This is a genomic window from Spirillospora sp. NPDC048824 (assembly GCF_043198455.1).
In the GTDB taxonomy this organism is placed as follows: Bacteria; Actinomycetota; Actinomycetes; order Streptosporangiales; family Streptosporangiaceae; genus Spirillospora.
This window is the reverse complement of record NZ_JBICUS010000001.1, coordinates 607380-661394: the sequence shown is the minus strand read 5'-3', so window position 1 is coordinate 661394 and position 54015 is coordinate 607380. Positions and strand designations below refer to the sequence as shown.

The 54015-nt window shown below is 70.1% G+C and carries 59 protein-coding genes and 1 tRNA gene (2 of these 60 running past the window's edge); 24 read left to right on the top strand and 36 right to left on the bottom strand.

Annotated elements, in window-relative coordinates; translation table 11 throughout:
- The 6 genes from ACGFIS_RS03025 to ACGFIS_RS03000 all read right to left on the bottom strand — a co-directional run.
- Nucleotides 1-1381, bottom strand: partial view of an acyl-CoA dehydrogenase family protein gene (locus ACGFIS_RS03025; protein WP_392912448.1) — the 5' portion only. 356 nt of this gene lie to the left of the window's left edge; 1381 of the gene's 1737 nt are visible here — the first part of the coding sequence; it begins with the start codon at nt 1379-1381; its stop codon lies off the left edge, out of view.
- A 177-nt stretch (nt 1382-1558) separates the two neighbouring features.
- Nucleotides 1559-1984, bottom strand: coding sequence for a nuclear transport factor 2 family protein (locus ACGFIS_RS03020; protein ID WP_392912446.1), 426 nt, complete (start codon nt 1982-1984; stop codon nt 1559-1561).
- A 33-nt stretch (nt 1985-2017) separates the two neighbouring features.
- Nucleotides 2018-2920, bottom strand: coding sequence for an SGNH/GDSL hydrolase family protein (locus tag ACGFIS_RS03015; RefSeq protein WP_392912444.1), 903 nt, complete (start codon nt 2918-2920; stop codon nt 2018-2020).
- Between the two features lie 34 nt (nt 2921-2954).
- Nucleotides 2955-3581 carry an SGNH/GDSL hydrolase family protein gene (locus tag ACGFIS_RS03010; RefSeq protein WP_392912442.1) on the bottom strand — a complete coding sequence of 209 codons (627 nt, stop codon included), beginning with the start codon at nt 3579-3581 and terminating at the stop codon, nt 2955-2957.
- Entirely contained in the window at nt 3578-3835 is a 258-nt protein-coding gene (locus tag ACGFIS_RS03005; RefSeq protein WP_358451604.1) for an acyl carrier protein, read from the bottom strand. The genes ACGFIS_RS03010 and ACGFIS_RS03005 overlap by 4 nt, the downstream gene beginning before the upstream one ends.
- A 453-nt stretch (nt 3836-4288) precedes the next feature.
- Complete coding sequence (locus tag ACGFIS_RS03000; protein WP_392912439.1) at nt 4289-5311, bottom strand: sulfotransferase; 1023 nt, start codon at nt 5309-5311, stop codon at nt 4289-4291.
- Nucleotides 5312-5807: 496 nt separating this feature from the next.
- Between ACGFIS_RS03000 and ACGFIS_RS02995 the strand changes: the two genes are divergently transcribed.
- The 3 genes from ACGFIS_RS02995 to ACGFIS_RS02985 all read left to right on the top strand — a co-directional run bounded on the left by ACGFIS_RS02995 (nt 5808) and on the right by ACGFIS_RS02985 (nt 13664).
- Nucleotides 5808-6488, top strand: coding sequence for a hypothetical protein (locus ACGFIS_RS02995; protein ID WP_392912437.1), 681 nt, complete (start codon nt 5808-5810; stop codon nt 6486-6488).
- An 82-nt stretch (nt 6489-6570) separates the two neighbouring features.
- Entirely contained in the window at nt 6571-8592 is a 2022-nt protein-coding gene (locus ACGFIS_RS02990) for a flotillin family protein (RefSeq protein ID WP_392969219.1), read from the top strand.
- 197 nt (nt 8593-8789) lie between these two features.
- Nucleotides 8790-13664, top strand: a complete 4875-nt coding sequence (locus ACGFIS_RS02985) for a DNA repair ATPase (protein WP_392969216.1) — start codon at nt 8790-8792, stop codon at nt 13662-13664.
- A gap of 178 nt (nt 13665-13842) precedes the next feature.
- Here the strand turns inward: ACGFIS_RS02985 and ACGFIS_RS02980 are convergent, their stop codons facing one another.
- The gene (locus ACGFIS_RS02980; protein ID WP_392969213.1) at nt 13843-14673 is read right to left on the bottom strand and encodes a hypothetical protein; all 831 of its coding nucleotides are present in this window, start codon (nt 14671-14673) and stop codon (nt 13843-13845) included.
- 387 nt (nt 14674-15060) lie between these two features.
- Between ACGFIS_RS02980 and ACGFIS_RS02975 the strand changes: the two genes are divergently transcribed.
- Complete coding sequence (locus tag ACGFIS_RS02975; RefSeq protein WP_392912429.1) at nt 15061-15711, top strand: DUF4241 domain-containing protein; 651 nt, start codon at nt 15061-15063, stop codon at nt 15709-15711.
- Nucleotides 15712-15951: 240 nt separating this feature from the next.
- On the opposite strand, the gene ACGFIS_RS02970 is transcribed toward ACGFIS_RS02975, so the two are convergent.
- Nucleotides 15952-16137 carry a DUF397 domain-containing protein gene (locus tag ACGFIS_RS02970; RefSeq protein ID WP_392912427.1) on the bottom strand — a complete coding sequence of 62 codons (186 nt, stop codon included), beginning with the start codon at nt 16135-16137 and terminating at the stop codon, nt 15952-15954.
- A complete protein-coding gene (locus ACGFIS_RS02965; protein ID WP_392912425.1) occupies nt 16128-16937 on the bottom strand; it encodes a helix-turn-helix domain-containing protein in 810 nt (269 codons plus the stop codon). Before ACGFIS_RS02965 ends, ACGFIS_RS02970 begins: the two co-directional genes overlap by 10 nt.
- Nucleotides 16938-17091: 154 nt before the next feature.
- Between ACGFIS_RS02965 and ACGFIS_RS02960 the strand changes: the two genes are divergently transcribed.
- Together ACGFIS_RS02960 and ACGFIS_RS02955 are read left to right on the top strand one after the other, a co-directional pair.
- Nucleotides 17092-17490 carry an ATP-binding protein gene (locus ACGFIS_RS02960; RefSeq protein ID WP_392969210.1) on the top strand — a complete coding sequence of 133 codons (399 nt, stop codon included), beginning with the start codon at nt 17092-17094 and terminating at the stop codon, nt 17488-17490.
- The gene (locus tag ACGFIS_RS02955) at nt 17469-17846 is read left to right on the top strand and encodes a hypothetical protein (RefSeq protein ID WP_392910240.1); all 378 of its coding nucleotides are present in this window, start codon (nt 17469-17471) and stop codon (nt 17844-17846) included. Before ACGFIS_RS02960 ends, ACGFIS_RS02955 begins: the two co-directional genes overlap by 22 nt.
- 222 nt (nt 17847-18068) lie before the next feature.
- Here the strand turns inward: ACGFIS_RS02955 and ACGFIS_RS02950 are convergent, their stop codons facing one another.
- Entirely contained in the window at nt 18069-19214 is a 1146-nt protein-coding gene (locus tag ACGFIS_RS02950) for a DUF222 domain-containing protein (protein ID WP_392969207.1), read from the bottom strand.
- Nucleotides 19215-19794: 580 nt separating this feature from the next.
- Here ACGFIS_RS02950 and ACGFIS_RS02945 point away from each other — a divergent pair.
- On the top strand, nt 19795-20739 hold the full coding sequence (locus tag ACGFIS_RS02945; RefSeq protein WP_392969204.1) for an NAD-dependent epimerase/dehydratase family protein: 945 nt from the start codon (nt 19795-19797) through the stop codon (nt 20737-20739).
- Nucleotides 20740-20743: 4 nt separating this feature from the next.
- The gene (locus tag ACGFIS_RS02940; RefSeq protein WP_392969201.1) at nt 20744-21658 is read left to right on the top strand and encodes an RNA polymerase sigma-70 factor; all 915 of its coding nucleotides are present in this window, start codon (nt 20744-20746) and stop codon (nt 21656-21658) included.
- Nucleotides 21659-21675: 17 nt separating this feature from the next.
- On the opposite strand, the gene ACGFIS_RS02935 is transcribed toward ACGFIS_RS02940, so the two are convergent.
- Nucleotides 21676-21748 (bottom strand) — tRNA-Met (locus ACGFIS_RS02935).
- Nucleotides 21749-21993: 245 nt separating this feature from the next.
- Here ACGFIS_RS02935 and ACGFIS_RS02930 point away from each other — a divergent pair.
- The 3 genes from ACGFIS_RS02930 to ACGFIS_RS02920 all read left to right on the top strand — a co-directional run bounded on the left by ACGFIS_RS02930 (nt 21994) and on the right by ACGFIS_RS02920 (nt 24465).
- Nucleotides 21994-22824, top strand: a complete 831-nt coding sequence (locus ACGFIS_RS02930) for an alpha/beta hydrolase (RefSeq protein ID WP_392910248.1) — start codon at nt 21994-21996, stop codon at nt 22822-22824.
- Nucleotides 22825-22887: 63 nt separating this feature from the next.
- Nucleotides 22888-24075, top strand: a complete 1188-nt coding sequence (locus ACGFIS_RS02925; RefSeq protein WP_392969198.1) for a hypothetical protein — start codon at nt 22888-22890, stop codon at nt 24073-24075.
- A 126-nt stretch (nt 24076-24201) separates the two neighbouring features.
- Nucleotides 24202-24465 (top strand): hypothetical protein, encoded by a 264-nt coding sequence (locus tag ACGFIS_RS02920; RefSeq protein WP_392910252.1) that lies wholly within the window; start codon nt 24202-24204, stop codon nt 24463-24465.
- A 348-nt stretch (nt 24466-24813) separates the two neighbouring features.
- Here ACGFIS_RS02920 and ACGFIS_RS02915 read toward each other — a convergent pair whose 3' ends face one another.
- Nucleotides 24814-25293, bottom strand: coding sequence for a hypothetical protein (locus tag ACGFIS_RS02915; RefSeq protein WP_392969195.1), 480 nt, complete (start codon nt 25291-25293; stop codon nt 24814-24816).
- 419 nt (nt 25294-25712) lie between these two features.
- On the opposite strand from ACGFIS_RS02915, the gene ACGFIS_RS02910 reads away from it, so the two are divergent.
- Nucleotides 25713-26369 (top strand): hypothetical protein, encoded by a 657-nt coding sequence (locus ACGFIS_RS02910; protein WP_392910256.1) that lies wholly within the window; start codon nt 25713-25715, stop codon nt 26367-26369.
- Between the two features lie 25 nt (nt 26370-26394).
- Here the strand turns inward: ACGFIS_RS02910 and hypE are convergent, their stop codons facing one another.
- The 16 genes from hypE to ACGFIS_RS02830 all read right to left on the bottom strand — a co-directional run bounded on the left by hypE (nt 26395) and on the right by ACGFIS_RS02830 (nt 37987).
- Nucleotides 26395-27459 (bottom strand): hydrogenase expression/formation protein HypE, encoded by a 1065-nt coding sequence (gene hypE, locus ACGFIS_RS02905; RefSeq protein WP_392969192.1) that lies wholly within the window; start codon nt 27457-27459, stop codon nt 26395-26397.
- Nucleotides 27456-28688: a hydrogenase formation protein HypD gene (gene hypD, locus ACGFIS_RS02900; protein WP_392969189.1), complete on the bottom strand. Its 1233-nt coding sequence runs from the start codon at nt 28686-28688 to the stop codon at nt 27456-27458. The genes hypE and hypD overlap by 4 nt, the downstream gene beginning before the upstream one ends.
- Nucleotides 28688-28957, bottom strand: coding sequence for a HypC/HybG/HupF family hydrogenase formation chaperone (locus ACGFIS_RS02895; RefSeq protein ID WP_392910262.1), 270 nt, complete (start codon nt 28955-28957; stop codon nt 28688-28690). The genes hypD and ACGFIS_RS02895 overlap by 1 nt, the downstream gene beginning before the upstream one ends.
- On the bottom strand, nt 28957-29685 hold the full coding sequence (locus tag ACGFIS_RS02890; protein WP_392910264.1) for an SIS domain-containing protein: 729 nt from the start codon (nt 29683-29685) through the stop codon (nt 28957-28959). Before ACGFIS_RS02890 ends, ACGFIS_RS02895 begins: the two co-directional genes overlap by 1 nt.
- Nucleotides 29682-29903, bottom strand: a complete 222-nt coding sequence (locus ACGFIS_RS02885) for a HypC/HybG/HupF family hydrogenase formation chaperone (RefSeq protein ID WP_392910266.1) — start codon at nt 29901-29903, stop codon at nt 29682-29684. The genes ACGFIS_RS02890 and ACGFIS_RS02885 overlap by 4 nt, the downstream gene beginning before the upstream one ends.
- Entirely contained in the window at nt 29900-30496 is a 597-nt protein-coding gene (locus ACGFIS_RS02880; RefSeq protein ID WP_392910268.1) for an SIS domain-containing protein, read from the bottom strand. Before ACGFIS_RS02880 ends, ACGFIS_RS02885 begins: the two co-directional genes overlap by 4 nt.
- Nucleotides 30493-31017 carry a DUF892 family protein gene (locus tag ACGFIS_RS02875; RefSeq protein WP_392910270.1) on the bottom strand — a complete coding sequence of 175 codons (525 nt, stop codon included), beginning with the start codon at nt 31015-31017 and terminating at the stop codon, nt 30493-30495. The genes ACGFIS_RS02880 and ACGFIS_RS02875 overlap by 4 nt, the downstream gene beginning before the upstream one ends.
- 10 nt (nt 31018-31027) lie before the next feature.
- The gene (locus ACGFIS_RS02870) at nt 31028-31159 is read right to left on the bottom strand and encodes a hypothetical protein (RefSeq protein WP_392910272.1); all 132 of its coding nucleotides are present in this window, start codon (nt 31157-31159) and stop codon (nt 31028-31030) included.
- Nucleotides 31160-31182: 23 nt separating this feature from the next.
- Nucleotides 31183-31944: a hydrogenase maturation protease gene (locus ACGFIS_RS02865; RefSeq protein ID WP_392910274.1), complete on the bottom strand. Its 762-nt coding sequence runs from the start codon at nt 31942-31944 to the stop codon at nt 31183-31185.
- On the bottom strand, nt 31941-32963 hold the full coding sequence (locus ACGFIS_RS02860; RefSeq protein WP_392969185.1) for a hypothetical protein: 1023 nt from the start codon (nt 32961-32963) through the stop codon (nt 31941-31943). The genes ACGFIS_RS02865 and ACGFIS_RS02860 overlap by 4 nt, the downstream gene beginning before the upstream one ends.
- Nucleotides 32960-33649 carry a DUF6084 family protein gene (locus ACGFIS_RS02855; protein ID WP_392969182.1) on the bottom strand — a complete coding sequence of 230 codons (690 nt, stop codon included), beginning with the start codon at nt 33647-33649 and terminating at the stop codon, nt 32960-32962. Before ACGFIS_RS02855 ends, ACGFIS_RS02860 begins: the two co-directional genes overlap by 4 nt.
- Complete coding sequence (locus tag ACGFIS_RS02850) at nt 33646-33849, bottom strand: hypothetical protein (RefSeq protein WP_392910280.1); 204 nt, start codon at nt 33847-33849, stop codon at nt 33646-33648. The genes ACGFIS_RS02855 and ACGFIS_RS02850 overlap by 4 nt, the downstream gene beginning before the upstream one ends.
- On the bottom strand, nt 33846-34586 hold the full coding sequence (locus ACGFIS_RS02845) for a DUF5947 family protein (RefSeq protein ID WP_392969179.1): 741 nt from the start codon (nt 34584-34586) through the stop codon (nt 33846-33848). The genes ACGFIS_RS02850 and ACGFIS_RS02845 overlap by 4 nt, the downstream gene beginning before the upstream one ends.
- Nucleotides 34583-35071 carry a hypothetical protein gene (locus ACGFIS_RS02840; RefSeq protein WP_392910284.1) on the bottom strand — a complete coding sequence of 163 codons (489 nt, stop codon included), beginning with the start codon at nt 35069-35071 and terminating at the stop codon, nt 34583-34585. Before ACGFIS_RS02840 ends, ACGFIS_RS02845 begins: the two co-directional genes overlap by 4 nt.
- Complete coding sequence (locus ACGFIS_RS02835; RefSeq protein ID WP_392910286.1) at nt 35071-36873, bottom strand: nickel-dependent hydrogenase large subunit; 1803 nt, start codon at nt 36871-36873, stop codon at nt 35071-35073. Before ACGFIS_RS02835 ends, ACGFIS_RS02840 begins: the two co-directional genes overlap by 1 nt.
- 64 nt (nt 36874-36937) lie before the next feature.
- Nucleotides 36938-37987, bottom strand: a complete 1050-nt coding sequence (locus tag ACGFIS_RS02830) for a hydrogenase expression protein HypE (protein WP_392910288.1) — start codon at nt 37985-37987, stop codon at nt 36938-36940.
- Between the two features lie 174 nt (nt 37988-38161).
- Here ACGFIS_RS02830 and ACGFIS_RS02825 point away from each other — a divergent pair, with 174 nt between their 5' ends.
- From ACGFIS_RS02825 to ACGFIS_RS02815, 3 genes are all read left to right on the top strand, one after another.
- Entirely contained in the window at nt 38162-38506 is a 345-nt protein-coding gene (locus tag ACGFIS_RS02825; RefSeq protein WP_392910290.1) for a hydrogenase maturation nickel metallochaperone HypA, read from the top strand.
- Nucleotides 38499-39287 (top strand): hydrogenase nickel incorporation protein HypB, encoded by a 789-nt coding sequence (hypB, locus tag ACGFIS_RS02820; RefSeq protein WP_392969176.1) that lies wholly within the window; start codon nt 38499-38501, stop codon nt 39285-39287. Before ACGFIS_RS02825 ends, hypB begins: the two co-directional genes overlap by 8 nt.
- Before the next feature lie 89 nt (nt 39288-39376).
- Entirely contained in the window at nt 39377-40390 is a 1014-nt protein-coding gene (locus ACGFIS_RS02815) for an aldo/keto reductase (RefSeq protein WP_392969173.1), read from the top strand.
- 127 nt (nt 40391-40517) lie between these two features.
- On the opposite strand, the gene ACGFIS_RS02810 is transcribed toward ACGFIS_RS02815, so the two are convergent.
- The 4 genes from ACGFIS_RS02810 to ACGFIS_RS02795 form a co-directional block, all read right to left on the bottom strand.
- Nucleotides 40518-42671: an acyl-CoA dehydrogenase gene (locus ACGFIS_RS02810; RefSeq protein ID WP_392969170.1), complete on the bottom strand. Its 2154-nt coding sequence runs from the start codon at nt 42669-42671 to the stop codon at nt 40518-40520.
- A gap of 140 nt (nt 42672-42811) precedes the next feature.
- A complete protein-coding gene (locus ACGFIS_RS02805) occupies nt 42812-43282 on the bottom strand; it encodes a ribosomal protein L7/L12 (protein ID WP_392910299.1) in 471 nt (156 codons plus the stop codon).
- A gap of 61 nt (nt 43283-43343) precedes the next feature.
- Complete coding sequence (locus ACGFIS_RS02800) at nt 43344-43922, bottom strand: TIGR03086 family metal-binding protein (protein ID WP_392969168.1); 579 nt, start codon at nt 43920-43922, stop codon at nt 43344-43346.
- 158 nt (nt 43923-44080) lie between these two features.
- Nucleotides 44081-44326, bottom strand: a complete 246-nt coding sequence (locus tag ACGFIS_RS02795) for a hypothetical protein (protein ID WP_392910303.1) — start codon at nt 44324-44326, stop codon at nt 44081-44083.
- Nucleotides 44327-44407: 81 nt separating this feature from the next.
- Between ACGFIS_RS02795 and ACGFIS_RS02790 the strand changes: the two genes are divergently transcribed.
- Nucleotides 44408-44773 carry a metalloregulator ArsR/SmtB family transcription factor gene (locus ACGFIS_RS02790; protein ID WP_392910305.1) on the top strand — a complete coding sequence of 122 codons (366 nt, stop codon included), beginning with the start codon at nt 44408-44410 and terminating at the stop codon, nt 44771-44773.
- An 80-nt stretch (nt 44774-44853) separates the two neighbouring features.
- Here ACGFIS_RS02790 and ACGFIS_RS02785 read toward each other — a convergent pair whose 3' ends face one another.
- The gene (locus ACGFIS_RS02785) at nt 44854-45234 is read right to left on the bottom strand and encodes an ArsR/SmtB family transcription factor (protein ID WP_392910307.1); all 381 of its coding nucleotides are present in this window, start codon (nt 45232-45234) and stop codon (nt 44854-44856) included.
- A gap of 234 nt (nt 45235-45468) precedes the next feature.
- Nucleotides 45469-45807 carry a HEAT repeat domain-containing protein gene (locus ACGFIS_RS02780; RefSeq protein ID WP_392910309.1) on the bottom strand — a complete coding sequence of 113 codons (339 nt, stop codon included), beginning with the start codon at nt 45805-45807 and terminating at the stop codon, nt 45469-45471.
- A gap of 169 nt (nt 45808-45976) precedes the next feature.
- Between ACGFIS_RS02780 and ACGFIS_RS02775 the strand changes: the two genes are divergently transcribed.
- From ACGFIS_RS02775 to ACGFIS_RS02760, 4 genes are all read left to right on the top strand, one after another.
- Nucleotides 45977-47359, top strand: coding sequence for a tyrosine phenol-lyase (locus ACGFIS_RS02775; protein ID WP_392969165.1), 1383 nt, complete (start codon nt 45977-45979; stop codon nt 47357-47359).
- A 63-nt stretch (nt 47360-47422) separates the two neighbouring features.
- Nucleotides 47423-48436 (top strand): Acg family FMN-binding oxidoreductase, encoded by a 1014-nt coding sequence (locus ACGFIS_RS02770; protein ID WP_392910313.1) that lies wholly within the window; start codon nt 47423-47425, stop codon nt 48434-48436.
- 24 nt (nt 48437-48460) lie between these two features.
- Entirely contained in the window at nt 48461-49075 is a 615-nt protein-coding gene (locus ACGFIS_RS02765; RefSeq protein WP_392910315.1) for a DUF6230 family protein, read from the top strand.
- Nucleotides 49062-49937 (top strand): DUF6114 domain-containing protein, encoded by an 876-nt coding sequence (locus ACGFIS_RS02760; RefSeq protein WP_392910317.1) that lies wholly within the window; start codon nt 49062-49064, stop codon nt 49935-49937. The genes ACGFIS_RS02765 and ACGFIS_RS02760 overlap by 14 nt, the downstream gene beginning before the upstream one ends.
- Before the next feature lie 20 nt (nt 49938-49957).
- Here the strand turns inward: ACGFIS_RS02760 and ACGFIS_RS02755 are convergent, their stop codons facing one another.
- Nucleotides 49958-50347, bottom strand: a complete 390-nt coding sequence (locus ACGFIS_RS02755; RefSeq protein ID WP_392910319.1) for a putative zinc-binding protein — start codon at nt 50345-50347, stop codon at nt 49958-49960.
- Between the two features lie 229 nt (nt 50348-50576).
- Here ACGFIS_RS02755 and ACGFIS_RS02750 point away from each other — a divergent pair, with 229 nt between their 5' ends.
- The gene (locus ACGFIS_RS02750) at nt 50577-51095 is read left to right on the top strand and encodes a hypothetical protein (protein WP_392910321.1); all 519 of its coding nucleotides are present in this window, start codon (nt 50577-50579) and stop codon (nt 51093-51095) included.
- Nucleotides 51096-51132: 37 nt separating this feature from the next.
- Here the strand turns inward: ACGFIS_RS02750 and ACGFIS_RS02745 are convergent, their stop codons facing one another.
- Nucleotides 51133-51549 carry an OsmC family protein gene (locus ACGFIS_RS02745; protein WP_392910323.1) on the bottom strand — a complete coding sequence of 139 codons (417 nt, stop codon included), beginning with the start codon at nt 51547-51549 and terminating at the stop codon, nt 51133-51135.
- A 328-nt stretch (nt 51550-51877) separates the two neighbouring features.
- Between ACGFIS_RS02745 and ACGFIS_RS02740 the strand changes: the two genes are divergently transcribed.
- From ACGFIS_RS02740 to ACGFIS_RS02730, 3 genes are all read left to right on the top strand, one after another.
- The gene (locus ACGFIS_RS02740) at nt 51878-52723 is read left to right on the top strand and encodes a peptidoglycan-binding protein (RefSeq protein WP_392910325.1); all 846 of its coding nucleotides are present in this window, start codon (nt 51878-51880) and stop codon (nt 52721-52723) included.
- Between the two features lie 63 nt (nt 52724-52786).
- Nucleotides 52787-53674, top strand: coding sequence for a peptidase inhibitor family I36 protein (locus ACGFIS_RS02735; protein WP_392910327.1), 888 nt, complete (start codon nt 52787-52789; stop codon nt 53672-53674).
- Between the two features lie 34 nt (nt 53675-53708).
- Nucleotides 53709-54015, top strand: partial view of a SpoIID/LytB domain-containing protein gene (locus tag ACGFIS_RS02730; protein WP_392910329.1) — the beginning only. It continues 638 nt past the right edge of the window; 307 of the gene's 945 nt are visible here — the first part of the coding sequence; its start codon is at nt 53709-53711; the stop codon falls past the right edge of the window.

The following is a 54015-nucleotide window of genomic DNA, read 5'->3' as shown; positions in this document are numbered from 1 at the left end:
CCGCGACACCGGGCGCCGCATGCGCGTTCGCCGCCGACAGCAGCTCCTCGGAGATCTCCTCGAAACGCTGCCCGACCTCGTCGCGGCCCTCGTTGGTGAGCTGCAGCATCCGGCCGTCCGGCTCCCACGCGGGCGGCGTCCTCGTCCAGCAGAACAGGTCGGCGAGCAGTTCCTCCTCGCCTCCCGTCTCCTCCGGCGGCTCGATCAGATACGGGAGCTGCCCGGCGACGTTGGCGAGGTTGACGTGCGTCGTGCCCTCGAAGATGCTCGCGATCGCATGGTCGCGCTGAAGCTTCTGGAACACCCCGTGCGCGACGCCCTCGCGCAGATAGCCGCGCGCCGCCAGCACGGTCCCGATGCTCGCCACGACCTCCTCACCCAAGACGGGGACGAAGTACTTCACGATCGACGACCACAGGCTCAGGCGTCCCGGCGCGACCGTCAGGCAGCGCGCCACCGGGATCGCGACGCACTCGGCGATCAGCAGATCCAGGTGCGTCTTGACGAGATGGTCGCGGATCACGGGGATCTTGTAGATGTCCGACCCGTACAGGGTGCGCTGGTGCGCGTACTCCATCCCGATGCGCACCACGGCGTCCATCGTCCCGACCGACAGCGCCGCGATCGCCGTCCTGGTGATCTGCAGCGTCTTCAGCGTCTGGACGAGCCCGGACCCGCGCCGCCCGATCACCCGCTCCGCCGGGATCCGCGCGCCGACGAACGCGACGCCGCTCAGGTCGTGGCCGCGCAGGCCCACCGTCCGCACCAGCGGCAGCGCCGCCCACATGTCCGGTTCGAGTTCCTGCTTGTCGACCAGGATGAGCGAGAAGTCCCGCGCACCGGTCTTGGCGTAGGTGGTGACGAACCGTCCGCGCGTGGCGTTGCCGACCGGCCATTTCGTCCCGGTCAGCAGCAGCTCGTCCCCGCGGATCTCGGCCTCGGACTCCGACGCCATCACATCGCTGCCGTGATCGGCCTCCGAGACGCCGAAGCAGGCCAGGTCGCCGTTCAGGACACCGTCCGCCACGGTCCTGCGCTGCCATCCGTCGCCCCAGAGCCAGACCGGGTTCACCGCCAGCAGCCCCGACCCGTACATCACCGCGACGGTGACGCTGCGGCGCGAGATGCCGCGCGTGACGAAGAACAGCTCCTCCAGCGTCGTCAGCCGGCCGCCGAGGCCGGCGGGCACCAGGTACTTCGGGAAACCCCAGGCCCGGACGGCGTCGACCGCGCCGGGCGGCAGCTCGTCGCGCTCCTCGGCCTCGACGATCGCCTTGTAGGAGAACGGCCCGGCCTCGTCGTCCATCGGATCGCCGAGACAGCCGTCCAGATCGGCGGCGATCCGGTGCGCCGGCGACAACGCGGCACGTCCGGCACGCACGGCGGGCGCCGGCCGCGCGGAATGCGCCGGGCCCACGGGGTCTGCCGGACCTGCCGGGTCTGCCTGAGGCGCGGGGTCCGCCTGGGTCGCGGGTTCCGTCGTGTGTGCGGCGCCAGCGGGACGCGCGGCACCTGCGGGGCGTGCGGGGACCTTACTGTCCATCTCTCTTTCCACTCCCTATAGCTGGGCGGTGTCGGACGGGCCCCCCGGTCCCTCCGCTCCCTCCATCCGCCTCCCGACCACCCGCGCGAGCGTCATCGCGGCGGGCAGGGGGCGGACCATCACGGTCAGGCCGGTGACGAGGCCGGTGTCGCCGAACCTGAGCAGATCGAGCCCCTGGACGGCCTTGCCCATCACCCGCGCGTTGAAGATCAGCGCCTGGACGGGCGCGTCCTGCTCGGCGGTGCCGACGAGCTCGTCGGTGTAGTGGAAGTCCTCGAAGACCTCCAGCAGGACACCGAGCAGCGCGGCGACGGAGTCGCGGCCGCGGTACGGCTTCACCATCACCGGGCTGTGGAACTCGATGCCGGGATCGAGCGCGCTGGTGATCGCGGAGAGGTCGTGGGCCTCCACCGCCTTTCGGAACGTTCCGGGAACCGTCACCTGAGCTGTCCCTTCACTTGCCGTGGGTCGGGGTCAGTTCACCGTCCGGGGCGGGACGGTGTCGGCGGGGGGCGTGCTCTCGGCGGGGGCGGTCATGGGGGCGGCGGCTCGGGCGAGATCCTCGGCCCAGGCCCGGTAGCCGTCGGGGGACGGGTGGAAGCCGTCGGAGGCGAAGAGCCCGCGGTCGCGCGCCATCGCCTCGTCCATCGGAGCGTGGACCGCCCCGCCCGCCCGGGCCGCGTCGCGCATGATCCGGTCCATGGTGCGCGCCCGCGCGCCGAGGAACAGGCGCAGCGGCTGCGGGATCGCCGGGAACCGGTGGACGGGCGGCATTCCCGCGACGACCAGCGTCGCGTGCACGTACCTGCCCTGCAGGGCGGCGATGAGCCCGGCCATGTCGTCCGTCCACCGCCGCAGCGGACGCCGCCGGATCAGATCGTTGATCCCCACGGTGACGACCACGAGGTCCGGGCTCACGCCACCACCGTGGACGCCATCACCGCTGGCCGCACCACCGCTGGCCGCACCACCACTGGCCGCACCACCGGGGGGAGATCCGTTGCCGGGCGTGCCGTTCGCCGGTGGGACGAGCGCGGTCGCGACCCGGTGGGCCGTGGCGCCGTTCTCGCCGTTGACCGACCAGGCCACGCTTCTGCGCAAGCGCTCTCTCAGCGCCTCCGCCAGAAAGCCGGGCAGCGCCTGCGCATGCTGGGACGCCCCGACTCCCACGGCGGTGGACTCGCCGATCACCACGACCCGGTACGCCGGCCCGGCGCCGGGATCCGCGCCGGGCACGAAGCCGTACTCGTCCCCGGTCGCCGGGGCGAGCCGGGGCGTCCGGCGCACCGTCCGCCATGCCTGGACGGCCAGCACCGGCGCGAGCGGAATCAGCATCATCGACTGGGGGACGCGGGCGAAGGTGAATGGTCTCTTCATCTCTATCCCAGATGTGTGCGGTGGCCCCCGAGGCTCAGATGACCCGCTCGCCGAGCAGGCTTCGTGCGATGTGCGCGATCACCTCCGCCACATATGCGTGCCCTCTCGGGTTCAGGTGGATTCCGTCGGTACTCCACATCCCGGGGTCAGCGACTTTCGCCACCGTTTCACGTGCGGGAAACGGTATTCCGAACTCGCCGGTGGCGCGGGCGAGCTCCTCGTTGAAGTCGTGAATGCGCTGCACGGTCCGCTTCTTGCGGAACTGCGACATCGGGGCCACGTCGAGCAGCGGGGGCCGGGGCACCGGAATCGCCAGCGCGACCGCGCCGCGCTCGCGGGCCCAGCCGAACACCTCGTCCAGCCGGGCCGCCGCGTCCGCCCGCTCGAAGCCGCGCAGCGCGTCGTTCATGCCGCAGCCGAGCACGACGAGGCCCGGCCGCAGGTCCCGGACGGCGGGCAACTGCCGGGCGGCCACATCCTCGACGGTCGCCCCCGGGTCGGAGACATTGAGCATCTCCGCGCGGGAAACGCCCAGCTCATGGGCCAGCCGACCGGCCCAGCCGAGCCACCCGCCGGCCGGGTCCGGGTCGTTCTGCCCCTCGGCCACACTGTCGCCGAGGACCACCATGACGGGCCCGCCGTCCGGCCGGCCGCCCATCATGCGACGAGTTCGAGCAGGTAGTCGGTGAGCGCGGTCACCGTCTCCCGGCGCCGGGCCTCGGCCACGTCGACCTCGACCTGGAGGTGGTCCTCGATGTCGCTGATGATGCTGATGGCGTAGACGGAGTCGACGCCATAGCGGGCCAGTTCGACCCCTGGATCGATGTTTTCGGCGGGCCTGTCGAGGTAGAAGGCGATCCTGTCAAGAAGCCACGATTGCAACTCGCCGTGGGAAATTGTTTCCGATCTGGTCACCGCATTCCTCCTTATGTAAGAGGATCATCGAATCAATCGCGATAGCTATCGGAAGACGAGCAACACGCAAGATACAGGCAAATGGGAGACGTGTCTCAGGTCCGGATGTGAACGATCGGACACAACCATGTCTCTGTTTCGTAAATTAAGTCAGTGATACGGTAAAACGGCACCAGGTTACCAAACGGTAACCTCTTCCGTTAAGGGACCCACCCGCAGCCCGCCGGGAAACCCGCGGCACCGCAAGTCCCACCGGCCCCGTTCCTCCCCGCGGACCTCACGACGGCACGCGACCTGCACCGTTCCCCAGCAGGCCCGGTGCGGCCGGGCGGCGGCCGGCCACCGCACTCCGGCACGTTCCATGAGAATTTCGGTCAACCGCTCAGACCCACCCATGACGGGCAAGCCAGGTCCTTCTTCCCCTGTGGCGAGACCGACCTGTCTTCGGCGGAGTCAGTCCAGGTCAGAGGCACCGTCCAGCGGCACCGGCCCGTCCAGGAGGGAGACGACGGGATTGGGGTCGCGGGTCTGCGCGAGCCGGTCCAGCACCGCGTGCCCGCGCCGCGACCGCCACCGGTGCGCCGCGAGGCGGTGGAACCTGGCGAGCTGCGCCGCCGACGGACGCGGCACCCCCGACAGCGAGTAGCCGTGGTCGACCAGACGGGAGGCGAGGACGTGCTCGACGAGATCCGCCTCCCAGTCCTCAAGGCGCTCCCGCCACGCCCCCACATTGCGGGTGTTGGGCGCCTCATGCGTACGGAGGTGCCACTTGCGCGCGGACGGCACCGTCTCGCGGGCATGCCGGTACGCCTTCGTCATCGCCGGGTCGTACTCCTCGCCGAGGAACGCGCACAGCTTCACCAGCGCGTCCTCCGGCTCGGCGACGAGGTCCTCGTAGCGGAACTCGTAGAAGGTCTCCGGGCCGAGGCGCGCACTGAGCCGCTTGCCCGTGTCGACGGCCTCCCGCCAGGTCAGCGCGGCGGAGTACGTGTCGCCGTCGTACCAGGGCATCTTCTTCAGCGAGCTCACGGCGTCCCGTCCGTCCCGGACGAGGTGGATGAACTGCGCGTCCGGGAACATCCGCCGGAGCATCGGAATCCGGCGGAAGTAGCTCGGGCGCTTGTCGCCCCAGCGCGGCTTGCGGTGCTCGCGCGCGTACGCCCGGAAGATGATCGCCAGCGCGGACCCGAGCGTCGGGGGCCCGTGGACGATCTCCTCGATGATGTCCTCCGCGTCCAGCTTGAGGACATGGAACTTGGTGTCCTTGCCCTTGGCGATCCATTCGGCCAGCCTGCGCCGGTTCTCCTCCCGTTCCAGGTCACCGAAGGTGTGCCGTGCCTCGTAGGAGGTGTGCACGAACCTGGTCTCGGACGGGAACGCGATGCGCGGGTGCGAGTGCAGCATCTGCTGGAGCAGCGTCGTTCCCGAACGGGGGCAGCCGATGACGAAGATCGGCCGGCTGGTCTGCGAAGTCATGGCGCGCCAAAGTACGCCGGTTCTCTGAGCCGAACCCCAAAGCCACCTCAACGCAACCTGAAAGTTCGTCCAGACCTGACCCGGCCATGCTAGGCGTCCGTCCACCACCCGGTGCAACCCCCGCCCCTCGCTGAGCTGCGCGAACGGCAGGGCGAAAGGTGACGGCGGCGGGCCGATCCGGCGAAAGACTTCCCTTTAAGAGAGAAGTAAGCTAAAGTAACGACTGGTGTGCCGGGAAGCCTGGTCGGCGAGACAGGATATGTCTGCGATCAGGAGGGCTGATGAGTCCCCGGCACTTTTTCATTGCGCCGCCTTTGCCGGCGCCGCACGTTCCCACCCCGCCATACGGCCTGACCGCTATGGCCTGGGCGCACGACTTCCCAGATAGCTGAGCCGCATCCTCACCTCCCCTTAGCGGGCCTCTCTTCACGGGCCGGCGCGTATTCGGCGCGCCCGGCACGGTCCATGACGTCTCGATGCGGAAGCGTGCATTCAAATGAGTGAATTCGTCGATGTGGCGTTCGGTTTTCCGACCGCGCTTTTCAGCTTCTCTCTCCTGGTCGTCGCCGTTTACTGGGCACTCGTCCTGGTCGGCGGCCTGGGACTCGACCTCCTCGGCGCCGGCGCCGATGCCGATGCGGGGGCCGGCGCCGGCGCCGAGGACGGGGACGCCGGGGACGGGGGCGTGGCCGGCGGGCTCGCGCTCCTCGGGCTCGGCGGCGTCCCCGGCACGATCGTGCTCTCGCTGCTGATCGCGCTCGCCTGGTTCATCTCCCTGACGGGGGCGGCGCTGCTCGACGGCACCGTCCTGCGGGCGTTCGTCCTGGTCGCCGCGCTCGCGCTGGCCTGGCTCGGGACGCGGCTGGCGGTGCTGCCGCTGCGCCGCGTCTTCCAGAACCCGGCGGCGGCGTCGCTGCGCGACTTCGTCGGGCTGCCCTGCGTGATCCGCACCGGGCTGGTCGGGCCGGACTTCGGTCAGGCCGAGGTCACCGCCCCCGACGGCTCGTCCGCCATCGTCCAGGTCAGGCAGCCGGCCATGGACGTGGCCGTGGCGGGCGCGGCGCAGGGCGGCGGCCTCACCGCCGGCAGCACCGCACTGATCTTCGATTTCGATCCGGCCGGCCAGTTCTTCTGGGTCATGCCGCATGACGCGGCATTCGACCGCCCGGCCCTCTGATACCCCGCGCCCCGATCCCCCGCGCCCCGATCCCCCGCGACTCATTCCCCGCGACTCATCCCCCCGACGACAGGGATTCTTGATGGAAACCATCACCTTGGGAGCCGGTGTGCTCCTCGCGCTCACCCTGCTCATCATCCTCGGCCTGGTGCTGATGGTGAAGAAGTTGTTCCAGAAGGTCGACCAGGGCCGCGCGCTGATCATCTCCAAGTTCAAGAAGGTCGACGTCACCTTCACCGGCGCGATCGTGCTGCCGGTGCTGCACAAGGCCGAGATGATGGACATCTCGGTGAAGACGATCGACATCGAGCGGACCGGCCGGGAAGGGCTGATCTGCAAGGACAACATCCGCGCCGACATCCGCATCACGTTCTTCGTCCGCGTCAACAAGACCGCCGAGGACGTCGTGAAGGTGGCGCAGGCCATCGGCACCCAGCGCGCCAGCAGCCAGGAGACGCTGCAGGAACTGTTCGCGGCCAAGTTCTCCGAGGCGCTGAAGACCGTCGGCAAGCACCTCGACTTCGCCGATCTCTACATCCGGCGCAACGAGTTCCGCGACCACATCATCCGCGTCATCGGCACGGACCTGAACGGCTACAGCATCGAGGACGCGGCGATCGACTACCTGGAGCAGACGTCGCTGCTGTCCCTGGACAAGTCGAACATCCTGGACGCCCAGGGCATCCGGAAGATCACCGAGCTGACCGCGCTCGAGCACATCCGCACCAACGAGCACGCCCGCAACGAGGAGAAGGAGATCGCGCGCCAGGACGTGGAAGCGCGCGAGGCGATCCTGGAGCTGGAGCGCCGGCAGGCCGACGCCGAGCTGCGGCAGCAGCGTGAGGTCGAGACCGTCCGGGCCCGCGAGGAGGCGGAGACCGAGCGGGTCAAGGCGGAGGAGCGGCTGCGCGCGCAGGCAGCGCACATCCGCACCGACGAGCAGCTCGGCGTCCAGACCGAGAACAAGAACCGGGAGGTCTCGGTCGCCGCGAAGAACAAGGAGCGCGTCCTCGCGATCGAGAGCGAGCGCATCGAGAAGGACCGCCTCCTGGAGGTCATCGCCCGCGAGCGGGAGACGGAGCTGACCCGGATCGCCGCCGACAAGGAGGTCGAGGCGGAGAAGCGGGAGATCGCGAACGTCGTCCGGGAGCGGATCGCGGTGGAGCGGACCGTCGCCGAGCAGGAGGAGGGCATCAAGCGGCTGCGGACGGTCGAGGAGGCCGAGCGCGCCCGCCAGTCGGTCATCATCCACGCGGAGGCCGAGGCGCAGGAGAACCTGGTCAAGGACATCAAGGCCGCCGAGGCCGCGGAGGCCGCAGCCGAGCACCGCGCCCGCGAGGAGCTGACGATGGCGCAGGCCCGCCAGCAGGCCGCGGAGATGGACGCGCAGGCCAAGATCCGGCTGGCCGAGGGCCTGCGGGCCGAGGCCGCCGCGCCGGGGCTCGCCGAGGTCCAGGTGCGCCAGCAGGAGGCCGCCGCCATCGAGAAGGTCGGCCGCGCCGAGGCCGCCGTCGCACAGGAGAAGGCGCTGGTCGAGGCCGCCCGGATCCGCGAGAGCCTCAAGGCCGAGGCGGAGGGCCTGAACGAGAAGGCGGGCGCGATGGCGGCGCTGGACGAGGCGTCCCGCCAGCACGAGGAGTACCGGCTGCGGCTGGAGACGGAGAAGGACATCCGGCTCGCCGGGATCGACGTGCAGCGGCAGGTCGCCGAGGCGCAGGCGAGCGTCGTCGCGGCCGGGCTGGAGTCGGCCGACATCAGCATCGTCGGCGGCGACAGCGTCTTCTTCGACCGGCTCGTCGGGTCGATCGCGCTCGGCAAGAGCGTGGACGGCTTCGTCCGGAACTCCGAGGTCGCGCAGTCCATCGCCGGCCCCTGGCTGGACGGGTCGGGCAGCTTCACCGACGACATGTCCACGCTGCTCGGCTCCATCGACACCGGCGCCGTCCGCGACCTGACCCTCTCCGCGCTCCTGCTGCGCCTGATCAAGGCGGGCGGCCCCGACATCGCCCGTTTCCAGAACCTCCTGGACACCGCCCGCAACCTCGGCATCGCCGACGCCCCCCTGTCCGAGATCAACGGGTCCGCCCTGACCACCACCACCTGACCACCACCACCTGACCACCACCAGCTGATGCCGGACCGCGGCGGGCCGCGTCCCAGCGACCGGCTCGCCGCCCCACCCCCGGCCGGACCGCACCGGTCCCAGGGGGGAGGGCAGCGGTTTGTGCGAGGAGGACATGGGGCCCGGACGTTGGAGGACCCGGCGAATGCGCGTGAACGAAGGACAGATGGGAGAGATGGGTGAATGAGGATGTGAGGGAGGCCGCCGGGGCGGAGGCCGGGCGGGCGGAACTCGACCACGGGACGTACGAGGTGCTGCGTGCACGGCTCGCCGAACATGCCGGGGAGCTGGCGCGGCGGGCGGAGGCGCTGAACGTCCGTCGGCTGGAGGTCTTCGGCGGCACGGAGATGCGGCTGGCGGGCACCGAGCAGATCCGGACGGCGCACAACTGCGTCCCGCGGGACGTGGTCGCGCTCGGCGGCGTGATGCTGTTCGGCTACAACGTCTTCCTCGGGCTGAAGCCGGAGACGACCGTCGACGACGTGTTCTCCCTGCACCGCTTCACGCGGGACGGGGACGGCATCGCGTTCGTCCCGGCCGGTACGGACGCGGTGCCGGGGCTGCTGGACGACCCGCGGTTCCAGCGCGACTTCACCGACATGTACCGGTACTACCGTCAGGCGCGGCTGCTGCAGCTCCGCCTGGTGGACGGACGCCTGCTCGCGGTGTTCCAGACCGGCCCGCGGCTCTCCGACCTGCGCGTCCTGCGGTGGCGGACGGCCCCCGACGGGACCGTCGCCTATGAGGACAACCAGGGCGAACGCGACCACGAGTTCCCGGCGGCGCACGACGTCGACTGGATCGAGACCACCCGGGACGACCACGTCCTCGGACGGCACCCGCACATCTCGATCGAGGGCGAGGTGTTCGTCGAGACGATCGGCGGGACCCTCACCGTCAAGATCGAGGACAACACCGGCACCGGGACGGGCATCTACTCCGAGCCCGTGGACGAGCCGCTGCAGTCCCTCGCCGACGCCGACGTCCTGCACGCGCGGGTCGGGGCGCTGATCCTGCTGCGGATCCGCCCGTACAACGAGACGGCGTGGCGGCACCTGGTGTTCAACGTCCGCACCAAGGGGATCGTGCGGCTCGACGGCATCGCGCAGGCGTGCCGGAGGCTGCCGGACGACCACGGGATCATCTTTCCGGGCGGCTACTACCTGGACACCGACGCCGCGAAGACGTTCGACACCGACGTCACGGGCCTGGAGTACGAGCGCGTCATCCGCTCCCCCAACGGCGAGGACGTCCTCTACGTCTTCCACTCGCGCGAGGACGGCCGGTCGCTGCTGCTGCCGTACAACATGATCCGCAAGCAGGTCACCACACCCGTCACCTGCCACGGGTACTCGCTGTTCGAGGACGGAACGCTCGCCGTGATGCGGGCCTTCACCGACGAGCCCGCCCGCGTCCACCCGCTGCAGATCTGGCGGACCCCGTACGTCTCCGATGCGCACGCCGCCGCGCAGCCCGTCGGGACGGGGCCGCTGGAGCGCGTCGGGAACGCGGACCTCGTCCGCGGAATCTCCGAATGCCTCTCCGTCACCCGCATGGTGGACGAGATGTCGCCGTCGACCCGGGTGTTCGAGGCGCTGATCTCGGCGTGCACGCGGACGTCCGACCTGTACCACTGGCTCGCCGACGCCGACCTCGGGGACGTGGCCGCGCCGCTCGCGGACGTCCGCTCGACCGCCGGGCAGGTCCTGGACGAGTACGAGAAGGTCCGCACACTCACCGACCAGGCGGTTTCCGCTGTTTCCGAGGCGGCCGACGACATCGCCGCGCTGATCCGCCGCGCCCGGACGGAGTCGCCGGAGACCGCCGAGGGCTGGATCAGCCGGCTCGCCGAGTTCCGCCGCGCCCAAGGCCACCTGGAAACTCTGCGCGACCTCCGCTACGTCGACACCGCCCGGATCGACGAACTTTCCGAAACCGCCCAGACCGAACTCCGTGACGCGGGCCGGGGCGCCGTCGAGTTCCTCCAGGGCGAGGACGCGTTCACCGGCTACCACACCGAAGTGGAGCGCATCACCGAGTCGGCGCAGGCCATCGAGACCGCCGCCGACGCCGTGCCGCTCACCGATCTCCTCGACGCGCAGAACGAGGGCCTGGAAGTCGTCACCGAGGTCGTCGGCGACCTCGACATCACCGACGCCACCGCCCGCACGGCGATCCTGGAGCGTGTCGGCGAGGTCCTCGGCGGCCTCAACCGCGCCCGCGCCGTCCTCGGCAACCGGCGCCGCGACCTCCTCGGACGCGAGGGCCGCGCCGAGTTCGCCGCCGAACTCGGGCTGCTCGACCAGTCGATCGCCGGCGCCCTGGCGGGCGCCACCACGCCCGAGACCTGCGACGAGCAACTCGGCCGTCTCCTCCTCCGCCTGGAGACCCTCCAGGCCCGCTTCTCCGACCTGGACGAATTCCTCGCCGAGCTGGAAACGAAGCGCACCGAGGTCTACGAGGCGTTCTCGTCCCGCAAGCAGACCCTGCTGGACGAGCGCGCCCGCCGCACCGACCGCCTCACCGAGTCGGCCGACCGCATTCTTTCCGGCGTCCGCCGCCGCGCCGCCACGCTCGCCTCCCCGGACGAGGTCAACACCTACTTCGCCACCGACGCCATGGTGGCCCGGCTCCGCGGGATCGCCGACGAGCTGCGCGCCCTGGACGACGGGGTCCGGGCCGAGGAGCTCGAAGGCCGCGTCAAGTCCGCCCGCCAGGAGGCCGGCCGCGCCCTGCGCGACCGCCTCGACCTCTACGGCGACGACGGCGGGACGATCCGGCTCGGCCGGCACCGGTTCGCGGTCAACACCCGCCCGATCGAGCTGACGCTCGTCCCGCACCGCGACACGGTCGCCTTCGCGATCACCGGCACCGACTACCGGGCCCCCGTCCTCGACGACGCCTTCGCCGCGACCCGCCACCTGTGGAACCAGACCCTGGTCTCGGAAACTCCGGAAACCTACCGTGCCGAGTACCTGGCGACGTCGATCCTCACGGGCGCCGACTCCGGCGAACTGCACCGGGCCGCAGCGGACGGCCGCCTGCTCACCCTCGTCCGGGAAGCGGCCGCGGAACGCTACGACGAGGGCTACGAGCGAGGCGTCCACGACCACGACGCCGCCCGCATCCTGGAAACACTGCTGCACCTCCACACCGACGCCGGCCTGCTGCGCTACCCGTCCCCGGCCAGAGCCGCCTCCCAGCTCTTCTGGACACACGGCACCATCCCCGCAGAACGCACCGCCCTGGCCACCCGCGCCCGCTCCCTCATCCGAGCCCGCCAGGCCTTCGGCCACACCGATGCCCTGACCGCCCTCACCACCGAACTCGCCACGTCCATCACCGTCTTCACCAACCGCGCCGACCTGCCTCCAACGGACGGACGGCTCGCCGCGGAGTACCTGATCGAAGAACTCGCCACCGCCCCCGACGGCTTCGTCACCAGCCAGGGTGCCCGCGACCTGCTGAAGAACTTCGGCCAGAAGAACCACACCGAACTGGACAACGACCTGCGCGCCCTCGGCGACGACCTCGCCGCCCGCCACCAGCTCGCCGAAGCCTGGCTCACCTCGTTCGCCGACGACCCGTCCGACCTCCCCGAGGCGGTCGCGATGCAGCTCTGCGCATCTGCGCGCTACGACTCCCCCGCCGCGCTGACCGCCACCATCGGCGACCTGCTCGGCGACCACCCGCGCATAGCCGACCGCCACATCGACCTGCGCCTGGACGAGCTGCTGGCCCGGACGGCGATTTTCCGCACCGAACGCGTCCCGGCTTTCCGCGCCTACCAGAAACAGCGGAACGACCTCATCGCGACCGAGGAGAAGCGCCTCGGCATCCCCGCCCTCAAACCCCGCACGATGAGCGCGTTCGTCCGCAACCGCCTGGTCGACGAGGTGTACCTCCCCCTCATCGGCGACAACCTGGCCAAGCAGCTCGGCGCATCCGGCGACGGCAAGCGCACCGACCAGATGGGCATGCTGCTGCTCATCTCCCCACCCGGCTACGGCAAGACGACCCTCATGGAGTACGTCGCCGACCGCCTCGGCCTGGCCCTGGTCAAGGTGGACGGCCCCGCCCTGGGTCACGACGTCACGTCCCTCGACCCCGCCCAGGCCCCCAACGCCACCGCCCGCCAGGAGGTCGAGAAGATCAACTTCGCGCTCGACATGGGCAACAACGTCCTCCTCTACCTGGACGACATCCAGCACACCTCCCCCGAACTCCTGCAGAAGTTCCTCCCTCTCTGCGACGCCCAACGCCGCATAGAAGGAGTCAAGGACGGCGACCCACGTACCTACGACCTGCGCGGCAAACGCTTCGCCGTCTGCATGGCAGGCAACCCGTACACCGAGTCCGGGCAGCGTTTCCGCATCCCCGACATGCTCGCCAACCGCGCCGACGTGTGGAACCTGGGGGATGTCCTGTCCGGCAAGGACGAACTGTTCGCGCTCAGCTACATCGAGAACGCCCTGACCTCGAACCCCGTCCTCGCGCCCTTGACGAACCACGACCGTTCCGACGTCGAACTGCTCGTCCGCCTGGCCTCCGGCGACCAGACCGTCCGCCCCGACCGCCTGTCCCACCCGTACTCCCAGACCGAACTGGACGAGATCCTCTCCGTCCTGGAAAAGCTGCTCCACGTCCAGCAAGTGGTCCTGACGGTCAACCGCGCCTACATAGCGTCCGCGGCCCAGGACGACTCCGCCCGCACCGAACCCCCGTTCCGCCTCCAGGGCTCCTACCGCGACATGAACAAACTGACCGAACGCATCCTGCCGGTGATGAACGCAACCGAACTGGAAGCAGCCATAGACGACCACTACCGAGCCGAGTCCCAGACACTGACCTCGGACGCCGAAGCGAACATGCTCAAGCTCGCCGAACTCCGCGGCACCCTGACCCCCGCTCAGCAGACCCGCTGGACGGAGATCAAGGAGGCCCACCGACGAGCCCAAACCCTCGCCGGCAACCAGGACGACCCGTCCGTAGGCGCCCTCCTGCACCTGGCCGACAAACTGACAGCAATAGAGAAAGCCCTACGCCCCCACTGACCGACACACGGCGGACGCGCCGGGGACGCGTCCGCCACGGCACCCGATCGGTGGATGCCACCAACTGCGTCACGGTGCTCTCCCCGGTCTGGTTCCTCCCAGGCCGCCGCCACGGGGACGGAGCTGAAGGCGTCCAGCGCAAGGGAAGATGTTGACCAAGGCCTTCAGCGCGGTCCAGTTAAGCCGGACCGCTCAGCGCATCGAGCATGAGGAGCATCCGGTCGGCTTCGGCCTGTTCTGCCGGTTCTCCGACCTCGGCGGCGAGCCGGTAGGCGGCGCGTTCGCCCTCGACGTCCATTCCGCCGCGCAGCAGAAGCGCGAGGTTCAGGGCGGCTTTGCCGCTGAACATCGGCTGCCGCAGCTCCGCCGCGTCCCGATATGCCCGCTCGGCCCCGGCCCTGTCGCCGTTCTCCTCCAGCAGGGTCGCGAGGTTGAACAGCCCGCCCGCCGCAATCAGCGGGGCCCCGTCCGCGGCCGCAATGCGCAGTTCGGCGACGCCGCCTTCGACGTCGCCGAAACGCCGGGCGAGCATGGTCCCCAGGTTCACGGCCGCCATCGTTCCGGCCAGCTCCCCGGCATCTCGCGCCTGCCGGAGCAACGCCAGTGCACGGTCACGCTCACCGCGGTCAACAAGGATCATGGCAAGGTCGACCGCCGCCATGGATCCGAACCTCCGGTGACCGGACGCGACCGCCCGCTCCAAGACCTCCGTGGCCGCCCCGAGCTCACCGCGCATCGTCAGCGCGGATCCCAGGAAGGCGAGCCCTTCGGCGGCGATCGCCCCCGCCGGGGATCCGGCCGCATTCTCGAACGCCTCAATGGCGGCGTCAAGATCGTCCATCGAAGACCACAGCCTGCCCCGCGCGAGCGCCGCAAGACCGACGACCTCATCAAGGGTGGCGGGTGCCGTCCGTGGAGCGATGCCGTTCTCATCGAGCACCTGGATATTGCGCGCCGCCATCGCCGCCACGTCGCCCGCGGAGAACATCTGGTCCGCGTACCGGCTCATGACCTCCGCGTTCTCCGCGCCCCCCGGCTCACCGGCCGCCATGACGAGCGAGAAAAGAAAGATCCCACTCTCCGGATCCGGCCTCGGCATCCTCCCGATCCTTCGCCCCATCCCCGCCACCAATCCACTCACCCAGCCCTGCGGGACGAGGTCGCCATACTCTCGTGCTCTGGTTACTACGCCCCGGCGATACGATTCCGGTGCCGATCCGAAGGTAGATCATCCCATCGAATGGCAGCACGGCCAGGCCATCCTCTTCGTACCGGGTTCCCACTACCCGACGTCTCCCACCGGCTGCCGCTGCATCGAACGCCGGATGGTGCCGTTCCGCGATTCCGCCTCGACTCGGCCGGGTCGATGACGCGCATTCTGAGATGATCCCATGCCATGCGCGCCCCCTCCCCGAACATGATGTTCACTGCAGGAACCCGTTACCGATGGGACGACGGAACTCACTCGGTGATCGACGTTCAATCAGCCGGAGCGTTACGGCTCCCCACCGGTCACCTGATCGTCCAAGATCCGGGCTGGGGGGTCCAGCCTGAGGTGCAGCCCTTCATCGTGAAGGTCCCGCCGGGCCGCTATCCGGTGACTCTGTCGATCTCCCATTGGGAACGATCACCAGTTCCGCAGAGACCGTCCCCGATGCGGTTGGTGAACGCAGCAAGACTGAACATACGGGCCGAGTCGGCGGTTTCCTGGGAACTGGCCCTGCAGCCGGGGCAGGATGCGGAACTCCTCGAAGACGGCTCGTTCTTCGGGTTCTCAGTCGACTCTGGCGCCGGCTGCTTTCTTGACGCTTCGGCACGCGACCACCTCGAACTCGACCGCCCGGCAATGTCCAACGCCATTTATCGTACGATCCAGGTCGGCGGCATCGAGGTGCCCACCGACGATCCAGACCTGAACGTCATCGTGTTCCGGTGCGGTATGGGCGACGGGACCTACCCGACCTGGATCGGCCGCGCCAGAAATGGTGAGGTCGCCTGCTTCGTCGCTGACTTTGAACTGCTTCAGCACAGCCTGGGCACCCTATGACGTGGCCGATCGCACCGACGCGCCGACCCGGTAATCCGGGGGAGCCCGAGTAAAGCGAAGCCCCGGCGCACGGCCGGAGATTCTGCCTTCGAAGTCAGATGATCTTGAGGGTTTCGGGGAGGTGCCGGAGGTCGCCGGGGGTAGCGATCAGTTTGGGGCCGGTGTTGCGGCCGGCCTGGCGCCACACCGCACGGCTCAGACCAATCTCCTCCACCGCCCTACGGACCAGCAACTCCGGGGTCAGGGGTTTTCGAGCGTCTCGACGAAGCGGCGGAAATCCTTGCGGTTCACGAGAAGCTTGGGGCCACTGGGGTCTTTGCTGTCGCGAATCGCGATCAAACCGTTCACAGGCGCAAGTTCCACGCAGTTACCACCGTTCTCGGTGCTCCTGCTCGCCTTGCGCCAGGCAACGCCACTCAGGTCCATTTCTCCTCAATCACCTTTCTCATCAGGTCTCGGGACAGGCTGACCGGCAACGCGTTGCTCCTCAAGGTATCAAGTGTGCGCGCGACCCCTACAAGGTCCTGGAAGTCGTCGGTTGAAATTCCGCGTACGGCGGTTTCGAGGTAGGCCACCTCGCTTCGATCCTTCATCGTCGCCAGAACGAACGATCCCCCGTTCCCCGCAGGAGCGCCATCAACGTTCACGACGATCTGGATGGTCACGTTCGGTAGTTCACTCATGGCCAGCAACTGTTCGAGTTGCTGCCGCATGATCTCTCGCGAGCCCACATAGTGATGAAGGACGTTCTCGCTGAGCAACACGATGAAGGTGACTGGAGCGGGATCGTCCCGCTTGAGGATCTCCTGCCGGGCCAGACGAGCGAGCACGGCCTCGTCCGTGCCGAGGAGCGTGCGGGCGTATCCCTCGATCTGCAGAAGACCGGGGACCACGCTGTGCTCCCACGTCACCAGCACATCGGCCTCGGACTCCACCTCAGGCCAGTCGAACCACGTCGGGAAGCCCAGTTGGCCGTCACCGTTCAGGTCGTCGTAGAGGTTGAGGAGGACGCCACCCGCCTTGAGCTCCGGGTCCATGATCTCGACGAAGTCGCGTTTGCACCGCTTCTTCCCACTCTCGATCTGCGAGACGAAGGAGGCCGTTTTGCCGGTGCGCTGCGCGATGCGGGCCTGACTCAACCCGGCCCGCTCGCGGTGCCGGCGGAACTGTCGGCCGAAGGCGGCAAGCGCGGGGGATATCACTGCACGTCGTCGGGGGGATGCCATGCTCGCCACTCCTTAACGCATCGGAACCGGGGGTAACCCGCGCATGAAGATCATGAGCGAGATGGTGCGTCTTTCCGGAGGTTAACAGTGACTCTGTGTCGATGAGTGTCTTACTGAGAGATACGAGAAATCGACACGTCCAGAGGTCATACCGATGCCAACTGCAGCTCTCGCGCCGGAAACTCCGGCGCTCGTTCTCGAGCCGAGCGACCGGGCACCCGCAAAGGCGCGCCGCTACCTGACCGAGCGGTTCCGGGAACTGAAGATCGCCGACGACTACATCGGTCGGCTCGTGGTCACCGAACTGGTTACCAATGTCCACAAACACGTGGGGTTCGGCCACATCGTAATCCGGGTCTTCCCCGATGAGGAAGCCGATCTGGTCGTCATCGAGGTCCGGGACGAGGGCACGGGCCTGCCTGTCGTCGGGCCAGAAGATCATGACGCCATCGGTGGGCGCGGGCTGCTGCTGATGGCGCAGCTCGTCCACGACTGGGGCGTCCGCCCGCTCAACGAGGAGGGAAAGATCGTATGGGCTCGCTGCGCCCGCTGAACGTCCAGGCGCAACGCCACCTGCTCCGCTGGCGCACCCAACGAGGCCGCACCACCGCGATCCGCTACCTGGACCTGCTCGCCGTGGCCATCGCGTCCAGGGGCTACCGGTGCGTGAAGCTCTACCAGGCCGACGAGTTCCCCACCCGTCCGCCGCTGCTGTGGGTCTTCGCCTTCGGCCCCGACCACCACGTCCGCGTCGCGGTCAGTGTCCGCGCCGTGGCCGGCGGCACCTGGGCCTACCACGAGGCCGGACGCGGCGGACACGGCTACCTCTGCCCCTGCGGCGACACCAAATACGCGGCCGATCAAATCGATGCAGTCCTCAAACACCGCATGTTCCCCACCACCTGGTGAACACCGCCCCCGGCTCGGAAAGAGTTCCGCGATAACTGGGTGGCCGGGGTGAACGAGAGTCCTTTTCAACGTTCGCGACCGATTCTCGCTCAGGCTTTCGGCCATGTCGCGCCGGTCAGTGCCGAGTCGCAGAGTCGTCCATGGATCGCTCGCCCATGCGGGATGGACAGCGGAGTTCCGCTGGGCCGGTTCTGTAATGCGCAAGCACGGGAACTGGCTCTGCTAGGGGCCGGCGGTTTGGCGGCGTCCTCGGGTGGTGGTTCCGGCTCGTGGGGAGCCGTTTCTGTGTCGGTACCGGCGGGCGGGTGAGCGGGGACTGCACGGGACAGCGGGCTGTTCCCAGGGATTGGGGACGTCGGGTGCCGGTAGGGGGCGGCGTCGGTGGTTTCCGTCTTCCGGCGGGATCAGCCGGTAGGTGAATCGGCCGTCCCCGCCTCGGACTATGTGGATCTGGTCGGGGTTGGCCGCCTTGAACCGGTTGTGGAATCCGCAGGTCAGCGCGAGGTTGTCGATGTCGGTGGGTGCGTGGCCCAGGGCCCAGCCGTTGATGTGGTCGACCTCGCACAGCGTCCCGGGTACCTCGCAGGCCTGCACCGCGCACGTCGGGTAGAGCGCCTCGAGTACTCGGCGCTGCCCCGGGGTGGCGAACCGGACGGTGCGGCCGAGGTAGAGCGGGATGTGACCGCTCCCGAGGACGAGCGCTGACACTCCGGCCGCCAGGGCGATGCGGCGGGCCTGTTCCGGTGGGATCGGCGTTCCGTCGGCGAGGCGCGCCGGTGCTCGGCCACCTGTGAGAGTGTCCAGGTCGCAGATGACGGTGACCTTGGTGGCGCGGTGCCCGCCCGACAGGACGTGGGTCAGCGCGGCGGCGGTGCGTTCGGGCAGGTCGCGTGTGTCATCGGGTCCGGCGGGTTTGGCCAGGGGGCCGAGGGTGCCGTCCCAGAGGGCGGCGTCTTCGGCGTTGAGCCAGCCCTTGATGAAGCGACCGCCGTCCAGGGATCGGGTGGAATCGATCCAGGACCGCTCGTACCCGCGCCGGGAGTCGTCATCAGGGGTCTCGGAGTCGTCGCGTTCGGCGATCAGGTCGGTGATCCGGGTGCCGAACGCGGCGACCTTCCCGGCGGAGAACCCCTTCCCGGCCAGGTCGAGCAGGATCTCCTCGGCCGCCGCGCAGTCGGCGTCGTCCAGGCGGGCCACGGCGGTGGCGATGGTGGCGGCGTACCCGTAGGACAACTCCCCGGACGCCAGGCGTTCAGCGGTCTGAGGGAGGCGGTGACGTTCACGGGCCAGCGCGATGCGTTCCTTGGCGCGGGCCTCCCGCATCCCCAGCCGGGTCCGCAGCCAGCTCCGCACCGACGGTATCCCCACCGGCGCATCTCACCCGAGACGTCTACCCGCCCGATCATCCCGGCCAGGGCACTTTCTTGCAGGTCTGCCGTTCGGGCGAGGGTTTCAGCGTCGTGCATGCAGACAGCCGCCGACTCGGGAGGCTCCCGCCGGGCGAGTTCGGCCGCGATCGCAGCCGCCGCGTCCACCAGCTCACTGGTGGACATCGACGCCACATCGATCACCGACCTCGAACACATGACTCTATGTTATCGAACGGATACCAACGGTTCGGCCGTTTGAAGGTGACAATATTGAGACTTCCTGGATAGCGAATCACTCAGAAGCCGCCGATGGCTTTTCATCTCCATGGACGGGAGACCGGGCCGGCTTTGGCCGGTCGAATGTGCCTGTGCGGGTAAGGGTGGATCGAGCACCTCTTCCGGCATCTGATGTTCTCGACAAAATTGGCGAACCGGTGGAAATCGGCCCAAGGCGGGCGGCCCGCCGATCTCGGCGGCCTGGGCCGCGTGGGCACGTCTTGGTGTGATTTGGGTAACTGCCGTTCATGGAGGACGGGGGTGTCTCGTCTTTGTCGGTGAAGTCTATGAACGGAGACATCATGCGAATCTTCATCGCGGGGGCGTCCGGCGCGATCGGCGGGCACCTCGTCACTCAGCTCGTGGCGCGCGGGCATGAGGTGGTCGGGACGACACGCTCGGCCGCCAAGACGGACGCGTTGCGGGCGCTCGGTGCCGAACCGGTGGTCCTCGACGCCCTCGACCCCGACTCCGTGGCGGACGTGGTGGCCAGGGCCGAGCCCGAGGTGGTCGTCCATCAGCTCACCGCACTGGGCGGACCGGCGGACTTCCGGCACATGAAGCGGATGGCGGCCGCCACCAACCGGCTGCGCGTCGAAGGCACCGACCACCTGCTGGCCGCCGCGCGGGCCGTGGGCGTCCAGAAGTTCGTGGCGCAGAGCAACGCCATGTGGATGGAGCGGACGGGCGGGCCGGTCGCCGACGAGGACGGCCGGATCGAGCCGAACCCGCCCGCGGACGCCGAGGAGGGGGTGGCCGCGCTGCGCCACCTGGAGGAGGCGGTGACCGGCATCGGCTGGGCCGAGGGCATCGCGCTTCGCTACGGTGGCTTCTATGGCCCGGGGACCGGGATGAGCGCCGCGCCGGACGCCGTCATGGGCGTGCAGATCCGCAAGCGGAAGTTCCCGATCGTCGGCGGCGGGCGCGGAGTGTGGTCGCTGGTGCACATCGTCGATGCCGCATCGGCGACGGTCGCGGCCATCGAACGCGGCAAGTCCGGGATCTACCATGTCGCCGATGACGGCCCCGCGCCGGTGCACGAGTGGTTGCCGGAGCTGGCCCGCGCCCTCGGCGCCGGACCGCCGCGCCGCGTACCCGCCGGGCTCGTCCGCCTGCTGGCCGGTAAGGGACCGGTGGACCTGATGACGCGGGCTCGCGGGATCTCCAGCGAGAAGGCCAAACGCGAACTGGACTGGACGCTGCAGTACCCGACCTGGCGTACGGGCTTCATCGAGGGGATGGGATAGCGGGATGTCCTCCGCCGACCTGTACGGCGAACTGTACGGCGAACTGCGCCCGCGGGCCTTCGCCATCGCCTACCGGATGCTCGGCAGCGTCGGCGAGGCCGAGGACGTGGTGCAGGAGGCGTTCCTGCGCATGCACCAGACGCTGGAACGCGACGAGGAGATCTCCTCGCCGCGGGCCTACGTCGCCACGCTGGTCACCCGGCTGGCCATCGACCAGCTCCGCTCGGCGCGGGCCCGGCGGGAACGGTACGTCGGCGAGTGGCTGCCGGAACCGCTGGTCACCGACCCGTCACCGGCCGAGCAGGCCGAGACCGCCGACTCGCTGTCGCTGGCGTTCCTGGTGCTGCTGGAGAGCCTGTCACCGCGGCAGCGGGCCGCGTTCCTGCTGCGGGAGGTGTTCGAGTATCCGTACGGCGAGGTCGCCGAGTTCATCGGCACCGACGTGGACAGCACGCGGCACCTGGTCGCGCGGGCTCGCCGCCACGTCCGGGAGCGCCGCCCGCGCTACCACGCCTCCCGGCGGCAGCGGGACGAGCTGGCCCGGTCATTTCTCGACGCCGCCGGAAAGGGCGACCTGGAAAAGCTGGAGGCGCTGCTGGCGGACGACGTGGCGCTCCACGTCGACGGCGGCGGCAAGGTGCAGGCGATACCGCGGCCTGCCCATGGCCGGGAGCGCGTGGCACGGATCTTGTCGGGCGGGATGTCCGCGCTGGCGCGTCGTGGATTGCGCGTCCAGGTCGCCGCCATCAACGGCCAGCCCGGAATCATGGTGACCGACGCGCAGGAAGGGCTGGTCGGGGCCATGGGCCTCAGCATCGCCGACGGCCGTATCCAGACGATCCACTCCATCGCCAATCCAGACAAGCTGGTCCACGCAGTTCAGGTCGGCGACGCCGACGACCTGTTCGGGCCTCGGTGATTCAGGAATTCCTTTAGTGGCGGGGGCGGGATTCGAAACCCGCATCACCAGGCTTATGAGGCCTGCGTGCTCCCGTTGCACCACCCCGCATCGGTACGACCAATGGTAAGAGGGTGGTAAGAGGGGGGCCGGCCCTGTCGCCAATGGTTTTCGGGGCGCCGTCCACCGGGTGGGACGGGGTGGGACGGCGCCCCGTGACCGGTTCCCTGTGCCGGCGCCCAACGCCGGTTGGGCGGAGTTATCGGCAGAATCGCCGGTCGTGCTCCGGGGCTCTTGAAGCGGCCACCTCCTTTTGCGAGATTCCGGGCGATGCCCCTCGCCAAAGGAGGAATGTCGTGAAGAGGCTCGTCCGGAGAGTTCTCCTTCTTCTGTGCGCCCCGCTTCTGCTGACCGGTGTCCTGGCGGCTCCCGCGCACGCCGTCCCCGGCGGCACCGGTCCGTACCCGGCCGACTACGAGACCACCTGGCGGCTCTGGGACCACACCGTCTACCGGCCCGAGAACCTCCCGTCCGGGATCAGGCTGCCGATCGTCGCCTGGGGCAACGGCGCCTGCTCCGCCGACGGCACGATGTTCGAGAACTTCCTCAAGGAGCTGGCCTCGCACGGCTTCCTCGTCATCGCCAACGGCAGGCCCGGCGGGTTCGGCCGCACGGACGCGGACATGCTCACCGAGGCCATCGACTGGGCCATTGAAGAGAACGGCCGCGTCGGCGGCAAGTACCGGGGAAAGATCGACACCGGCAAGGTGGCGGTGATGGGGCAGTCCTGCGGCGGCCTGGAGGCCTACGAGGTCTCCGCCGACCCCCGGGTCACCGCCACCGGCATCTGGAACAGCGGCATGCTCAGTGATTCCGACAACTGGCAGCTCGCCCGGCTGCACGCCCCGATCGGCTACTTCGTCGGCGGCCCCAGCGACATCGCCTACGAGAACGCGATGGACGACTGGGACCGGCTCCCGGCCGGGCTGCCCGCCTTCATGGGCAACCTCGACGTCGGCCACATGGGCACCTACGGCGAGCCGAACGGCGGCGAGTTCGGACGCGTCGGCGCCGCCTGGCTGAAGTGGCAGCTCAAGGGCGACGCAGCCGCCGGGCGGCTCTTCGTCGGCCCGGACTGCGGGCTCTGCGACAGCGAATGGTCCGTGAGACAGAAGAACCTGGGCTGACGGACGCGGGCCGCCTCCGCCGTCACACCCGACGGCGGAGGCGATCCTCCTATGATCGCCTTCATGACCGGCAGAAACCGGGCCTCCGCTCCCCCCAGGCCGATCGCGCCGGGTGACGTCGTGGCCGCCTTCTCGATCGCTCTCGCCGAGTGGACGGCCGCACAGATCATCTGTGTCGACGCCGCCGATGAGGTGGCGGCCGTCCTCGAACTGGACTGGTCCGGTCCCGAACCCTCGTCCGTCGCCGATCTCGGTGACGTCTCACCGCTCAGGCTGACTCACCACTCCTGGAACGGGGTCCTGTCGTACTGCAATTACGAATGGGTCCTCCCGCGCAGCTACAAGGTCATCGGGGCCCTGCCGCCGTTGCACGACGAACCGTCGTGCAGCTACTCCACGGGCTGGCGGCTCGGCGACCAGCTCGCCCGGCAGCGACGCTGGGACGGCGGCGTCCGCGCGGATCCCGCCGACCCGCGAGCCGCGGACCACACCGGCGCCGAGATCAACGATCTGCTCGACGGGCCGGACGAACCGCACCCCGATATCCAGATCCTGGACGTCGAGGGCATCGAGTCGCTCGACTGTGAGCGGCTCGTCCGGCGGTTCCCGAACCTGAGGATTCTGACGTTGGGGGGCGACCTCGGGCTGCTGTCGGCGGCGGCCGCCCTCAACGGCCTGGAGTCGTTGCAGAGGATCGAGATCGTCGACCTGTTCGGGATGGGCCGGGACGACCGCCTGCTCCCCCGGAGCGTCCCCGCGCTGGAGGCGCTGATCCTCCACGGCGTTCCCGCCGAGTACGCCACCGCGATGCGCTCCACCTGGCGCCCGGAGATACCGAACGGCACCTACATCCAGATCAGCGGCGCCCGCAAGCCCGACTGGGTCGCGGAGAACCGGAACAACCCGCTGCGCGACTGGGACGGCCGCGGGCACATCAGCAGCGGCCGATTCAAGAAGGCCGTCGCGCACTACAAGTCGACGCGGCGGGCGGTCATGGAGGTGCTCTCCAGCGACCCCGGCCCCGACCCCGACGGCGACGGGCCGGCGCGGCTGGTCGAGATCGGGCGGCGGTACGGCGAGGCGTTCAACAGGCTGGACGGCCGCGCACCCTTCATCGAGACCGAGGAGCGCGAGGAACTGTTCGCCGCCCTCGACCGCATCGTGGACGAGGCCGAAGCCGCCCACGGCGCTGACCTGGCCTGGGCACGCGTGAGCCTCGAATCGGGAGTGGAGTCCGTCCGCGACTGGTAGCGGCCCTTTCAGAGGTACGAGACCTCAGAGGTACGAGACCTCAGAGGTACGAGGCCCATCGGGTGAACGCTTCGCCCCATCGGACGGCAATTCCCGGGTGTAAGGCAATCCAGAACGAGGAGGGCCATGACACCCGATCCAGACGATGCGGAGTTGATCGCCCTCTCGCTCGACGGTGACGAGAACGCCTTCGTCGAGGTCGTCCGGCGCCACGAGGCGGCGGTGGGGGCCTGGCCAGCCGGCGGGGAGATCGTGGAAACGCTGATCATCGACGCCGGCACGGGCCAGCCTGTCGCCGTCTCCAGCAAGGCTCCGGACCAGCCGCTCAGGACGATCTACTACCACGCGTCCCGGGTGACGCTCGCCGACATCAAAGCCGGCAGGTTCTGACCCCGTCCCCACCGGAGTGGGGGGGGGGGGGGGCCGGGGGGGCGGGGGGGGCGGGGGGGGGGGGGGGCGGGGCGCGGGGCGCGGGGGGGGGGGGGGGGGGGGGCGGGGGGGGGGGGGGGGGGGGGGGGGGCGGGGGGGGGGGGGGGGGGGGGGGGGGGGGGGGGGGGGGGGGGGGGGGGGGGGGGGGTACGCCCCGGGCGCGCCCCCCCCCCCCCCGGGGGGGGGGGGGCCCCCCCCCCCCCCCCGGCCCCGGGGGGCCCCCCCCCCCCGCGGGGGGGGGGCGCGCCCCCCCCCCCCCCCCCCCCCCCCCACTCCTGCGCGGGTCCGGAACAGCCGACGGTCGAGTGGTCATGTTCGCCGGACAGTGAAGGTGGAGCAGCCGGGGTCGCGGATGTCGCCCTGGAGCAGATCGGGGCTGGCGGTCGAGACCCGCGCGCTCATGGAGACCATCTCGTAGTTGCCCGGCCGGCTGATCCAGCGGTCGCCGCGCAGAGTCAGTGACCGGCCGATGACCGTCCCGCGCAGGGTGAAGGAGCCCGAGCGCGCTTCGGAGTTGCCCGGACCGGGGGAGAAGCGGAAGATGCCGGTGACCCTGCCGCTCGAACTCTGGACGAGCGTGAGGTTCAGTCGCATACCGCCCTGGTTGCAGGTGTAGGTGCCCCGCCAGCTGCCGGTCAGCGAGCTCCGCCGGACCTCCGGCGTCGGCAGGTCCCGCGTCGACAGTTCCGGGGGCGGGATGTCGTCGGTGGACTCCGCGGTCGGGTTGAAGTTCGCTATCGAACAGCCCGAGCCGAGCAGTCCCACCGCGGCGATGGCGGTCGCGACCACGGTGATCCTGGCGCGCCCATGCCTCTGACCGGCACTGAGCTGGCGATTTCTCACGATAGGAACCCTTTGTAGATGATTGATTCGGACACATGTGACGGTGGCCATCCGATTCGGGTTCCATCCGATTCGGGTTCCATCCATTCGGGTTCCATCCATTCGGGTTCCATCCATTCGGGTTCCATCCATTGCCGGTGACCGTGCCATCCGGCCCGAGGATGCCCGGAACGCGAGAGCCGGCAGAGGCGGGGCGGGGGGCGGAGAGTCGATCGGGTCGACGAAGTCCATCGAACCCGTCGATTAGCTGATGCAAATCCTGTTAGCATATGCGAACACGTTCCAGGGTCTCAACCTCTCAACCCTGTGACATGCAGCGTTCTAGAGATTCGCATATGCAATGGCCGTCGAGAGAGAGAACCCCCATGATCCCTTCCCGACTGATCACCCCCGGTGTGCTGAGCCTGGCGCTGGTGGCCCTGGCCGGCTGCTCGGGTTCCGATAAGGACGAGCCCGACGCCAAGGGCGGGCCGGCGAGCTCCACGGCGGCCGCGGGGCAGCCGGGCGGCGGCGGAACGCCCATCGGCGGCGCGAGCACCGGTGTCACGGTCAGCCTTCCGGCCGGATGGAAGCAGGTCGACCCCACACAGGACGCCTCCCCGGTGGTGCAGACGTCCTTCGGGTTGTCCGGCCCCCGCGGTGAGCTCATCAAGAAGCTGAAGGAGGAGCAGAAGAAACTCGGCGTGGTGTGGGGGATCGACTCGTCCGTCACGTCCGCCTACGCGCCGAACGTGGAGGCCGGATGCGACAGGGGCGGCATCATCGGCACCGAGCTGGAGACCCTGAAGGAGAAGGCGCGCAGACTCAACAAGGGCGCCAAGATCACCGATCTCACCGTCAGCGGGAGGCCCGGGTTCAAGATGACCAATACCAGCACCGACTACGACGGGGTCACGACCGACCAGATCGAGGTCACCGTCCCCGTCTCCGGCGAGCGTTACTGCTTCGTCCATCTGGCGGCCGGGAAGGGCGCCATGCCGCCCGCCGCCGAACAGATCCTTTCCTCGATCAGGCTGGCCTGAACGCGACCGGGCGGGCCGCAGCGGGTCAGCAGATGCGGGGCAGCGGGTCGCCCACCAGAAGGTCGGCTATGCGGGTGCCGCCGAAGGCGGTCTTCAGGAGGACGAGGCCGGGCGGGTCCTCGCGCACGCGGCCGATCACGGCGGCGTCCCGGCCCAGAGGGTGGCCCCGCAGGGCGGCCAGAGCGGTCTCCTCCGCCTCGGGCGCGACGACGACCACGGCGCGGCCCTCGCAGGCCACGTACATCGGGTCGATGCCGAGGAGTTCGCAGGCGCCCCGCACGGCGGGACGCACCGGGACGCTGGACTCGTCCACCACCACGGCCGTGCCGGAGTCCGACGCCAGTTCGTTGAGGACGGTCGCGACGCCGCCGCGGGTGGCGTCGCGCATGCGGCGGACGGCGCCGGGGCAGGCGTCGCGGACGTCGGCGAGCAGGCAGTTCAGCGGCGCGGTGTCGGACGTCAGGTCGGCCTCGATGTCGAGTTCGCCGCGCGCCAGCATGACCGTGACGCCGTGTTCGCCGATCGGGCCGGTGACGAGGACGGCGTCGCCGGGGCGGATGTCCGCCGGCGCCGAACGGGCCAGGCCCACGCCGGCGGTGTTGATGTAGCAGCCGTCGGCCTTTCCGCGCTGGACGACCTTGGTGTCGCCGGTGACGATGTCCACGCCGGCGGCCTCGGCGGCGAGGCGCATCGACTCGGTGATGCGGCGCAGGTCGGAGATCGGGAAGCCCTCTTCGAGGATGAACCCGGCCGAGAGGTGCAACGGGGTGGCGCCGGAGACCGCGAGGTCGTTGACGGTTCCGTTGACGGCCAGGTCGCCGATGTCGCCGCCGGGGAAGAACAGCGGCGAGACGACGTAGGAATCGGTGGTGAAGGCGAGGCGGGTGCCGTTCACGGCGAAGTGCGCCGAGTCGTCCAGCCGGTCGAGGAGCGGGTTGCCGAACGCCTCGCGGAAGACGGTCTCGATCAGGGTGTGGGTCGCCTTGCCGCCGGAGCCGTGCGCGAGCGTGATGGCGTCCTCGCGGAGGCGCGGCCTGGCATTGCGGGCGCGGTCGATGCGTTCGAGGACCTGCTCTTCGCGGATCGTCACGATGTCGCCTCCTTGACGCGGGTCGTGTCCTTGACGCCGGTCGTGTCCTTGACGCCGGTCGTGTCCTTGACGCCGGTCGTGTCCTTGACGCGGGGCGCCTCCTCGACGCGGGTGGCCTCCTTGACGCGCTCCCGGGTGAAGCGGCCGAAGTTGTAGTAGGCGGCGCATGCGCCTTCGGACGAGACCATGCAGGTGCCGATGGGCGTCTCCGGTGTGCAGGCAGTCCCGAAGACCTTGCACTCCCACGGTTTCAGGACGCCCTTCAGGACCTCGCCGCACTGGCACGCCTTGGGGTCGGCGACACGGCCGCCCGGGATGTCGAAGACGCGTTCGGCGTCGAAGGCCGCGTACTCGTCCTTCATGCGGAGCGCGGAGTGCGAGATGAAGCCGAGGCCGCGCCATTCGAAATAGGGGCGCAGCTCCATGGTCTGGCCGATGACCTGAAGCGCCTTGGCGTTTCCGTCCCACGGGACGACGCGGCCGTACTGGTTCTCGACCTCGCAGCGGCCCTCGGCGAGCTGGGTCAGCAGCATGTGCACCGACTGGAGGATGTCCAGCGGCTCGAATCCCGCGACGACCAGCGGTTTGCCGTGGTCGCCGGTGATGAACGAGTACGGGCGGCAGCCGATGACGGTGGAGACGTGGCCGGGGCCGATGAATCCGTCGAGCCGCAGGTCCGGCGAGTCGAGGATGGCCTTGATCGCCGGGAGGATCGTCACGTGGTTGTTGAAGACGGAGAAGTTCTCGACGCCCTGCGCCGCCGCGCGCAGCACGGTCATCGCGGTGGACGGGGCGGTGGTCTCGAACCCGATCCCCATGAAGACGACGCGGCGCGACGGGTTCCCCAGGGCGATCTTCAGCGCGTCCAGCGGCGAGTACACCATCCGGATGTCGGCGCCGGCGGCTTTCGCGTCGAAGAACGAGCCGTCGCCGCCGGGTATGCGCATCATGTCGCCGAACGACGTCATGATGACGTCCGGCTGGGACGCGATGTGGATGGCGTCGTCCACCCGGCCCATCGGGATCACGCACACCGGGCAGCCGGGGCCGTGCACGAGCGAGATGTTCTCCGGCAGGTAGTCCTCAAGGCCGTGCTTGTAGATGGTGTGGGTGTGGCCGCCGCACACTTCCATGAACTTGTAGTGCCGGCCGGGCTCGCACAGGGACGTGATCGAGGCGGCGAGCGCCCGCGCCTTGTCCGCGTCCCGGTACTCGTCGACGAAGCGCATCAGTCGATCCTCGATTCCCGCAGTGCGTCGATCTCGTCGTCGTAGGCGTCGCCGATGCCTTCGAGCATCCGCAGCGTGGCCTTCGCCTCCGCCTCGTCGATCTTGGACATGGCGAAGCCGACATGGATGAGGATCCAGTCGCCGGCGGCGAGCCGTTCCCCGTCGAGCAGGCCGATGTTGACGGCCCGCCGGACGCCGGTGACGTCGACCTTCGCCAGCGGACGGTCAGGCATGATCTCCACGATTTCGCCCGGTATCGCCAGGCACATCAGACGGCCTCCTCGGTGGGTTCGCGCTGTGTCGGCTCGTGTTGTGTCGGCTCGTGCTGCGCCGGCTCGCGCTGCGTCAGCTCGTGCTGCGTCAGCTCGTGCTGCGTCAGTTCCCATAGGGCGTGGTAGATGGTCGTCTGCGCCTCCTGGATGCGGTGGACGGAGGACGACGGCACGACGAACAGGTGGTGCAGCCCCGGTTCCTCGGCCATCTGGCCGCCGGTGTAGCCGGCGAGGCCGACCGTGACCATGCCGCGCCGTCCCGCCTCCCGCAGCGCGGCGATCAGGTTGTCGGAGTTCCCGCTGGTGGACAGCGCGAGCGCGATGTCTCCCGGACGTCCGAACGCGGCGAGCTGCCGGGCGAACACCACCTCGAACCCGATGTCGTTGGACAGCGCGGTGACCACGGCGACATCGGTCGTGAGCGCGAGCGCGGGCAGCGGCGTCCCGGAGTCACCCGGGTTGAGGAACAGGGCGGCGACGTCCTGCGCGTCGGTCGAGCTGCCGCCGTTCCCGAACGTGAACAGCCGCCCGCCGGCGCGGAACGCGTCCGCCATCCGGCCGGCGCAGGCCACGAGGTCCTCGCCGTACTCCTCCAGGACGGTCTCGCGCAGCCGGACGATGTCGTTCGCCTTGTCGGCGGTCGAGCGGCGGACGTCGTCCATGAGGGTGTCCAGCCCCGAACCGCCCGCGTACAGGAACGGGTAGAGCTGCTGCATGTCGGTCATGTCACGACCCCGATCGCTTCCTTGGCATGGACGAGGACGGTGTCACCGGGCGCGGCGTCCACCAGTGCCACGCTGACCTCTTCGACGCGCCCGTCCCCGGCGTCGACGTCGGCGAGGCCGCCGTCCCGGATTCGCAGGACCCGGACGGGGACGGCCTCGTCCGAGCACGTCACGCAGTGGTCGCCGGCGCAGTCCCGGCCTCCTGGCGGCGAGGTCAAGAGACCGCCTCCGGCGCGAGCACGTCCGGATGCTCCAGGAACACGTGAACCAGCTCCCAGAGCATGTGGTACGCCGTGACGTGCACTTCCTTGACGATGCGCGGATCGGCGGACGGCACCGTCACCACGTGGTCGGCCGTCCCGGCGAGCGCTCCCCCGTCGCCTCCGGCGAGCGCGACCGTGAGCATCCCGAGGTCCCGGGCGCTTTCCAGCCCGCGCAGGACGTTGCCGCACCGGCCGTCCGGCGAGATCCCGAAGGCCATGTCGTCGGCGCCGCCGAAGCAGCGGAGCTGGTGCGCGAAGATGTCGTCGAACCCGCTGCTCCGGCCGATGCCGGTGAGAGTCGCGACGTCGCCGGTGAGCGACAGCGCCGGCAGCGCCCGCTTCCCCACGATCACCGGGTGGACGAACTCGACCGCCACGTGCTGGGCGTCTGTGGCCGCGCCGCCGTTGCCGAACGTGAACAGCCGGCCGCCGCGGTGGAACCGCGCCGCCATCGCATGGCACGCCGCGGCGATCGCGCCGGCGTCGCCCGCGAGCGCCGCGCCGGGTTCGGCGCGGCGGCGGAAGACCTCCGTGACCGTGACGGTCATCGGTCGTCACCTCCGGGCGGCGGCGGGACGTACTTGACGCCGTGCTGCCTGAGCGACATGTCGACGGCGAGGTCCCAGCGGTCGGACAGTCCGCGCGACATCTCGTAGGCGTCGTCGCACATGGCCCTCGCCACCGCGGCGGTCTCCTCGTCGCCGGCGCGTTCGGCGACGCGCCGCAGCATCTCCCCCGCCGCGATCTGCAGGTGGACGGCGACGTAGGCGTCCCGCATGTGCTTGCCGGCGGTGTCGCGGCGGCTGCGGCCGAGCCCGGCCTCGACCACCGCCGCGAACAGCATCCCGGCGTCCCGGACGAGGGACGGCGCGGAGCGGTGCGCCCTCAGCCGCGCCTCGATCTCCCTGGTGTGCGCGCGCGACCGCTCGGCGTAGTGGCCGAGCGGCCGGCACATGTCGGGTTCGTCCGCCGCCGTGGTCAGCAGTTCGCTCAACGCCGCCTCCACGTGTTCCTGGAGCGCGTGCGCGTCCTTCAGATAGCCGATCAACTGCTTGTCGATCGTCGTCATAGGCGTCCGTTCACATCGTTTTGGCCCTCATGTACCGGCGCATCCCCGGCGTCTCCTTCACGAGCATGACGATCAGGCCCACCGCGAGCAGCGCGACCATCGTGCGGACCACTCCCGGGCCGATATGGATTCCCTTCCGCATTTCTCTCCCTCCTTTGCGGGTCTCTATGCGAGTTCCTTCGCCAGCAGTCCCTCGATCAGCCGGACGGCCTCGTCCACGGCCGCGGCGACCGGGGGGCTGAGCTCCATCTCCCATGTGGCGTCCGTCGTCTGCGACGACGGCTCGCACGCGACGAGCAGGATCCGGGCGGGCACCCATCCGTTGTCGCCGGCGAGGCGCAGCACCTTCGCGGGGTCGAGCCCGTGCGCGTCGACCGTGGCGCCGAAGTCGAAGCCGTCCGGGTCGCGGGTGTCCGGCTCGATGAGCGAGACGGTGCCGGGCGCGTGGCCGCGCGCCGACGCGTCGACCAGGACGACGGTCTCGTAGCCGTCGCCGAGCGCGTACATGAGGTCGATGCCGCGGATGCCGAAGTCGGTGACGTCCACGCCGGGCGGTACGGGCCGGGTCTTCAGCCGCCGGACGGCCTCGACGCCGAAGCCGTCGTCGCCGTGGAACACGTTGCCGATGCCCGCGACGAGCACCGTGCGGGACGGCCCGTCCACCGGCAGCGGTTCGACCTCGTCCAGGCCGACGAAGAAGCGGTGCCCGAGCTGGCCCCTGGCGCCGAGGTCCCGGCCGGGGTCGTCGTCGACCGCGACGACCAGGTGCAGGCCGCCCTCCATGTCCTCCTCGACGCGCTCGACGGTGGCGGTGCGGCCGACGAGGGCGAGGTCGAAGATGTCCGCGCCGCCGCGCGGGCGGAGCCGGACCCGGCTGCCCTGCGACATCTCCGTCCCGTCCACGACGGCTCTGGCGTCCCCCGTCACCAGACGTCCTTCCGCGGGTCGCGCATGGTGCCGTGCAGCGTGAGCAGTTCGTCGGACGAGAGGGCGCCGCAGCGTTCCAGGATCTGCGCCGCCCTCGGGTCGGTGGCCGCCATCTCCCGCCGCTCGTCGTCGCTGAGGCTGAGCACGCTGAGGATGAGCAGCCGGTCGATCTCGGTTCCGTCGAACATGTCCCCCGGGCTCTCCGGTGCGACCTGCGGCCAGTCGTAGAGGACGATCGGCGCGGCGAGGACGGTGTCGTGGCTTCCCGGCGGGCCCGCGAGCACCGGCCACAGCCCGTCGCTCGCGCATGCGGCGGCGGCCTCGGCCATCCGCGCGGGCGGGTCGGTCAGCGAGACGAACGCCGCGCCGCCGCCCGCCCGCGCCACCACGTGGGCGCACAGCATCCCCGCGTGGACGGCGCCGTCACGGTCTTCGGCGGAACCGGTGTTGACGACCTCGACCCTGAGCCGCACGGCGCCGTCCCCGGCCTCGGCGGCCGAGATCTCGATCGTCCCGTCCACCCGCTGCCACAGGCGCGTGAAACGGGCGGCGCCGCCGATCTCCTCGTCCTCGGCGCCCGCCGCGACCGCGACCGGGACCCGGACGGGAGAGCGGAGCAGGCGCGCCACGGAGACCCGGCCGCTGGTGATCTCGCGTTCACGGGCCTCCTGCCATGTCGTGAACGTCTCGTCCCCGTCGCGGATCTCGTCCACCGGGGCGTCGCCGTCCATGACCTGGCGGTGCACCGCGTGCAGGAACCGCAGCGTGAACTCGACGTCCGGGCCGGAGCCCGCCGTGTCCGTGGGGAACCCGGTGTCCGTGGGAAACCCCGTGTCCGTGAGGAACCCGGTTTCCAGGAGGAACTCGGCGCGGACCGTCGAATGGTCGCCGGTCCGTTCGGCGTACGGGCGCGGATAGACGCCGCCGATCGTCCACCTCTGCTGGTTCTTCAGCGCGGACCGCCGGTAGGGCCACAGCAGGTAGCCCTCGTAAAGGACGACGTCCGCGACCGCCCTCACGCAGTCCACTCCCTCTCCTCTCGCAGTTCCTCGTCCGCACGCAGCGCCTCGGCCCTGCGGAGAAGTTCGTCGACCGTGTCGTCGAAGGAGGAGTGGGCCCGCCGTGCCCGGTATGCGGCCAGGCGGCCGAAGCAGTCGTCGTCCAGGCGGAGCCAGCGGGCGGACCCGTAGTAGCGGTCCATCAGGTCCCGCCACGCCTGGACGGGAAGCCGCCCGGTGGCCTCGTGGTGCCACGGGATCTGCCCGGTGCGCAGCCTCCCGTCCTCGCCCGGGTAGAAGACGGTGCCGTTGAAGGTGAGGTCGAGCGGGACGTCGCCGCCGCGCAGCGCGTGCAGGTAGCGGTCGGCCGCGACCTGCATGTCGTGCCCGCACGCGAGCGCGAGCGTCACCTCCGCCTCGCCGCGGAACGTCGGGACGGTCGCGCCGACGCGTCCCCACGTCAGCCCGTGCAGCGACCTGTCCCACATGTCCGGCTCGCCGAACACGCCGGCGAGCCGCTCCCGCTCGACGTCGTCGTAGGCGCGGCGCGCGGCCGCGATCGTGACGGTCGTGGTGAGCAGGACGCACTGGACGGGTCCGCCGTCCAGCCGCCGCAGCCCGATCCGCAGGTTCAGCGTCGGCGTCGCCGCGAACGTCTCCGGTTCGATGCCGAGCAGGTCGAGGCCCAGTTCCGGTGCCCCGCTCATGCCGGCGACAGGTTGGGCATCGAGTCGAGGATCGGTCCCCGGGCGGACGCGTTGATCCCGGTGGAACGGCGCGCGGTCGAGGTGCCGTCCGGCAGGTGCCCGTCCTGTTTCTCGTAGTTGCCGATGCTGTTGCCCTCCGCGACGCCCTTGACGTGCGACGGCTTGTCGGGCCGGACGTCGGGTCTGCCGACCTTGATCATCGTTCTCCCCTCATCTCTTCGAAGAAGCCGCTGATGTGGTCCCAGACGGCGTCGCCGCCGCCGAAACCGGTCCAGTGCTCCCGCAGCAGGGCCGTCAGCCGGTAGCAGTCGTCGATCGGGAGGATCCAGTGCTCGGCGGCCCGCTGAGCCCGGTGACGGTTGGCGCGGTGTGGATGGGCGCGGTGTTGATGGGCGCGGTGTGGATGGGCGCGGTGGACGACGAGGGCCTCCACGTCCGCGCGCAGGTCCTCCAGGACGGGGTTGGCCTCCACCAGGCGCCGCCAGCTGTCGGGATGGACGGTGGCGTGCAGCGCGCCGGCCAGGCTCGGATAGCGGGCCGACACCTCTCCCAGCGCGGTCACGGAGAAGAACGCCAGGTCGACCGGAACGCCGAGGGCCGCCCACAGGGGCCCGTCCAGGTGGAAGCCTGTCAGTTCGCGCCGTCCGGCCGGGATGAGCCGGTAGTGCCGCCCGCCCGCCGACTGGTCGTCGAACAGGATGGCGCACGCTCCGCACGCGCACAGCAGCTCGTCCTTCTCCAGGTCGAGAAGGTGCCGGTGGGCGTCGTGCAGAGGCTCGGCGCACAGCTCGCATTTCTCCGCGGGCGCGGCCGGCCCGGCGGTCCCGGTGGCATCGGCGGTCCCGGCGGTCCCGGCGGTCTCGGCGTGCGCCGGTGAAGGCGAGGAGGGCGACCCGGCCAGCGCCGCCAGCCGCGGGGTGCACAGCCCGGATGTCATACGCGGCTCCGCAGCTGGTCCAGCGGGATGAGCACCGGTTCCGGCGCCGGCTCCTCGACGTCGACGCGCTCCAGCTCCGGCGCCGCGGCCCGCACCGCCCGTTCGACCGCGTCCATCACCGGGCGGGGCGCGGCGGCGCGGCCCTCCGTCGCGACGCTCAGCCGGACGGCCGGGCCCTCGATCCCCGCCAGCTCCACGGACGTGCGGTGCTTGGCCAGGAACCCCTCAAGCCCGCCGAGTGCCCGCCGCACCCGCGTTTCCGGGGTTTCCGGATGCAGGCCGTGCATGAGCAGCAGGTGGGATATCAGCTCGTCCCCGATCAGCGCGGGCGCCGCGTCCGCGGCGAGCCGCACGACCCGGTCGAGGGCCTCCCCGTACAGGTCCACCAGGGCCTGGACGGCCGGGGCCGCGGCGGGGTCGAGCCGTCCGAGCAGCCCCTCAAGGTGCCGGACGTGCTCGCGGACGCGCTCGTCGTCCCAGACCATCAGTCCTGCCCGTCCATCGGCCGCTCGGCGAACGCCGACTGCTCACCGAACATCGGCGAGTGGCGCTGCTCGATCGTCCGGCCGTTGCCCACGTACATGTGGACGCCGCACGGCAGGCACGGGTCGAAGCTGCGGACCGTCCGCATGATGTCGATGCCCTTGAAGTCGTCCGGGCCGTTCTCCTCGAAGATCGGCGTGCCCTGGACGGCGTCCTCGTACGGGCCGGGCACGCCGTTGGAGTCGCGCGGGCTGGCGTTCCACGGCGTCGGCGGGTACGGCTGGTAGTTCGCGATCTTGCCGTCGCGGATGACGAGGTGGTGCGACAGCACACCCCGGACGGCCTCGTGGAACCCGACGCCGATGGCCTCGTCCGGGACCTCGAAGTCGGAGAACACCTTCGTCCGCCCGGCCCGGACCTCGTCCAGCGCCTTCTCGGCGAAGTACAGCGCCATCGCCGCCGAGTAGGCGATGAAGTACGCGCGGGCCCGGTCGCGTTCGATGGTGTTGGCGTACTGCGGCGGCGTCCACTCCAGGTTGACCTCCGGCATGCCGGGCGTCTTCGGCAGGTCGATCTGGACGCTGTGCCCGGTCGAGCGCACGTACGGCGTGTCCACCTCGCCGGCCAGCGAAGTCGCCCACAGCCGGGCGAGCGGCCCGCCGCCGGTGTCGAGGGCGAGGTGGTCGCCGGACGACGGGTCCAGCCAGCGCGGGCTGACGACCCAGCTGTACTTCCCGCCGTCGAGGTCGCGTTTCTGCGGGTGCGGCAGCGTCGTCTGGTTCCACGGGTGCCGCTTGTCGATGGGGTTGCCGAGCGGGTCCTCCTTGACGAACGTCTCCTCGTTCGTCCAGTCGTCGTAGTACGAGCTGCCCAGCATGATCCGCATGCCGAGGTTGATGTCGACCAGGTCGGTCGTGACGAGCCGCCCGTCCACGACGATTCCCGGCGTGACGAACGCGGCCCGTCCCCACTCGGACATGTGCCGGTAGTCGTAGTCGACGACGTCCGGGTTCTGGAACGCGCCCCAGCAGCCGAGCAGCGTCCGCCGCCGTCCCACCTGGTCGTAGCCGGGCATCGCGTCGAGGAAGAAGTCGAAGATGTCGTCGTTCATCGCGACGGCCCGCTTGATGAAGTCGAGGCAGCGGGTCAGCCGGACGAGATAGTCGGTGAACACCTGCGGTGTCGCGACCGTGCCGACACCGCCCGGATACAGCGTGGACGGGTGGACGTGCCGGCCCTCCATCAGGCAGATCATCTCGCGGGTGATGCGGCTGAGCTGCAGGGCCTCCTTGTAGACCGACCCCTCGAACGGGTTGAACGCGGCCATCAGATCGGCGATCGTGCGGAAGCCGTGGACGGAACCGCGCGGCGCCTCGGTGTTCTTGGCCGTCGCCAGAAGGCCCGGGTTCGTCTCGGCGACCATCCGCTCGCAGAAGTCGACGAAGACCAGGTTGTCCTGGAAGATCGTGTGGTCGAACATGAACTCGGCGGCCTCGCCGAGGTTGATGATCCAGTCGGCGAGCGGCGGCGGCTTGACCCCGTACGCCATGTTCTGTGCGTAGACGGAGCAGGTCGCATGGTTGTCACCGCAGATGCCGCAGATGCGGCTGGTGATGAAGTGCGCGTCGCGCGGGTCCTTGCCCTTCATGAACACGCTGTAGCCGCGGAAGATGGACGAGGTGCTCTTGCACTCGGCCACCTCCCGGTTGGCGAAGTCAATCTTGGTGTAGATGCCGAGGTTGCCGACGATCCGGGTGATCGGGTCGAACGCGACCTCGACGAGACCCCCCTGGCCGGGGGACATGTCGCTTCTTGCCTGAGTGCCCTGCTTCATTCACGCGGCCTTTCGGTAGCGGGCTCGTCCGGCCTCAGTGGTGCGGCCAGCGGGGCTGGTAGCCGCTGGTCAGCCGTTCGCGGTTGTGGCGCCACTTGGGTTCCTTGTTCGCTCCCCTGTTGGTGATCGACCGCATCGTCCGGATGAACGGCCCGTACGTCCGCAGCAGCGTCGAGGACAGGCTCGCGCCGGGCGGCTCGTCCATGAACGGCATGAACTTGTCCGGGAAGCCGGGCATGGTGCAGCCGATGCAGATGCCGCCGACGTTCGGGCAGCCGCCGACGCCGTCCATCCAGCCGCGCTTGGTGACGTTGCAGTTCACCACCGGGCCCCAGCAGCCCACCTTCACCTGGCACTTCGGCGAGTTGTAGTCGCGCGCGAAGTCGGCCTGCTCGTAGTAGGCGGCCCGGTCGCAGCCCTCGTGGACGGTCTTGCCGAACAGCCACGTCGGACGGAGCTGCTCGTCCAGCGGGATCACCGGCGCCAGCCCGGCCGCCTGGTGCAGCACCCACAGCAGCGTCTCCATGAAGTTGTCCGGCTGGACGGGGCAGCCCGGCACGTTCACGATCGGCAGGCCGCCCGCGGAGCGGAAGTCCCAGCCGAGGTAGTCGGCGAGGCCCATGCACCCGGTCGGGTTGCCGGCCATCGCGTGGATGCCGCCGTAGGTCGCGCACGTCCCCGCGGCCACCACCGCCCACGCCTTCGGCGCGAGCCGGTCGATCCAGGTGTTCAGGGTGATCGGCTCACCGGTCTCGGGGTCGTTGCCCATCGACGTCCAGTAGCCGTCCCCGTTGATGTTCTCGTTCGGGATCGACCCCTCGACGACGAAGATGAACGGCTCCAGCTCGCCCCGCGCGGCCTGGTGGAAGGCCTCCATGAACTCGGCGCCGTTCTCGTAGGCGAGCACCTTGTTGTGCAGGTGGACCTTCGGCAGGCCCGGTATCGCTCCGAGGACCACGTCCTCGATGCTCGGCAGCGAGGCCGCGGTCACCGAGATCGTGTCCCCGTCGCAGCTCATCCCCTCGGACGTCCACAGAATGTGGATCTCCTCAGTCTGCGGCTGCGCCGGTGCGACGCTCACCATCGCTTCCTCCCCGACCGGTAGAGATCATTACCAATTCGGCCTGCCCTGCGGGAACGGCCCGAAACACCGGCCGAAAAGCCCCCCAAACAAGTGCATCGACTCGGTAAACACAGCGTTCGACCAGGGAAGATCGGGGCACCAGAAACGCGCGTGCGCAACCGAGACCGACAGGGGATGAGCGTGCACGAATTGGCGGTGACGGAGAGCGTCATAGCTGCGATTTCTACGCAATTGCCCGATTCGCGGGTGGCGGTCGTCCATCTCGAAATAGGGAGACTTTCCGGTGTCATGCCGGACGCCGTGCGATTCTGCTTCGAACTCGCGGGCGAGGGCACCTGCGTGGAGGGCGCGCGGCTCGACATCACCGAACCCGACGGGACGGGGAGCTGCGCGAGCTGCGGGACGTCCTTCCCCGCACACCACGCCCTCGCCGTGTGCCCGTGCGGCAGCGCCGACGTGACGATCAGCGGCGGCGCCGAACTGACGATCAAGGCGGTGGAGGTCACCGACGATGTGTGAGACCTGCGGATGCGACGCGGCCGGCGCCCCGCGCCTGACGACCCTGACGGCACCGGACCACGACCTGGGCCACGATCCCGCGCATGACCGCGCCCCCGCACACGACCACGGCCGCGACCACGACCACGGCCCCGCTCACGCCCACGTCGTGCCGCTGGGCCAGAGGGTCCTGGCGCACAACGACGACCTGGCCGGGCGGAACCGGGCGTGGCTCGCCGAACGCGGCGTCCTCGCGCTCAACATGATGAGCTCACCCGGCTCCGGCAAGACGACCCTGCTGGAGCGGACGGTCGCCGACCTGGGCACGTCCCGCCCGGTCTCGGTGATCGAAGGCGATCAGGAGACGCTGCTGGACGCGCGCCGCCTCGCCGCCGCGGGAGCACGCACCGTCCAGGTCAACACCGGTTCCGGCTGCCATCTCGACGCCGCGATGGTGGCCGGCGCCCTGTCCGCGCTGGAGCCGCCGGACGGCTCGACGGTGTTCATCGAGAACGTCGGCAACCTCGTCTGCCCCGCGCTGTTCGACCTCGGCGAGCGCGCCCGGGTCGTGCTGATGTCGGTCACCGAGGGCGCCGACAAGCCGCTGAAGTACCCGCACATGTTCCGCGGCGCGGACGTCCTGCTCCTCAACAAGATCGACCTGCTGCCGTACGTGGACTTCGACGTCGACGCCTGCCGGGACGCAGCCCGCCGCGTCCGCCCCGGCCTGCGCCTGCTCCCCGTCTCCGCCACCCGCGGCGACGGCCTCGACACCTGGTACGACTGGCTCGCCGACACCTGACTTCGCACGGCGAGGCGATGAGCGCCCCTTGACCTTGAGCGTGCTCCAGGTTCTAACGTCGAGAGGAACTACCAAGGGAGCACATCTTCATGGAGTACCGGAGACTCGGCCGGACGGGCGTTCGAGTCAGCACGCAGTGTCTCGGCGCCATGATGTTCGGGACGATCGGCAACGCCGACTACGACGAGTGCGAGCGCATCGTCCACCGGGCCCTGGACGCGGGCGTCAACTTCATCGACACCGCCGACATCTACTCGAACGGCAAGAGCGAAGAGATCGTGGGCCGCGCCATCAAGGGGCGGCGGGACGACATCGTCCTCGCCACCAAGTTCTTCAACCCGATGGGCGAGGACCGCAACCGGCGCGGCGGGTCGCGGCGCTGGATCGTCCGGGCGGTGGAGGACAGCCTCCGCCGGCTGGGGACCGACCACATCGACCTGTACCAGATGCACCGGCACGACTGGGCAACCGATCTGGACGAGACGCTCGGGGCGCTGGACGACCTCGTCCGCCAGGGCAAGGTCCTCTACCTCGGGTCGTCGTCGTTCCCGGCGGACTGGATCGTCGAGGCGCAGTGGGCCGCCGACCGGCGCAACACCGCGCGGTTCGTGTGCGAGCAGCCCCAGTACTCGATCTTCGCGCGTTCGATCGAGACGGACATGCTGCCCGCCGCCCGGCGGCACGGCATGGGCGTCATTCCGTGGAGCCCGCTGGCCGGGGGCTGGCTGACCGGCAAGTACCGGCGCGGCGAGCAGGCCCCCGACGGCTCCCGTTTCAGCCGCCGCGGCGGGCTCGACCAGAACCCGGACGCGCCCGCCCGCTTCGACGCCGCCGAGCGCCTGGAGAGGATCGCCGGCGACGCGGGCCTCTCGATGACCCATCTGGCGCTCGGGTTCGTCACCGAGCACCCGGCCATCACCTCGACCATCATCGGGCCGAAGACGATGGAGCAGCTTGACGACCTGCTCGCCGGCGCCGACGTCCGCCTTGACGGCGGCGTCCTCGACGCCATCGACGAGGTCGTCCCGCCGGGTACGGACATGCCGGGCATCGACCACATGTCCGGCAACCCGTCACTGAAGCCGCGGAACCGCCGCCGCTGACCGCCCTCACGCCGGCCGGCGGCGTGTTGTCGCCTGACCGATTCGTTGATCTGCGGCGGGCCGCCCTTGTACACGCTGCGACAAGGGCGGCACGCCGCAGTTCAGCGGAGCGCGCCGACCCGGTGGATCACCGGATGAGCGGGTCGCGGGGCAGGCCGAGGATGCGCTCACCGATCTGGTTGCGGGTGATCTCGGACGTCCCTCCGGCGATGGACATGCCGCGGGAGCCGAGCCGCATCAGCCCGGCGAACTGGCCGAGGCCGTCGGTGAACGCCGTGTCCGGGCCCGCGAACTCGGCGAGGAGGTCGGCCGTGGCGTGGCCGTGCTCGGCGAGGACGAGCTTGGTGATGTTGCCCTCGGGGCCGGGCTCGCCGCCGACGACGGCCCGTTCGGCGGACCGGAGGTTCAGCAGGCGGAGGGCCTGCTCCTCCGCCGCGTAGGCGCCGACGCGTTCGGCGGCGGCGGGGACGCGGTCGCCGCGCTCGGTGCAGAGCTTGAAGACGTCGGGCCGGGGCGGGCCGCCGACGCCTCCGCCGATGCTGACCCGCTCGTTGCCGAGCGTCGCGCGGGCCACCGACCAGCCCTGGTTCGGGGTGCCGACGACGTCGGCGTCGGGGACGAAGACGTCGGAGAAGAAGACCTCGTTGAAGTCGGAGTCGCCGGTGGTCTGGCGCAGCGGCCTGACCTCGACGCCGGGGTGCCTCATGTCGACGACGACCATGGTGACGCCGGCGTGCTTGGCGGCGTCCGGGTCGGTGCGGACGGTCGCGAAACCCCAGCGGCAGTAGTGCGCGCCGCTCGTCCAGACCTTCTGCCCGTTGACGAGCCAGCCGCCGTCCACCTTCACGGCCCGGGTCTTCACGGCGGCCGCGTCCGACCCGGCCTCCGGCTCGCTGAACAGCTGGCACCAGATCTCGTCGCCGGTGAGCGCGGGACGCACCCAGCGGTCGATCTGGTCCTGCGTGCCGTGCTGGATCAGGGTGAGGATCACCCAGCCGGTGATCCCGTACTGGGGGCGTTTGACGCCGGCGGCGCGGAACTCGTCCTCGATGACGAGCTGCAGCCCGGCGCTCGCCTCCACGCCCCACGGGCGCGGCCAGTGCGGCTGGACGTACCCGGTCTCGATGAGCTTGTGCCGCTGCTCGCCGGCCGGCAGCGCGGCGATCTCGCGGGCCAGTTCGCGGATCCGGCCGCGCTGCGCCTCGGCCTCGGGCGGCAGGTCCAGGGTCGCCTCCCGGACGACGCCCGCGGTCCGCAGCCGCGTCACGTCCCGCTCCGCGGCGTGCGGGTCGAACAGCGCCTCCAGCGTGGCGGCGCGGCGCAGCAGCAGGTGCGCGTCGTGCTCCCAGGTGAAGCCGATCCCGCCGTGCACCTGGATGTTCAGGCCGGCGTTGCCGGTGAACGCGGGGATCGCGAGCGCCGCCGCGACGGCCGCGGCCAGCTCGAACTGGTCGGACGGACCGGACGCCGCCCGCGCCGCGTCCCACACCGCGGCCGTGCCCATCTCGGCGGCGACGAGCATGTTCGCGCAGTGGTGCTTGACGGCCTGGAACGTCGCGATCGGACGTCCGAACTGCTGCCGCACCTTGGCGTACTCGGTCGAGGTCTCCACGCATTCGAGCGCACCGCCGACCGCCTCGGCGGACGCGAGGGTGCGGGCGATCGCGGTGGCGTGCGCCCTGGCGCCGGCGAGGACGGCTTCGGCGGGCACGCCGTCGAGCCGGACGCGGGCCGAGCGGCGGGACGGGTCGAGGTTGCCGGGCACCTCGACGGTGACGCCCGCCGCGTCCGCCCGCACGACGACCAGGTCGTCGCCGGCGGCGAGGACGAGCAGTTCCGCGAGGCCGCCGCCGAGCACCACCCCGGCGTCACCGGAGGCGGCGCCGTCCCGCACCGTCACGGAGCCGTCCACGCCGAGAGCCGCGGGTGTCGCGCCGGAGGCCAGGCCGGGCAGCAGCCGGGCGCGCAGCTCGCCGCCCCCGGACGCGGCGATCGCGGCGGACGCCGTCATCGTCGGCAGGAAGGGTCCGGGCGCGGCCGCGCGGCCGAGTTCCTCGGCGACCACGACCAGCTCCTGGAGCCCGGCACCGCCGCCGCCGTGCTCCTCGGGGAGGTGCAGGCCGAGCAGCCCGAAGCCGGCGAACTCCGTCCAGAAGCCCGGCAGCGTCTCCTTGTCCGCCTCCAGCAGCGCCCGGTTCGCGGCGCGCGCACCGTGGTCGCGCAGGAACGTCCGGGTCGTCCGCGCCAGCTCACGATGTTCCTCGCTGATGGCGATCGCCATGGCCCCTCCAAGGTCCTTCGCTTCGGCACCCGCCCGGCCCGGCACTGCGGCAGGACAGTCGAATGTCTTACCTGGTCACTCTGAACCGAACGGAATTCTAGTCGCACGCGGGGCCGATGGGTATCCTCGGTGACCGTCCGCTATCGCAGCGCGTCGACGAAGCGCTGCGCCTCGTCGCGTCCCATGCCCGTCTCGGCGCAGACCAGGGCGACCGCCGACTCGTAGTCTCCGGCGTGCTTGAACGCCCGCACCCGGTCCGAGAGCACGCCGTGCGGCGCGGCCGGCGGCGTGGACGGGTGCCCCATCTGAAGGGCGCGGACGTAGTCCTTCGCGGCCCGCGCATCAAGGCCGATGTACTTGCGGACCAGTTTCGCCGCGTCCTTCTTCCTGCCTCCGATGATCAGCGCACGCGCCCGGGCCTGGATCTCGGGCGGCACCATCCTGTCGAACGCCTCGGCACGCAGGCCGTCCACATACTCCTTCGCCTCTTTCAGCCCGGCCCCCGTGGCCTCCCGGACGAACTTGATGGCCGGAATGTACTTCCCCCGCCTGACCAGCTCGATGACCCTCTCGCGGGCCTCCGGATGCACATGGGGAACAGAAGATTTCACCAGATCTCTCCTCAGAGCGGCAGGCGCCCGATTCTTCCCGCATTCACGGGCCGCCGCACCCTCACCCCAACGGCCTGCGCCCCAGATAGGCGATCAGCCGCTCGCCCGCGTCGGCGTCCGGACCCGGCTCGACCGGCTCGTCGAACAGCGGGCGGCGCGGCTCGGGCACGACCAGCGGGCAGAGTTTCAGCAGGTCGTCCGCCAGCCCCGGCGGGACGGGGCGCCGCTCCCCCGACACCTGCGCGATGTCCCAGCCGTGGACGGCCACCTCGATCGCCCCTGCGGCGGCCATCAGGTCCCCGGCCAGCGAACGGTCACCGATCTCGACCCGCCCCAGCGCCCCGGACGCCCTCAGCAACCTGACCGCGCTCACCCGCACGGCCGACACCGGATCGTCCTCCCGGGCGAGCGACGCCGGTTCGATGCCGACCCGCCCCAGGGAGGCGCCCTCGCTCAGCGCCGTCAGCGAGTCCCGCAGGTGCAGCAGGAGCATCTCGAGGTCCCACGACGCGCACGGCGTCCGGCGCGGCAGCATCTGCGGCGTGACCGCCTGGACGGACGTCAGCGCGAAGCCGATCGCCCGCTCCATCAGCCCGCGGCCCCGCGGGGCCCGGCGCGGCGTGCCCGTCCGCTCGTGCATCGGCGTTCCAATCGTGGCGGTGTGCCTCACTCTCCTGTGGACCATCCGCACGGCAGAAAGTCATCGGGCGTCACACATTGCGCGAAAATCTCCCACCCGACCGGGCGACGCCCACCCGCCCCCGGCCGCGGTCTGCCGGGGGCGGATGAGCGGGCGGGTCAGGAGTCGCCGGCGTGACCGTGCGCGTGGCCGGAGGCGAAGCCGGCACCGGCCGGGACGCCCGCGCCGGCCGCGTCGTCGTCGCTGCTCCGCAGGCAGCCGCAGCCGGCCTCGGTCTTGGCCTGGTGGACGGTGACCCCGGGGTTCACGGCCTGCTCGGCGCCGGTACAGCAGGCATTGACCCCGCAGCAGCTCCCCTCGGCGGTGGACGGGGCGGGCTCGGGACTTTCGGGCTTCTCGGTCATGGCGACTCCTCGATTGATTCGAAGTTCATCTAATCAAGGGTCAGCTTGCATCACTGGATAGAAGGATGTCAAATTAGAGGCATGTCTAAGTTGATGGAGATCGAGGACGTCACCGCTCCGGTCTGCTGCGCGCCGCTGAGCGGCCCCGTGATGCCCGCGGACGAGGCGGCCGACCTGGCCAGGGTGTTCAAGGCCCTGGCCGATCCCGTCCGGCTGCGGCTGCTGAACCTGATCGCCTCGGTCGAGGGCGGTGAGGCATGCGTGTGCGACCTCACGGGCCCGTTCGAGTTGACCGCGCCGACCATCTCCCACCACCTGAAGGTGCTGCGCCAGGCCGGGCTGATCGAAGGTGAGCGGCGCGGGACCTGGGTGTACTACCGCGTGATCCCCGAAGCGCTGACCCGCCTGTCCGGCCTGTTCGCCCTGCCCACCCCGGCCCGTACCTGACCGCGGCGGATCGGCCGGCCGATCCGCCGCATGTCCCGGGTCGGCCGAGGAGGCCGTTCATGGCCGACCGGGCGCCGGTGTCAGTCCGCAGGGGGCGGGCAGCAGCTGCGGAGGTAGTCCCGGAGTTCGGTCAGGGACTTCTCGACGGTGGGGACGTCGACGCGGTAGCGGACCTCCTTGCCGACGCGGCGGGAGGTCAGCAGGCCGCCGCGGCGGAGCAGCGCGAGCTGCTGCGAGGCGTTGGACTGGCCGATGCCCATGCGCCGGGCGACCGTGCCGACGGTGAGTTCGGCACCGCCGGCGAACAGTTCCATGAGCTGCTGGCGCTGCTCGCTGGCCAGGGCCTTGAGGAAGTCGCGCAGCTTGTCGCCGGGCTGGACCACGGCCGCGGCGCAGGACGGCCCGGCCGCCTCGTCCGGCTGCGGCGGCCCGTCCGGGGAGCCGGTCGTCGGCCCGGTCATGGTCGTCCCCCTTCCGCGGTCGTCATTGTAGCCCACATATCAATAAATTGACACATCATGAAATGTTGGTATGAGACGCCACTCGTCACCATCGCCGCCGTCCCCGCCGCGGGCAGCGTCCCCGCGGGGATCGAACTGGCCCGCCACGGCTTCGTCCGGGAAGGTTGAACGGCAGGACCCCGCGCCCGGCGACGTCCCCCTGGCCGCCGCGCCCTCCGACGCGGGCGGGTGCCGTCAGGAGATCCAGCCGTTCGCGCGCGCCTGGTCGAGGGTCTGCTCCGCCTCCCGGGTGTCGAGCATCTCCAGACCTCGCACCGCCCAGAACCGCAACGACTCGTCCATGTCCTCCAGCTGATCGCGGAACAGGCCGAGCGCCTTCGGGGAGCGGGCCTCGGCGATGAGTTCCAGCAGCCAGCAGCGCAGGCCGTGGTCCTCCTCCGCCGTGAACTCCGCGATCAGCTCATCGACATACGCGTCGGCGTGCTCGCGCAGGAAGTCGAACGCGTCCTCCCGGACCTGCGTGTCGCTCTTCCGCATGTGCTGCATGGCCTGTTCGAAACGTTGCCGCGACATGCGTCGACCCTACGACCGCCACGGTGCGCGCCGGAACGCGCCGTCGCCGGGGCCGGGTGCCCGTCGGGCGGTGGGTGCCGAATGGTCCCGGGGTTCGGGACCAAAGTCCTCGTACAGGCGGGACGGGGGTGAGTCAGGCTCTGGTTACCCGACCCCAGGAGGAGCCGAAATGACCGTGGCGGAGCCGTACAGGATCAAGAGTGTGGAGCCGCTGCCGGTGCCGACCCGGGCCGAGCGGGAGGCGGCGATCGGACGTGCCGGCCACAACACGTTCCTGCTGCGCTCCGACGAGATCTACATCGACCTGCTCACCGACAGCGGAACCAGCGCGATGAGCGACCGTCAGTGGGCGGCGATGATGTGCGGTGACGAGGCGTACTCGGGGTCGCGTTCCTTCTACCGGCTGCAGGAGGCGGTCGGCGAGGTCTACGGCTTCCGGCACGTGGTCCCGGCGCACCAGGGACGCGGCGCCGAGCACATCCTCTCCCAGATCGCGATCAAGCCGGGCCAGTACGTCCCGGGGAACATGTACTTCACCACCACGCGCGCCCACCAGGAACTGGCCGGCGGCATCTTCGCCGACGTGGTGATCGACGAAGCCCACGACGCGCGGGCCCGCCACCCGTTCAAGGGCAACGTGGACGTGGCGAAGCTGGCCGCCCTCATCGAGCGGGAGGGCGCGCAGAACATCGCCTACGTCAATGTCGCCGTCACCGTGAACATGGCCGGCGGGCAGCCGGTCTCCATGGCGAACCTGCGCGAGGTACGGGAACTGTGCACCCGCCACGGCATTCTGCTGTGGTGCGACGCGACCCGGTGTGTCGAGAACGCCTACTTCATCCAGCAGCGCGAAGAGGGTTACGCCGACCGTACGGTGGCCTCGATCCTGCGGGAGATGATGGCGTGCTTCGACGGATGCACGATGTCGGGCAAGAAGGACGCCCTGGTGAACATCGGCGGGTTCCTGGCCATGAACGACGAAACCCTGCTCCAGCGCGCCAGCGAACTCGTCGTCCTGTTCGAGGGCATGCCCTCCTACGGCGGCATGGCCGGACGGGACATGGAGGCGATGGCCCAGGGCGTCCGCGAGATGGTCGACGACGCCTACATCGCGCACCGCGTCCACCAGGTCCACCACCTCGGTGAGCGGCTCCGCCGGGCCGGTGTCCCCATCGTCGAGCCGATCGGCGGGCACGCGGTGTTCATCGACGCCGCCCGCTTCCTGCCCCACCTCGACCAGGAGCAGTTCCCCGCCCAGGCGCTCGCGGCGGCGCTCTACCTCGACAGCGGCGTGCGTTCGATGGAACGAGGCATCGTCTCGGCCGGGCGCGACCCCAAGACGTCCAAGAACCGCAGACCGCGCCTGGAACTGGTCCGGCTCACCGTGCCGCGGCGCGTCTACACCGACAGCCACCTGGACGTCGTGGCCGACTCCGTGCAGCGCCTGCATGAGCGACGGCACTCCATCGGCGGGCTGCGCATGACCTACGAGCCACCGACACTGCGGTTCTTCACGGCCCGCTTCGAACCGGCCGGCCAGGCGCCCGCCTGAGCCGGGCCTCGGTGGGGTGCAGGACGGCCGCGGCCGCTGCGGCCGAAACGATGGAGGAAGCAGATGTCAAAGCTCGACGTGTTGCCCCGGCGGGAGATCCACACCGATCTTGCGGCTCGTTTCGTCATCCGCGCGGCGACCATGGCGCCGTCGGTGCACAACACTCAGCCGTGGCGATTCGGCACGTCCGGCGAGGCCATCCGGCTGTACGCCGACGACCACCGCCGGCTGCCCTGGTCGGATCCGGCAGGCCGGGAACTGGTCATCAGCTGCGGCGCCGCACTGTTCAATCTCCGGCTGGCCATGCGGCACCTCGGCTTCACCGCCAGGATCACACCGTTCCCGGTGGCTGGGCAGCCCGATCTGCTGGCCGAGATCCACTGGGGTTGGAATGCGCGGCCGTCCTCGTACGAGGAAGTGCTCTTCCGCGCCCTGAGCCGGCGCCACAGCCATCGCGGCCTGTTCACCTGCGCCCCGGTTCCGAACCATCTGATCTCCGAACTGCGCGGGGTGACCCGGCGGCAGCAGGCATTCCTGAGTGTCATCAGCGACCGGACGCGGCTCCGTCACGTCGCCCGCCTGGTGCACGCCGCCGAGACCGCGCAGCGGGCCGACTCAGGGGTGGCGTCGGAACTGGAGCGCTGGGTTCCCGTGCCCGGCGATGAGCGCTTGGACGGCGTCCCGGCCACCGCGTATCCGAGGCAGCCGGACGGCGCGGTGTTCGCCACCCGGGACTTCGCACGTGGCGCGCCGCTGGGATACCCGCCCAGTCCGCGCCTCGCGTCCCCCACGACCCTCGGCGTCGTCGCGGTGCTCAGCACCCGCAGGGACCGGCCCGCAGACTGGCTGCAGGCGGGCCTGGCCCTTCAGGCCGTACTGCTGCACGCCGCGGCACACCAGGTCAGCGCGGCCTTCCACACCCAGCCGCTGGAACTGCCGGGACCGCGCGCCCGCATCCGGAAGGAGGTCATCGCCAGCGGCCACCCGCAGATGCTGCTGCGACTCGGCTACTCCGACCGGCCGCGCGCGACTCCCCGCCGTCCGGTCACCGAGGTACTCACCGAGCAGGCGTCATAGCGAGACGGAAAGCAGGGCGTGTCCATGTCCACTCTCAACGACGGCGCCGGTTTCGGCGGCGTGCGGTGGAGGCGCTTCGCGGCGATCCTGATACCCGGCCTCATGGCGGCGGGCGGTCTGGTCGCGATGGCCGGCCAGGGTGCGATCGCCTCGTCGTTCGCCGTGTCCGGCAGCAGTTTCAAGGTCTCCGTCGGCTCGCTCGACGGGACGGGGTTCGAGCAGTTCGGCGGCTTCGACACGACCAAGGACGGCGAGGGCCACCCGGTTCAGGTGTCACGGATCCGGTCGGCCACGATCCGGGACCTGTGCCAGTCGGTCCTCGTCTCCACCCCCGCCGGCAAGGTCACGGTGGTGCTGCGCGCCGGGCAGGGCGACAAGCCGGTCGAGGCGAGCAACCTGGTCATGGACGTGGAGTCCCTCGCCGCCGACGCGGAGTTCACCGACATCCAGATCGGCCGGGACGCGAGCACGCTCGACCAGGTCCCCGGCGCCAAGGGAGCCGCCGGCGGGTTCGCCCAGCAGGCCGGCAGGATCCGCCTCACCAACGTCAAGCAGACCGCGTGGGCCACCACGGCCGGCACGTTCAAACTGAACGGCCTGCGAATGAGCGTCAGGCCCGGTACCCATGAGTGTTTCTGAACGCTCGGCCGCCGCCGAGGCCGCGCCCCTTCCCGGCGGCTTCCGGCGCTGGCGGCGCACCCGGCCGTTCTGGGGCGGCCTGCTCGCCGTCCTCGCCGGGGCCGAGATCATCCTGATCCCGTTGGCCCCGGTCGGCATCGTGGTCCATCAGGGCATGGCCGGTGTGGCGAGCTGGCTCGCCGGTGCCCTGCTCATCGCCTCCGGTGCCCTGATGTGGTGCCAGCCGGAGCAGCGCGCCTTCCTCGGCGTACTCTGCGTGCTGCTGTCGCTGGTCTCGTTCGTGACGTCCAATCTCGGCGGTTTCCTGCTGGGAATGCTCCTCGGCATGGTCGGCGGAGCGCTGGGCTTCGCCTGGACGCCGCACGCGGCCGGAACGGGCCCCGGCCGGTCACGCGCCCCGCGGCACATGGGCCTGGTGCTGATCCCGGTCCTGCTCAGCCCCGTCGCACCCGACACCGGACCGGCCTTCTCGACGGCCGAGGTCACGCTGAAGGCGTCATCGCTGACGATGTCGGGGCTGACCTACGACGGCGTGGTGGCCCTGCGGACCCGGCGGGCCGCGCCGGTGAGGGCCCTGCGGTTCTCGATGGAACGCGCGGTGCTGAGGGACGTGGACCAGCGGATCGGCAAGGGCCCGCGCCGGGCACGGCTGCGCGCGGAGTCACTGACGCTTGAGGGGGACGTCGTCATGTACACGACCAGGATGTCATCGACGCTCCTCGGCCTCGGACCGCTGACGTTCACCCCTGAGCATCCGCCGCCGCTCGTGCTCCCCCACATGGTGATGACCGACGTGACCGCCGAGCAGCCGGACGTCCTGGCGTCCTCGGCCGTCCTGCGCGGTCTCCGGCTGTCGGCGTAGCGGCGCGCACCCGCCCCCGGTCAGTCCGAGCCGCCGGGCGGACGGGTCTCCGCGTCGATGCGTTCGAGGAGCGCGCCGAGCACCTCTTCGCCCTGGGCCGCGTCGAAGTCCTCGCCGAGGCGTTTGCGGACGCCCTGGTCGCTGAGCCGGTGGTGGACGTCGGGGGTCACGCTGTGCCGGGCCAGACAGCTGCGCGCACATTCGAGGGCGCACCCGTCGATCGCGATGATGGTCCGCCCGCTGGTGGCCTTGCGGACCAGGCTCCGCACGTCACCGCCGACACCGGCGATGCAGGACATCTCGGCGACGCCGCGGCGGTCCAGCTGGATCGCCAGCCAGTTCGTCATCTGGGCGGCACTGGAGCAGCCGGAACACGAGTAGACGAGCGGAAGGTCACGGCGGTCGGTCACGGATTCTCCTCCAAGTCACGGGCAGCCCGCTGGTGACTTCAAGGTTCCGGGCATCGAGAGGGGCGGGTCAGGGCCAAAGGTCCCGCCGACCCGGCCGAAAGGCTCGACCACGGACGACACCGCATGACCGATGGCCCGCTTTTGCGGGACCTAAGCCCTTATCCGGCACATTCATCGCCGCGGCAGGCTTGAGCGGCAATCCCGAGTCGCACACGAAGGAGCACCGAACATGCGCGCAAGGACCATTCCCGGGGGTTTCCTGTTCGACGCCGTGGGGGTCGTGATGCTCGTCGCCGGTCCCGCCATGGTCGCCCGCGCCGCCTGGGGCAGGAAGGAGATACGCGGTGAGCTGGCCACGCAGGAGATCACGTTCCCGGACGAGAGCCGCCTGCCCACCGGGCTGACGTCGTTCGCCGGGCAGCGGGTGGAGACCGGCCCACAGGCACGCGCCTACGCCGACCTGATCAAATCCAATCTCGCCGGCACGACCGCGGGCCGCACCTATGCACAGCTCGGCGCCGAACTGGCGGCCGTGCGGGCGGACGGCGGCGAGGACGAGAAGCTGACCGAACTGCAGCGAACCGCGTTCACCGGCGAAATGCTGCGCGCGTCCCTGATGTCGGCGTACCAGGCGTGGCAGGTCACCCTGCTGGCCGGCGCCTTGGGCGCTTTGTTCACCGGGCTCGGCGCCGCACTGCTCACCGCCCGGGGTTCCACCGCCGGTCTGCGGCGGCCGGACGTGGGCTGAGGCGCATTCGAAGGCGTCAAGAGCACCGCGGCCCAAGTCAGGCGGCCTTGGACTCGGCTTCGACGTCCACGCCGATTCGCGGCGGATCGAGGATCGAGTTGTGCACCGTGCAAGCCTCCACGGCTCTGCGCAGCCCGTCGACGGCCTCGCTCGGCAGCGAAACGGGAGGACGCAGCCGCAGCCCGATCCGGGACACCCGCGCGGGTCCCCCGCCCGCGCTCATCGCGAAGTCGGCGGTGACCTCCAACCCTTCCGCGGGGAAACTGTGCCGCGTCAGGTACCGCCGCCCGTAGTGCGCCGCGCAGGCGGCGAGCGACGCCACGAACAACTCGACCGGTGTGGGTCCGTTGTTCATCCCGCCCGCGAAGTACGGCTGGTCCACGTGGACCACATGATCCCGGACAAGCACGGCGAAAGCGTCGTTCTCCTGATGGACGACCATGATCTCGCTCATCGGCGCACCCCTCTTCTCCAGGCTCCGTCCCTTCCTTCAGTGTCGGCCCGTGAGCTTCCACGGGCAGGAGCCGAAGGTCCCTCCAACAGGGGACGGACGTCATCGACCGGCGGCGATCAGCGTTCCGGCCCGCGTCTCGCCGTGTTGATCGCATTCGCAGCAGTCACCGATCCGTCACGTCGCTTGTCAGATCGCGCGTGCGCCTGTTCGGAACCGTCCTGGCGAACAGGCTGACAACACCGATCTTCTTGTGGACATGTGAGCGATCCGTGACGGTGGACTTCCGCCACGGGCTTCGCCCCTCCAGCTCCCGCAAACGGAGAAGCCGATGAAGCTGCTCACATATACCGCCGGCCTCGCGACGGCCGCCCTGCTCACTTCCCTGACCGCGGCGTCCGATACGCCGGTGGCACAGGCGGCCGGCAGCGGCGCTCTTCCGAGAGTGAACATGGAAGCCACCGTCAAGGCGGCCCAGATCGACCCGCGGCGGCCCGACGACACGCTGACTCCGGGCGCCAAGGCCGGCGTGCTCCTCGTTGAGCGGGCGCTGCGCGACCGGAACCTGCTCGACGCGACGTGGGTGGACGGCTACTTCGGCACCACAACGGTCGCCGCCTACGCGAAGTACCAGAAGTCGCTCGGCTACACCGGTCTCGACGCAAACGGCCTGCCGGGCAGGACGTCGCTCACCAAGCTCGGAACCGGCCGCTTCACCGTCACTCACGTCATCGGGCCGGGCGCCCGCGTGTCCACCGGCGGTGTCGTCGTCAACACCCGCACGCGGAAAATGCTGGCCGAGGCGGAGCGGCTGCTCGGCCGCACCCTCGTGCTGGAGCAGGGGTCGTACAACCCTGGCGGCGACCCCACGTCCGCGGGCACCCACGATGGCGGCGGCGTCGTCGACATCTCGGTCAAGGGGATGAACTCCGCCACCCGCACCCGGGCCGCCCGCGCGCTGCGCCGTGTGGGCTTCGCGGCATGGGTGCGCAGCCCCTCGCAGGGCGACTGGCCGTGGCACATCCACGCCGCCGCCATCAGCGACACCGACCTTTCCAGCCAGGCCCAGCACCAGACCGGCGACTACTACCTCGGCCTGAACGGGCTCGCCGACCGTCGCCCGGACGACGGCCCGAAGGTGACCATCCGTACCTGGGAGGAGTACCAGCGCCGCTGACCCCGTCCGCACTCCCGGCTCCGACATGAGAACCCCAGGCTCCGCCAACAGAAGGAGAACGGCATGAGAACGCACAACAAGATCCTCGCCGCGACGACCGCCGCCATCGCGCTCGGCGGGGCGGCGTCCGCCCTCATATCGCCCGCCTCGGCGGCGAGCCGCAACGGCGTGTGCGAAAGCGGCGAGTTCTGCTACTACTTCAACAGCGACAACAAGGGATCGATCTCCGACTTCACCGGCTCCATCGCCGACTACGGCACCAAGCAGCCCTCCTGCTACGACTTCAAGGGCGCGGGCAACGGCAAAGGCCAGTGCATCAAGAACAACGCCGCCGCCGTCTGGAACCGCAGCGGCAAAACCGTCCGCGTCCACTACAACAGCAACTACGGCGGCAAGTACCAGGACTTCAAAGCCGGCGCCAAAGGCAACCTCAACTCCAGCCTGAAGAACCAGAACGCCTCGCACCAGTTCTCACCCTCATCGCGCACGAACATGTCGTACGGGCTGTACAAGGCGAGCGGCGGCCGTATCACGTGCGGCTTCGACGGCTACACCAGCACCCCCGGCCGTCACGAAGGCATCGACATCGCCCGCGGCATCGGTTCCAACGTCCGCGCCCTGGTGGGCGGCAAGATCATCTACATCGCGCGCGGGGCCAAAGGCAGGGCCGGGCTCTCCACGATCTCCATCTACAACGCCTCGCTGAACAAGACGGTGATCTACCTGCACACCGCACCGCGGTCCTCGCTGAGCGTCGGCCAGAAGATCAGCCGCGGCCAGATCATCGCCGACGAGTCGTGGCGGGGAGTGTCGTCCAGTTCGTCCGCGCACACCCACGTCGAGATGCGCCCCGGACGGCGGACGCTCGCGGCCAAGAGCGTCAACGACCCGCACCTGGACAACCCGAACCCGACCTCGTTCTGGCGCGCCCGGGGCTACAACGTCCGATAGCCGCTGCGGCCTCTACCAGAAGAGGAAGACAACTGTGTCGAAACCAACCGCGCGTGTGATCTCGCGGGTCACCGCGGCGACCGCCGCGATGGCGCTCGGCGGGGCGGTCCTCATCCCGGCGTCGCCCGCCTCGGCGGCGAGCCGCAACGGCGTGTGCGAAAGCGGCGAGTTCTGCTACTACTTCAACAGCGACAACAAGGGATCGATCTCCGACTTCACCGGCTCCATCGCCGACTACGGCACCAAGCAGCCCTCCTGCTACGACTTCAAGGGCGCGGGCAACGGCAAAGGCCAGTGCATCAAGAACAACGCCGCCGCCGTCTGGAACCGCAGCGGCAAAA

Coding starts and splice junctions, on each gene's coding strand:
- ACGFIS_RS03015 (WP_392912444.1), bottom strand. CDS start 2,920: ATGAAGAGACCATTCACCTTCGCCCGCGTCCCCCAGTCGATGATGCTG.
- ACGFIS_RS03010 (WP_392912442.1), bottom strand. CDS start 3,581: ATGATGGGCGGCCGGCCGGACGGCGGGCCCGTCATGGTGGTCCTCGGC.
- ACGFIS_RS03000 (WP_392912439.1), bottom strand. CDS start 5,311: ATGACTTCGCAGACCAGCCGGCCGATCTTCGTCATCGGCTGCCCCCGT.
- ACGFIS_RS02995 (WP_392912437.1), top strand. CDS start 5,808: ATGAGTGAATTCGTCGATGTGGCGTTCGGTTTTCCGACCGCGCTTTTC.
- ACGFIS_RS02990 (WP_392969219.1), top strand. CDS start 6,571: ATGGAAACCATCACCTTGGGAGCCGGTGTGCTCCTCGCGCTCACCCTG.
- ACGFIS_RS02980 (WP_392969213.1), bottom strand. CDS start 14,673: ATGAGCCGGTACGCGGACCAGATGTTCTCCGCGGGCGACGTGGCGGCG.
- ACGFIS_RS02975 (WP_392912429.1), top strand. CDS start 15,061: ATGCGCGCCCCCTCCCCGAACATGATGTTCACTGCAGGAACCCGTTAC.
- ACGFIS_RS02970 (WP_392912427.1), bottom strand. CDS start 16,137: ATGGACCTGAGTGGCGTTGCCTGGCGCAAGGCGAGCAGGAGCACCGAG.
- ACGFIS_RS02965 (WP_392912425.1), bottom strand. CDS start 16,937: ATGGCATCCCCCCGACGACGTGCAGTGATATCCCCCGCGCTTGCCGCC.
- ACGFIS_RS02960 (WP_392969210.1), top strand. CDS start 17,092: ATGCCAACTGCAGCTCTCGCGCCGGAAACTCCGGCGCTCGTTCTCGAG.
- ACGFIS_RS02955 (WP_392910240.1), top strand. CDS start 17,469: ATGGGCTCGCTGCGCCCGCTGAACGTCCAGGCGCAACGCCACCTGCTC.
- ACGFIS_RS02945 (WP_392969204.1), top strand. CDS start 19,795: ATGCGAATCTTCATCGCGGGGGCGTCCGGCGCGATCGGCGGGCACCTC.
- ACGFIS_RS02940 (WP_392969201.1), top strand. CDS start 20,744: ATGTCCTCCGCCGACCTGTACGGCGAACTGTACGGCGAACTGCGCCCG.
- ACGFIS_RS02925 (WP_392969198.1), top strand. CDS start 22,888: ATGACCGGCAGAAACCGGGCCTCCGCTCCCCCCAGGCCGATCGCGCCG.
- ACGFIS_RS02920 (WP_392910252.1), top strand. CDS start 24,202: ATGACACCCGATCCAGACGATGCGGAGTTGATCGCCCTCTCGCTCGAC.
- ACGFIS_RS02910 (WP_392910256.1), top strand. CDS start 25,713: ATGATCCCTTCCCGACTGATCACCCCCGGTGTGCTGAGCCTGGCGCTG.
- hypD (WP_392969189.1), bottom strand. CDS start 28,688: ATGCGCTTCGTCGACGAGTACCGGGACGCGGACAAGGCGCGGGCGCTC.
- ACGFIS_RS02895 (WP_392910262.1), bottom strand. CDS start 28,957: ATGTGCCTGGCGATACCGGGCGAAATCGTGGAGATCATGCCTGACCGT.
- ACGFIS_RS02890 (WP_392910264.1), bottom strand. CDS start 29,685: ATGACCGACATGCAGCAGCTCTACCCGTTCCTGTACGCGGGCGGTTCG.
- ACGFIS_RS02880 (WP_392910268.1), bottom strand. CDS start 30,496: ATGACCGTCACGGTCACGGAGGTCTTCCGCCGCCGCGCCGAACCCGGC.
- ACGFIS_RS02875 (WP_392910270.1), bottom strand. CDS start 31,017: ATGACGACGATCGACAAGCAGTTGATCGGCTATCTGAAGGACGCGCAC.
- ACGFIS_RS02870 (WP_392910272.1), bottom strand. CDS start 31,159: ATGCGGAAGGGAATCCATATCGGCCCGGGAGTGGTCCGCACGATGGTC.
- ACGFIS_RS02855 (WP_392969182.1), bottom strand. CDS start 33,649: ATGAGCGGGGCACCGGAACTGGGCCTCGACCTGCTCGGCATCGAACCG.
- ACGFIS_RS02850 (WP_392910280.1), bottom strand. CDS start 33,849: ATGATCAAGGTCGGCAGACCCGACGTCCGGCCCGACAAGCCGTCGCAC.
- ACGFIS_RS02845 (WP_392969179.1), bottom strand. CDS start 34,586: ATGACATCCGGGCTGTGCACCCCGCGGCTGGCGGCGCTGGCCGGGTCG.
- ACGFIS_RS02840 (WP_392910284.1), bottom strand. CDS start 35,071: ATGGTCTGGGACGACGAGCGCGTCCGCGAGCACGTCCGGCACCTTGAG.
- ACGFIS_RS02835 (WP_392910286.1), bottom strand. CDS start 36,873: ATGTCCCCCGGCCAGGGGGGTCTCGTCGAGGTCGCGTTCGACCCGATC.
- ACGFIS_RS02830 (WP_392910288.1), bottom strand. CDS start 37,987: ATGGTGAGCGTCGCACCGGCGCAGCCGCAGACTGAGGAGATCCACATT.
- ACGFIS_RS02825 (WP_392910290.1), top strand. CDS start 38,162: ATGAGCGTGCACGAATTGGCGGTGACGGAGAGCGTCATAGCTGCGATT.
- hypB (WP_392969176.1), top strand. CDS start 38,499: ATGTGTGAGACCTGCGGATGCGACGCGGCCGGCGCCCCGCGCCTGACG.
- ACGFIS_RS02815 (WP_392969173.1), top strand. CDS start 39,377: ATGGAGTACCGGAGACTCGGCCGGACGGGCGTTCGAGTCAGCACGCAG.
- ACGFIS_RS02810 (WP_392969170.1), bottom strand. CDS start 42,671: ATGGCGATCGCCATCAGCGAGGAACATCGTGAGCTGGCGCGGACGACC.
- ACGFIS_RS02800 (WP_392969168.1), bottom strand. CDS start 43,922: ATGCACGAGCGGACGGGCACGCCGCGCCGGGCCCCGCGGGGCCGCGGG.
- ACGFIS_RS02795 (WP_392910303.1), bottom strand. CDS start 44,326: ATGACCGAGAAGCCCGAAAGTCCCGAGCCCGCCCCGTCCACCGCCGAG.
- ACGFIS_RS02790 (WP_392910305.1), top strand. CDS start 44,408: ATGTCTAAGTTGATGGAGATCGAGGACGTCACCGCTCCGGTCTGCTGC.
- ACGFIS_RS02785 (WP_392910307.1), bottom strand. CDS start 45,234: ATGACCGGGCCGACGACCGGCTCCCCGGACGGGCCGCCGCAGCCGGAC.
- ACGFIS_RS02780 (WP_392910309.1), bottom strand. CDS start 45,807: ATGTCGCGGCAACGTTTCGAACAGGCCATGCAGCACATGCGGAAGAGC.
- ACGFIS_RS02775 (WP_392969165.1), top strand. CDS start 45,977: ATGACCGTGGCGGAGCCGTACAGGATCAAGAGTGTGGAGCCGCTGCCG.
- ACGFIS_RS02770 (WP_392910313.1), top strand. CDS start 47,423: ATGTCAAAGCTCGACGTGTTGCCCCGGCGGGAGATCCACACCGATCTT.
- ACGFIS_RS02765 (WP_392910315.1), top strand. CDS start 48,461: ATGTCCACTCTCAACGACGGCGCCGGTTTCGGCGGCGTGCGGTGGAGG.
- ACGFIS_RS02760 (WP_392910317.1), top strand. CDS start 49,062: ATGAGTGTTTCTGAACGCTCGGCCGCCGCCGAGGCCGCGCCCCTTCCC.
- ACGFIS_RS02750 (WP_392910321.1), top strand. CDS start 50,577: ATGCGCGCAAGGACCATTCCCGGGGGTTTCCTGTTCGACGCCGTGGGG.
- ACGFIS_RS02745 (WP_392910323.1), bottom strand. CDS start 51,549: ATGAGCGAGATCATGGTCGTCCATCAGGAGAACGACGCTTTCGCCGTG.
- ACGFIS_RS02740 (WP_392910325.1), top strand. CDS start 51,878: ATGAAGCTGCTCACATATACCGCCGGCCTCGCGACGGCCGCCCTGCTC.
- ACGFIS_RS02735 (WP_392910327.1), top strand. CDS start 52,787: ATGAGAACGCACAACAAGATCCTCGCCGCGACGACCGCCGCCATCGCG.